Origin of the sequence: Streptomyces sp. NPDC017991, assembly GCF_044328075.1 — a bacterium.
GTDB lineage: Bacteria > Actinomycetota > Actinomycetes > Streptomycetales > Streptomycetaceae > Streptomyces.
In genome coordinates, this window is the sequence record NZ_JBIRGP010000015.1 from 57672 (window position 1) to 112659 (window position 54988).

52 protein-coding genes, 1 tRNA gene, 2 pseudogenes and 1 riboswitch (2 of these 56 only partly in view) are annotated in these 54988 nt (G+C 71.0%); of the genes and pseudogenes, 14 read left to right on the plus strand and 41 right to left on the minus strand.

Annotated elements, in window-relative coordinates; all coding sequences use genetic code 11:
• Together ACH4DZ_RS35680 and ACH4DZ_RS35685 are read left to right on the plus strand one after the other, a co-directional pair.
• Nucleotides 1-606, plus strand: partial view of an iron-siderophore ABC transporter substrate-binding protein gene (locus ACH4DZ_RS35680; protein ID WP_398292356.1) — the 3' portion only. 495 nt of this gene lie to the left of the window's left edge; 606 of the gene's 1101 nt are visible here — the last part of the coding sequence; its start codon lies off the left edge, out of view; the stop codon is at nucleotides 604-606.
• A 137-nt stretch (nucleotides 607-743) separates the two neighbouring features.
• Nucleotides 744-1271 (plus strand): NUDIX hydrolase family protein, encoded by a 528-nt coding sequence (locus ACH4DZ_RS35685; RefSeq protein ID WP_398292780.1) that lies wholly within the window; start codon nucleotides 744-746, stop codon nucleotides 1269-1271.
• A 40-nt stretch (nucleotides 1272-1311) separates the two neighbouring features.
• Here ACH4DZ_RS35685 and ACH4DZ_RS35690 read toward each other — a convergent pair whose 3' ends face one another.
• The 5 genes from ACH4DZ_RS35690 to ACH4DZ_RS35710 form a co-directional block, all read right to left on the minus strand.
• Nucleotides 1312-2442, minus strand: coding sequence for an Ldh family oxidoreductase (locus tag ACH4DZ_RS35690; RefSeq protein ID WP_398292358.1), 1131 nt, complete (start codon nucleotides 2440-2442; stop codon nucleotides 1312-1314).
• 13 nt (nucleotides 2443-2455) lie between these two features.
• Nucleotides 2456-4210 (minus strand): thiamine pyrophosphate-dependent enzyme, encoded by a 1755-nt coding sequence (locus ACH4DZ_RS35695; RefSeq protein ID WP_398292360.1) that lies wholly within the window; start codon nucleotides 4208-4210, stop codon nucleotides 2456-2458.
• 49 nt (nucleotides 4211-4259) lie between these two features.
• Entirely contained in the window at nucleotides 4260-5120 is an 861-nt protein-coding gene (locus tag ACH4DZ_RS35700; protein ID WP_398292362.1) for an amidohydrolase family protein, read from the minus strand.
• Nucleotides 5121-5263: 143 nt separating this feature from the next.
• Nucleotides 5264-6469: an L-2-hydroxyglutarate oxidase gene (lhgO, locus tag ACH4DZ_RS35705; RefSeq protein ID WP_398292782.1), complete on the minus strand. Its 1206-nt coding sequence runs from the start codon at nucleotides 6467-6469 to the stop codon at nucleotides 5264-5266.
• On the minus strand, nucleotides 6462-7946 hold the full coding sequence (locus ACH4DZ_RS35710) for an aldehyde dehydrogenase family protein (RefSeq protein ID WP_398292364.1): 1485 nt from the start codon (nucleotides 7944-7946) through the stop codon (nucleotides 6462-6464). Before ACH4DZ_RS35710 ends, lhgO begins: the two co-directional genes overlap by 8 nt.
• A 213-nt stretch (nucleotides 7947-8159) precedes the next feature.
• Here ACH4DZ_RS35710 and ACH4DZ_RS35715 point away from each other — a divergent pair, with 213 nt between their 5' ends.
• Nucleotides 8160-8447, plus strand: coding sequence for a putative quinol monooxygenase (locus tag ACH4DZ_RS35715; protein ID WP_398292366.1), 288 nt, complete (start codon nucleotides 8160-8162; stop codon nucleotides 8445-8447).
• Between the two features lie 111 nt (nucleotides 8448-8558).
• On the opposite strand, the gene ACH4DZ_RS35720 is transcribed toward ACH4DZ_RS35715, so the two are convergent.
• From ACH4DZ_RS35720 to ACH4DZ_RS35775, 12 genes are all read right to left on the minus strand, one after another.
• Complete coding sequence (locus ACH4DZ_RS35720) at nucleotides 8559-9554, minus strand: methionine synthase II (cobalamin-independent)-like protein (RefSeq protein ID WP_398292368.1); 996 nt, start codon at nucleotides 9552-9554, stop codon at nucleotides 8559-8561.
• A 3-nt stretch (nucleotides 9555-9557) separates the two neighbouring features.
• Nucleotides 9558-10034, minus strand: a complete 477-nt coding sequence (locus ACH4DZ_RS35725; RefSeq protein ID WP_398292370.1) for a heme-binding protein — start codon at nucleotides 10032-10034, stop codon at nucleotides 9558-9560.
• Nucleotides 10031-10867 carry an alpha/beta fold hydrolase gene (locus ACH4DZ_RS35730; RefSeq protein ID WP_398292372.1) on the minus strand — a complete coding sequence of 279 codons (837 nt, stop codon included), beginning with the start codon at nucleotides 10865-10867 and terminating at the stop codon, nucleotides 10031-10033. Before ACH4DZ_RS35730 ends, ACH4DZ_RS35725 begins: the two co-directional genes overlap by 4 nt.
• Nucleotides 10868-10893: 26 nt before the next feature.
• On the minus strand, nucleotides 10894-11265 hold the full coding sequence (locus ACH4DZ_RS35735) for a VOC family protein (protein ID WP_398292374.1): 372 nt from the start codon (nucleotides 11263-11265) through the stop codon (nucleotides 10894-10896).
• A 19-nt stretch (nucleotides 11266-11284) separates the two neighbouring features.
• Complete coding sequence (locus tag ACH4DZ_RS35740) at nucleotides 11285-12076, minus strand: fumarylacetoacetate hydrolase family protein (RefSeq protein ID WP_398292375.1); 792 nt, start codon at nucleotides 12074-12076, stop codon at nucleotides 11285-11287.
• Entirely contained in the window at nucleotides 12073-13521 is a 1449-nt protein-coding gene (locus ACH4DZ_RS35745; protein ID WP_398292376.1) for an NAD-dependent succinate-semialdehyde dehydrogenase, read from the minus strand. The genes ACH4DZ_RS35740 and ACH4DZ_RS35745 overlap by 4 nt, the downstream gene beginning before the upstream one ends.
• 81 nt (nucleotides 13522-13602) lie before the next feature.
• Nucleotides 13603-14520, minus strand: a complete 918-nt coding sequence (locus tag ACH4DZ_RS35750) for a VOC family protein (RefSeq protein ID WP_398292377.1) — start codon at nucleotides 14518-14520, stop codon at nucleotides 13603-13605.
• A 109-nt stretch (nucleotides 14521-14629) separates the two neighbouring features.
• On the minus strand, nucleotides 14630-15541 hold the full coding sequence (locus ACH4DZ_RS35755; protein WP_398292378.1) for a LysR family transcriptional regulator: 912 nt from the start codon (nucleotides 15539-15541) through the stop codon (nucleotides 14630-14632).
• Between the two features lie 29 nt (nucleotides 15542-15570).
• Nucleotides 15571-16524 carry a sugar ABC transporter substrate-binding protein gene (locus tag ACH4DZ_RS35760; protein WP_398292784.1) on the minus strand — a complete coding sequence of 318 codons (954 nt, stop codon included), beginning with the start codon at nucleotides 16522-16524 and terminating at the stop codon, nucleotides 15571-15573.
• An 86-nt stretch (nucleotides 16525-16610) separates the two neighbouring features.
• Nucleotides 16611-17627, minus strand: coding sequence for an ABC transporter permease (locus ACH4DZ_RS35765; RefSeq protein WP_398292379.1), 1017 nt, complete (start codon nucleotides 17625-17627; stop codon nucleotides 16611-16613).
• Nucleotides 17624-19111: a sugar ABC transporter ATP-binding protein gene (locus ACH4DZ_RS35770; protein WP_398292380.1), complete on the minus strand. Its 1488-nt coding sequence runs from the start codon at nucleotides 19109-19111 to the stop codon at nucleotides 17624-17626. Before ACH4DZ_RS35770 ends, ACH4DZ_RS35765 begins: the two co-directional genes overlap by 4 nt.
• Entirely contained in the window at nucleotides 19108-19698 is a 591-nt protein-coding gene (locus tag ACH4DZ_RS35775; RefSeq protein WP_398292381.1) for a carboxymuconolactone decarboxylase family protein, read from the minus strand. The genes ACH4DZ_RS35770 and ACH4DZ_RS35775 overlap by 4 nt, the downstream gene beginning before the upstream one ends.
• Nucleotides 19699-19944: 246 nt before the next feature.
• On the opposite strand from ACH4DZ_RS35775, the gene ACH4DZ_RS35780 reads away from it, so the two are divergent.
• Nucleotides 19945-20397, plus strand: a complete 453-nt coding sequence (locus tag ACH4DZ_RS35780) for a cupin domain-containing protein (RefSeq protein WP_398292382.1) — start codon at nucleotides 19945-19947, stop codon at nucleotides 20395-20397.
• Here the strand turns inward: ACH4DZ_RS35780 and ACH4DZ_RS35785 are convergent.
• The gene (locus ACH4DZ_RS35785) at nucleotides 20294-20842 is read right to left on the minus strand and encodes a GbsR/MarR family transcriptional regulator (RefSeq protein ID WP_398292383.1); all 549 of its coding nucleotides are present in this window, start codon (nucleotides 20840-20842) and stop codon (nucleotides 20294-20296) included. The genes ACH4DZ_RS35780 and ACH4DZ_RS35785 overlap by 104 nt on opposite strands.
• A 121-nt stretch (nucleotides 20843-20963) precedes the next feature.
• Here ACH4DZ_RS35785 and ACH4DZ_RS35790 point away from each other — a divergent pair, with 121 nt between their 5' ends.
• From ACH4DZ_RS35790 to ACH4DZ_RS35800, 3 genes are read left to right on the plus strand one after another with little or no spacing between them, the layout of a single operon-like run.
• On the plus strand, nucleotides 20964-22529 hold the full coding sequence (locus ACH4DZ_RS35790) for a GMC family oxidoreductase (protein WP_398292384.1): 1566 nt from the start codon (nucleotides 20964-20966) through the stop codon (nucleotides 22527-22529).
• Between the two features lie 58 nt (nucleotides 22530-22587).
• Nucleotides 22588-24093, plus strand: coding sequence for an aldehyde dehydrogenase family protein (locus ACH4DZ_RS35795; protein ID WP_398292385.1), 1506 nt, complete (start codon nucleotides 22588-22590; stop codon nucleotides 24091-24093).
• The gene (locus tag ACH4DZ_RS35800) at nucleotides 24090-25223 is read left to right on the plus strand and encodes a M20 family metallopeptidase (protein ID WP_398292386.1); all 1134 of its coding nucleotides are present in this window, start codon (nucleotides 24090-24092) and stop codon (nucleotides 25221-25223) included. Before ACH4DZ_RS35795 ends, ACH4DZ_RS35800 begins: the two co-directional genes overlap by 4 nt.
• 71 nt (nucleotides 25224-25294) lie before the next feature.
• On the opposite strand, the gene ACH4DZ_RS35805 is transcribed toward ACH4DZ_RS35800, so the two are convergent.
• A tRNA-Pro gene (locus ACH4DZ_RS35805) sits at nucleotides 25295-25368 on the minus strand.
• Nucleotides 25369-25519: 151 nt separating this feature from the next.
• On the opposite strand from ACH4DZ_RS35805, the gene ACH4DZ_RS35810 reads away from it, so the two are divergent.
• Both ACH4DZ_RS35810 and ACH4DZ_RS35815 read left to right on the plus strand, forming a co-directional pair.
• Entirely contained in the window at nucleotides 25520-26218 is a 699-nt protein-coding gene (locus ACH4DZ_RS35810; protein ID WP_398292388.1) for a transketolase, read from the plus strand.
• Nucleotides 26219-26337: 119 nt separating this feature from the next.
• Nucleotides 26338-27249: a transketolase family protein gene (locus tag ACH4DZ_RS35815; RefSeq protein ID WP_398292390.1), complete on the plus strand. Its 912-nt coding sequence runs from the start codon at nucleotides 26338-26340 to the stop codon at nucleotides 27247-27249.
• A 42-nt stretch (nucleotides 27250-27291) separates the two neighbouring features.
• Here ACH4DZ_RS35815 and ACH4DZ_RS35820 read toward each other — a convergent pair whose 3' ends face one another.
• Nucleotides 27292-27651 (minus strand): MmcQ/YjbR family DNA-binding protein, encoded by a 360-nt coding sequence (locus ACH4DZ_RS35820; protein ID WP_398292392.1) that lies wholly within the window; start codon nucleotides 27649-27651, stop codon nucleotides 27292-27294.
• A gap of 228 nt (nucleotides 27652-27879) precedes the next feature.
• Here ACH4DZ_RS35820 and ACH4DZ_RS35825 point away from each other — a divergent pair, with 228 nt between their 5' ends.
• On the plus strand, nucleotides 27880-29178 hold the full coding sequence (locus ACH4DZ_RS35825; RefSeq protein ID WP_398292394.1) for an RICIN domain-containing protein: 1299 nt from the start codon (nucleotides 27880-27882) through the stop codon (nucleotides 29176-29178).
• A gap of 30 nt (nucleotides 29179-29208) precedes the next feature.
• Here the strand turns inward: ACH4DZ_RS35825 and ACH4DZ_RS35830 are convergent.
• The 10 genes and pseudogenes from ACH4DZ_RS35830 to ACH4DZ_RS35875 form a co-directional block, all read right to left on the minus strand.
• Nucleotides 29209-29509 (minus strand): annotated as a pseudogene (locus tag ACH4DZ_RS35830) (cupin domain-containing protein); the annotation flags it as partial.
• 25 nt (nucleotides 29510-29534) lie between these two features.
• The gene (locus ACH4DZ_RS35835; RefSeq protein WP_398292396.1) at nucleotides 29535-30461 is read right to left on the minus strand and encodes a LysR family transcriptional regulator; all 927 of its coding nucleotides are present in this window, start codon (nucleotides 30459-30461) and stop codon (nucleotides 29535-29537) included.
• Between the two features lie 31 nt (nucleotides 30462-30492).
• Nucleotides 30493-31695, minus strand: coding sequence for a glycine C-acetyltransferase (locus ACH4DZ_RS35840; RefSeq protein WP_398292786.1), 1203 nt, complete (start codon nucleotides 31693-31695; stop codon nucleotides 30493-30495).
• A 9-nt stretch (nucleotides 31696-31704) separates the two neighbouring features.
• Nucleotides 31705-32733 (minus strand): L-threonine 3-dehydrogenase, encoded by a 1029-nt coding sequence (gene tdh, locus ACH4DZ_RS35845; RefSeq protein WP_398292398.1) that lies wholly within the window; start codon nucleotides 32731-32733, stop codon nucleotides 31705-31707.
• 219 nt (nucleotides 32734-32952) lie between these two features.
• Nucleotides 32953-33630, minus strand: a complete 678-nt coding sequence (locus tag ACH4DZ_RS35850) for a GAF domain-containing protein (RefSeq protein ID WP_398292400.1) — start codon at nucleotides 33628-33630, stop codon at nucleotides 32953-32955.
• Nucleotides 33627-34226: a GTP-binding protein gene (locus ACH4DZ_RS35855; protein ID WP_398292402.1), complete on the minus strand. Its 600-nt coding sequence runs from the start codon at nucleotides 34224-34226 to the stop codon at nucleotides 33627-33629. Before ACH4DZ_RS35855 ends, ACH4DZ_RS35850 begins: the two co-directional genes overlap by 4 nt.
• Entirely contained in the window at nucleotides 34204-34575 is a 372-nt protein-coding gene (locus ACH4DZ_RS35860) for a DUF742 domain-containing protein (RefSeq protein ID WP_398292404.1), read from the minus strand. The genes ACH4DZ_RS35855 and ACH4DZ_RS35860 overlap by 23 nt, the downstream gene beginning before the upstream one ends.
• A 2-nt stretch (nucleotides 34576-34577) precedes the next feature.
• On the minus strand, nucleotides 34578-35012 hold the full coding sequence (locus ACH4DZ_RS35865) for a roadblock/LC7 domain-containing protein (protein WP_055509592.1): 435 nt from the start codon (nucleotides 35010-35012) through the stop codon (nucleotides 34578-34580).
• 71 nt (nucleotides 35013-35083) lie between these two features.
• The gene (locus ACH4DZ_RS35870) at nucleotides 35084-37165 is read right to left on the minus strand and encodes an ATP-binding protein (protein WP_398292406.1); all 2082 of its coding nucleotides are present in this window, start codon (nucleotides 37163-37165) and stop codon (nucleotides 35084-35086) included.
• Between the two features lie 319 nt (nucleotides 37166-37484).
• Complete coding sequence (locus tag ACH4DZ_RS35875) at nucleotides 37485-38840, minus strand: MBL fold metallo-hydrolase (RefSeq protein ID WP_398292408.1); 1356 nt, start codon at nucleotides 38838-38840, stop codon at nucleotides 37485-37487.
• Between the two features lie 327 nt (nucleotides 38841-39167).
• Here ACH4DZ_RS35875 and ACH4DZ_RS35880 point away from each other — a divergent pair, with 327 nt between their 5' ends.
• Together ACH4DZ_RS35880 and ACH4DZ_RS35885 are read left to right on the plus strand one after the other, a co-directional pair.
• Nucleotides 39168-40331 carry a Glu/Leu/Phe/Val dehydrogenase dimerization domain-containing protein gene (locus ACH4DZ_RS35880; protein WP_398292788.1) on the plus strand — a complete coding sequence of 388 codons (1164 nt, stop codon included), beginning with the start codon at nucleotides 39168-39170 and terminating at the stop codon, nucleotides 40329-40331.
• A 116-nt stretch (nucleotides 40332-40447) separates the two neighbouring features.
• Nucleotides 40448-41113 carry a TetR/AcrR family transcriptional regulator gene (locus tag ACH4DZ_RS35885; protein WP_398292410.1) on the plus strand — a complete coding sequence of 222 codons (666 nt, stop codon included), beginning with the start codon at nucleotides 40448-40450 and terminating at the stop codon, nucleotides 41111-41113.
• A 78-nt stretch (nucleotides 41114-41191) separates the two neighbouring features.
• On the opposite strand, the gene ACH4DZ_RS35890 is transcribed toward ACH4DZ_RS35885, so the two are convergent.
• The 5 genes from ACH4DZ_RS35890 to ACH4DZ_RS35910 form a co-directional block, all read right to left on the minus strand.
• Nucleotides 41192-41977 carry an SGNH/GDSL hydrolase family protein gene (locus tag ACH4DZ_RS35890; RefSeq protein WP_384804111.1) on the minus strand — a complete coding sequence of 262 codons (786 nt, stop codon included), beginning with the start codon at nucleotides 41975-41977 and terminating at the stop codon, nucleotides 41192-41194.
• A gap of 146 nt (nucleotides 41978-42123) precedes the next feature.
• Nucleotides 42124-42843 carry a DUF6250 domain-containing protein gene (locus ACH4DZ_RS35895; RefSeq protein WP_398292412.1) on the minus strand — a complete coding sequence of 240 codons (720 nt, stop codon included), beginning with the start codon at nucleotides 42841-42843 and terminating at the stop codon, nucleotides 42124-42126.
• A gap of 197 nt (nucleotides 42844-43040) precedes the next feature.
• Nucleotides 43041-43706, minus strand: coding sequence for an O-methyltransferase (locus ACH4DZ_RS35900; protein WP_398292415.1), 666 nt, complete (start codon nucleotides 43704-43706; stop codon nucleotides 43041-43043).
• Nucleotides 43707-43851: 145 nt separating this feature from the next.
• Nucleotides 43852-44745, minus strand: coding sequence for an SDR family oxidoreductase (locus ACH4DZ_RS35905; protein ID WP_398292417.1), 894 nt, complete (start codon nucleotides 44743-44745; stop codon nucleotides 43852-43854).
• Nucleotides 44746-44906: 161 nt separating this feature from the next.
• Nucleotides 44907-45197, minus strand: a complete 291-nt coding sequence (locus ACH4DZ_RS35910; protein WP_398292419.1) for a hypothetical protein — start codon at nucleotides 45195-45197, stop codon at nucleotides 44907-44909.
• Nucleotides 45198-45362: 165 nt separating this feature from the next.
• Between ACH4DZ_RS35910 and ACH4DZ_RS35915 the strand changes: the two genes are divergently transcribed.
• On the plus strand, nucleotides 45363-45941 hold the full coding sequence (locus tag ACH4DZ_RS35915) for a TetR/AcrR family transcriptional regulator (protein WP_398292421.1): 579 nt from the start codon (nucleotides 45363-45365) through the stop codon (nucleotides 45939-45941).
• A gap of 186 nt (nucleotides 45942-46127) precedes the next feature.
• Here ACH4DZ_RS35915 and ACH4DZ_RS35920 read toward each other — a convergent pair whose 3' ends face one another.
• Together ACH4DZ_RS35920 and ACH4DZ_RS35925 are read right to left on the minus strand one after the other, a co-directional pair.
• Nucleotides 46128-47078 carry a peptidoglycan DD-metalloendopeptidase family protein gene (locus ACH4DZ_RS35920; protein WP_398292423.1) on the minus strand — a complete coding sequence of 317 codons (951 nt, stop codon included), beginning with the start codon at nucleotides 47076-47078 and terminating at the stop codon, nucleotides 46128-46130.
• Nucleotides 47079-47082: 4 nt separating this feature from the next.
• A riboswitch (cyclic di-AMP (ydaO/yuaA leader) is annotated at nucleotides 47083-47258 on the minus strand.
• A gap of 284 nt (nucleotides 47259-47542) precedes the next feature.
• On the minus strand, nucleotides 47543-49660 hold the full coding sequence (locus tag ACH4DZ_RS35925; RefSeq protein ID WP_398292790.1) for an alpha-galactosidase: 2118 nt from the start codon (nucleotides 49658-49660) through the stop codon (nucleotides 47543-47545).
• Between the two features lie 168 nt (nucleotides 49661-49828).
• On the opposite strand from ACH4DZ_RS35925, the gene ACH4DZ_RS35930 reads away from it, so the two are divergent.
• Nucleotides 49829-50626: a tyrosine-protein phosphatase gene (locus tag ACH4DZ_RS35930; RefSeq protein WP_398292425.1), complete on the plus strand. Its 798-nt coding sequence runs from the start codon at nucleotides 49829-49831 to the stop codon at nucleotides 50624-50626.
• A gap of 17 nt (nucleotides 50627-50643) precedes the next feature.
• Here ACH4DZ_RS35930 and ACH4DZ_RS35935 read toward each other — a convergent pair whose 3' ends face one another.
• The 4 genes and pseudogenes from ACH4DZ_RS35935 to dxs all read right to left on the minus strand — a co-directional run.
• Entirely contained in the window at nucleotides 50644-50769 is a 126-nt protein-coding gene (locus ACH4DZ_RS35935) for a DUF6126 family protein (RefSeq protein ID WP_149511185.1), read from the minus strand.
• The gene (locus tag ACH4DZ_RS35940) at nucleotides 50766-51446 is read right to left on the minus strand and encodes a helix-turn-helix domain-containing protein (protein WP_398292427.1); all 681 of its coding nucleotides are present in this window, start codon (nucleotides 51444-51446) and stop codon (nucleotides 50766-50768) included. The genes ACH4DZ_RS35935 and ACH4DZ_RS35940 overlap by 4 nt, the downstream gene beginning before the upstream one ends.
• Before the next feature lie 231 nt (nucleotides 51447-51677).
• Entirely contained in the window at nucleotides 51678-53075 is a 1398-nt protein-coding gene (locus ACH4DZ_RS35945; protein WP_398292429.1) for an aspartate aminotransferase family protein, read from the minus strand.
• A 521-nt stretch (nucleotides 53076-53596) separates the two neighbouring features.
• Nucleotides 53597-54988 (minus strand): annotated as a pseudogene (gene dxs / locus ACH4DZ_RS35950) (1-deoxy-D-xylulose-5-phosphate synthase); its annotated part runs 495 nt beyond the window's last position; the annotation flags it as partial.

Here is a 54988-nt window from a genome sequence, read left to right on the forward strand (position 1 = left end):
TCGAAGTTCGCCCCGGTCGTGGCCCAGCCCAAGCAGTACAACGACTTCGGTGTGCCGTGGCAGCGGCAGACCGAGATCATCGGCAAGGCGCTCGGCCAGGAGTCCGAGGCGAAGGATCTCGTGAAGGGCGTCGAGTCCGACTTCGCGACCGCCGCCAAGGACAATCCCGAGTTCGCCGAGTCGACCGGCGTGATGGCGACCCCGTACGAGGGCATCTTCGTCTTCGGCAGCCAGGACTCGCGCTCACGGGTCCTGACCGACCTCGGTTTCACACTGCCGACCGACCTCGACAAGGTCATCGGTGACAAGTTCGGTGCCGACATCAGCAAGGAACGCACCGACCTGCTGAACACCGACACCGCCGTCTGGATCGTCGGGGACAAGGCGAAGGACGCGGCCGAGCTCCACAAGAACGCGCTCTACGGCGACCTGGACGTGGTGAAGCAGGGCCGCGAGGTCTTCGTCGAGGAGACCAGCGACTACGGCAACTCCGTCTCCTTCGTGTCGGTGCTCAGCCTGCCCTACATGCTGGAGCGCCTGGTGCCGCAGCTGGCCGCGGCCGTCGACGGCGACACCGCCACGAAGGTGACCGAACCGACCTCATGAGAGTGACCTCGCGATTGCCGCGGGGCACAGCGGACAGAAGGTCCGGGGCACGGACGATCCGTGGCCCCGGACCACGCTGTGTCGGGCGACACGCTCGCGACACCAGAGGCTGAAAGTATGATCAACCAATGTCTGACATGACCGAAACCACGCCCGGCTGGCTGCCCCACGACGAGCTGGAGCAGGCGCGCGCCCGTATGCCGATCCTGTACGTCGAGGCCGTGCCGGTCCGCGTCGACGACAGCGGCGAAGTGACCAGCATCGGACTGCTGCTCCGCATGGGATCGGGCGGAGCGGTCAGCCGCGCGCTCGTCTCCGGCCGGGTGCTGCACCACGAACGGGTCAGGGACGCCCTGCTGCGCCATCTGGAGAAGGACCTCGGGCCGGTCGCGCTGCCCCGGATCCCGGCCTCGCTGCAGCCGTTCACCGTCGCCGAGTACTTCCCGACGCTGGGGGACACGCCGTTCCACGACCCCCGCCAGCACGCGGTGTCGCTCGCGTACATCGTGCCGGTGACCGGCGACTGCCGTCCCCGCCAGGACGCGCTCGACCTGGTCTGGTTCAGCCCTCAGGAGGCTTCGTCCCCCATGGTCCTGAACGAGATGTCGGGCGGCCACGGGGCCCTGCTCAAGCAGGCCCTCGCACATGTGGGCGGCCTGTCCTGAGAAAGGTGCGGGGATCACTGTCCGGCAGCCCGGCGTCCACTCAGACCGTGCGAGTGGACGCCGGTGTGGAAGGGGACGGCGGTGTGGAAGTGGACGGCGGCATGGCAGGGGACGGCACGGGCGTCGGCGGCGTGATCCCGAACCTCTCGGCGTTCTCCGTCAGCTCGCGCCACACCTTGGGCGCCACGGGAATTCCCCGTACGCCCCGCTCGGCGGCCACACCGGCGCTGCGCTCGCCCGGATAGAAGACGCCCTCCGCACCGTCCGCCGCCGGCAGCCCCTTGAGGGTGCCGAGTGTGGCGTCGACGGCCGCGGTGAATCCCTCCGCGCCTCCGAACGCGGCCGGGTCCAACGCGATGAGCAGCGCGTTCTGGCGGTGCCTGCGGCCCTGCGGGTCGTCCGAGTGGAACGCGGCGAGGATCGGCGCGCCGACGAGCACACTGGTGAGCAGTTCGAACGCGAGTGACATGCCCGACCCCTTGGCGCCGCCCAGCGGCAGCGGCATGACCGCCTTCTCCGGGTCCGTGGTGGGGGTGCCGTCCTCGGTGGCCGCCGCTCCCTCCGGCAGCGGGGTCCCGCTCGCCCTGGCCTGGCGGATCTTCCCGAGGGCGATGGTGGCGGTGGCCATGTCGAGGAGCAGCGGGGCCTGCTCGGCGGCCGGTACGGCGACGGCGAGCGGGCTGGTCGCGACGGCGGCGCCCCTGACACCGGTGTAGCCCATGTTGGGCATGCCGGCGACGAAGCCGAGTCCGACCATCCCCTGTGCGGCGATCTTCGAGACGTAGTAGCCGATGGCGCCGGTGTGGACGGTGCCGCGCACCCCGACGGAGGCGATACCGGTGGTCCTCGCCCGTGTCACGGCCTCGTCGGCGGCGGCGCTCAGCGCCACCGGGCCGGGGGCCCGGTCGGCGTCCAGGACGGCGGCGGCCGCAGTGCTGGACTCGAACCGCAGCTGCGCACGCGCGTTGGCCACGCCCTTGGCGAGCAGTTCCAGATAGGCGGGGACGCGGGCGATGCCGTGGGAGTCGACGCCGCGCAGCGCGGCCCAGACGAACACGTCCGCGGTGGTGGCGGCGTGCTCCGGACTGAGACCGCCCTTCTCCAGGAGGGCGGCGGAGAAGGCGCGCAGGTCGTCTGCGGGCACCAGGACCTTGGTGGGTGCGTGGGACATGGGGTCTCCTGGGTCAGCGGGTGACGAGGACGTCGACCACCGCGGTGGTGCCCTCGGACACGGCCTTGAGGGCACGCTCCAGCGCGGGCGTGAGCGCGTCCGAAGTGTCGACGGTCTCGGTGTGCATGCCGAACGGTTCGGCGAACCGGGCCAGTCGGGGCAGCCCGCTCAGATCGGTGCCGAGCCACTCCCCGGTCCCGGCAGCCGCGCCCCCGGGATAGAACCTGCGGTGGTTGAGGTTCATCGATGTGTAGGCACGGTTGTTGAACACCACGATCAGCAGCGGCAGTTCGTACGCCTTGGAGGCGTCGTACGACGGCACGACCGGGTTGTACGCGAAGGCGCCGTCGCCGATCGTGAGGACCACCGGGCGCTCCCGGGCGGCGAGTTTGACCCCGAGCGCGACCGCGATGCCCTGGCCGAGCCCGCCCTGCACGTAGAAGTACGAGTCGGGCGCGTCGGTCCGGACATGCCTCCTGACGACCCGGCTGTGGGTGATGGTCTCGTCGACGACGATGCCCTCCCGGCCTTCGAGCAGCTTGCGCAGGGTGGCGGCGACGAGCACGGGGTCGACACCCTCGGCCTCTCCCCGGCCCGTTTCCCGGCCTCCTCCCCCGGCGGCGGCCCGCACCTCGGCGGCAGCGATCGCGTCCCGTTCGGAGCGGTGCCGTGCCTCCTGTGCCGTACGACGGACGGCCGCGGCGGTTTCGTCCAGGCCCTTCGCCCGCTTGGCGAGCTGGCGCAGGGTGTTGGTGGTGTTGCCCTCCAGGTACCTGTCGGCGAACAGGACTTGGTAGACGACGTGCGGGCGCTGCGGCACCTCGTCGATGACGACGACCCTGGCCCGGGAGGGGCGGCGGGACGGCGGGTAGAAGGGGGCGCGGCAGTTGACGAGGAGGATGAGGTCCGCCTCGTCCATCCACGGCCCGATGTCGCTGCCGGCATGCAGCGGATGGCTGCGCGGGAAGTTGCCGCAGACCGCCGAGTCGGGCTCGACGACCGGGAGGTTCCATGCCTCGGCGAAGGCGACCAGGGCTTCGAAGCCGCCCTCCTCACGGCCCGCCGTCTCGGTCACGATCACCGGATCGCGGGCCTCCCGGATCAGTTGCGCGACCGTGTCGACCTGCTCGGGCGAGCTGTGGGTGGAGCCCGGCGGCACGACCGGACGGGCCTCCCGGCCGTCCCACTCCTCCAGCAGGATCTCCAGCGGGATGTTGAGGTACGCCGGTCCGCCCGGGGCCCGCCAGGCCAGTTCCGCGGCCCGCGTGATCATGGTGGGCAGGGTGTGGACGCTCGCCGCCTCGGTGGCCCACTTGGTGAAGGGCCGGGCGACGCCGTGCGGGCCGCCCACGACGGAGAGGTTGCGGTACCACTGGCCGCCCGGGTCCTGACCGGGTCCGTCGCCGTACGTGGTCGACTCCGAGGAGGCCACCACCATGGGGACGCCGGCGAGCAGCGCCCCGTGCACGGCCATGGAACCCTGCAGCAGCCCGGGAGTGGCGTGCAGCAGCACGCCCTGGGGGCGCCGGCTCACCAGGCCGTAGCCGGTGGCCATCCCGACGGCGACGGTCTCGTGCGTCAGGTCGAGGTACGCGGGACAGGGCAACCCGTCCCGGTGGCGCCGGGCGAGGGACTCCCACACCGGGGCCCACTCGGAACCCGACGAGCAGAAAAGGTAGTCGGCGCCGACGGCGCCGAAGGCGGTGACGAGGGCGTCTCCGCCGTCGGCACCCGGGGAACCGGCCGTGTCGGTCACCTGCGATGACATCTCTGTCGGCATCTCTGTTGGCACCTCCGGTGGCATCTCTGGTGGTCCCTCAGCCCTCGATCGGCCAGTTCAGGACCTCGGAGATACCGCGGCCCATGATCCATTCGAGCTCCTCGGGCGTGAAGTCCCAGTGCTTGGTGAACTGCTCGACGGTGTCGGTGTACGTGATGCCGTGGCCGAGCAGCCGTGTGATGTCGGTGCCGTAGAAGCAGCGCCGCGGGCCCATCCTGTCGACCATCTCGCGCACGTACTTCTGGATGTTGTTGTTCGGGAAGGGCTGCGTGGAGTAGCCCGGCAGCGCCGAGACCTTCACGTAGATGTTCGGGTGGGCGGCGAGGTCGGCGGTCTCCTGGACCCAGTAACCGATCGCGTCGTCGACACAGCGGGCCATGATGCCCATGTGATCGATGATGATCTTCAACTCGGGGTGCCTGGCGGCGATCTCCCCGAGTTCCCGCTTCCAGATCGGGGCGTGGACCATCGTCGGGATACGCAGTTCCTCGGCGAGGGGCCAGTACCAGTCGTTGGTGCCGTCGATCATCCAGTTGCGGTCGATCGGCCGGTGGAACGTGAGCCGGGTGCCCTTCACATGCGGGTTCTGCGCGAAGTCCGCCAGCAGCGCCTTGCCCTCTTCCGGCTTGTTCTGCGGAATGCGGGCCATGATGCCGAAGCGGTCCGGGTGCGCCTCGCACGCCTCCAGGGCGTAGTCGATGCGGTCGCCCTCCCAGGACGGCGGAAGGATCAGCGCCCGGTTGACGCCGGCCTCGTCCATCAGCTCCAGGGCTTCCTCGTACGAGAAGGGCTCCTCGCGGTGGCCGTTGAGGCGGATGCGCTCACGGGCGCCCGGGACCCAGGGCCGGTCCGGGGTCTCTTCCTTCCAGATGTGGATCTGTGTGTCGACGACGAACATGGCTTCAACTCCTGCTGGTGCGCGGGGCGGTGGGGTGGTGGTGCGGGAGGAACGCTAGGCGGGACGGCGGGCCTTGCGCAGACCTGGGAGCGCAAGCTGTTGTTGCGCGCGGAGCCGCGGTACGCAGGGCGTTCGCGGATGCTTCACGCGTCGGCGAGGACCGCGTCGGCGATGTGCGCCGCGATCGCCATGGAGGCCGTCGCGGCCGGCGAGGGGGCGTTGCGGACGGCGGTGATCCGGCCCGCCCGGTGGATGCGGAAGTCGTCCACGAGCGTGCCGTCCCGGTCCAGTGCCTGGGCGCGGACACCGGCGCCGCCGCGCACGACGTCACGGACGCCGACGCCCGGGACGTACGCCCGCGCGTCCTTCATGAAGGCAGCCGTGGACAGGGAGCCGCGGTACTCCTTGACGCCTGTCCGCCAGTGCCGGGCGGCCATCCGCCAGGAGCCGGGGTAGGCGGCGAGTCCCGCGAGGTCGCGCGCCGAGATCCTGCCCCGCGTGTATCCCTCCCTGGCCAGGGCCAGGACGGCGTTCGGACCGACCTCGACCGAGCCGTCGACGCGCGGTGTGAAGTGCACACCGAGGAAGGGGTAGCGCGGATCCGGCACCGGGTAGATCAACCCGCGTACCAGGTCGGCCCGTTCCGGTCTCAGGAGCATGTACTCGCCGCGGAACGGGACGATCCGCGGTTCCCTCGCGCCCCGCGCGAGTCTCGCGACGGCGTCCGCGTGGAGGCCCGCGCACAGGACCAGCCGGTCGACGCGGAGGCGGTCCCCGTCCTGGTCGGAGGCGACCTCGATGCCGCCCGGGACGCCGGTGACCGCCGCGACGGGGAAACCCAGCCGTACCTCGCCGCCGGCGGACTCGATGTCCGCGGCGAACTCCCGGGCGATGGCCCGGTAGTCGGTGACGGCGGTGCGCGGGGAGTACAGGGCCGCGATACCGCCGGCGTGCGGCTCGATCTCCCTGATCTCCTCCTTGGCGACCCTGCGCAGCTCAGGGACGTGGTTGTTCCGGGCCCGCTCGTAGAGGTTCGCCATCCGGCCCAACTCGTCGTCGCGCACGGCCAGGACCAGCTTTCCGGTCTCCTCGTAGGGGAGCTTCCGCTCCTGGCAGTACTCGCGCAGCAGGGACACTCCGCGTACGCACAGGTCGGCCTTGAGGCTGCCCGGTGCGTAGTAGATCCCGGCGTGGACGACGCCCGAGTTGTGCCCGGTCTGGTGGGCGGCGACCTCTCGCTCCTTCTCCAGGACGACGACCCGGGTGCCGGGGCGGCGCAGGGCGATCTCGCGGCCCGTGGCCAGGCCCACGATCCCGGCCCCGACGACGCCGACCGTCTCGTCAGCCACGGGGGCCACGGGTCCGCTCCGCGGCGTCCGGTGCGCCGATGTGGACGGCGACCGTCTTCACCCGCGTCGAGAAGCGCAGGACCTCCTCGCCCTGCTCCTTGTAGGCCGTACCGGAGTCGCGGAACCCGCCGAAGGGCAGATGGACGTCCCAGCCGGTGGTCGTGGTGTTGACCGCGACCTGCCCGCACTCGACCTCGTCCGCGAAGCGGTACGCGCGGGCGAGATCACGGGTGAAGACGGCCGCGGCGAGGCCGTAGTCGGAGTCGTTGACCGCGTCGACGGCCTCGGTGAAGCCGTCGACCGCGAGAACCGCGAGGACGGGTCCGAAGACCTCCTCGCGCCAGATCTCCGACTCGGGGGCGATGTCGGCGAGCACGGTCGGCCGTACGTAGCAGCCGTGCGCCCGCTCCCCCTCGGTGTCCGCCCCGCCGCCGACGAGGACCACGGCACCCTGTTCGACGGCCCTGTCCAGGTCGGCGAGGACGCTGTCGCGCTGCTTGGGGCCGGAGAGGGGGCACAGGGTCGTGGCGGGGTCACTGCCCGGCCCCGTCCGCAGTCTCCCCACCTCGTCGACCAGCAGCCGGGTGAACTCCTCGTACACGGGGCGCTCGACGACGACCCGGCTGGTCGCGGTGCACCGCTGCCCGGCCTGTCCGAAGGAGGCGGCGACGACCGCCTTCGCGGCGGCCGGCAGGTCGGCGTCCCTGAGGACCACGGAGGCGTTCTTGCCACCCAGTTCGCCCTGGAAGCGGACGTTGCGGTCGGCGAGCCTGCGGCGGATACGCCCCCCGACGGCATTGGAGCCGGTGAAGGTGATCCCGGCGATCCGCGGGTCGTCGAGGAGCGCCTCCTCGATCTCGGCCGTACGGCCCGTGACCACGTTCAGCACTCCGGCGGGCAGACCCGCGTCGTGCAGGGCGCGGGCGAAGTGCAGTCCCGCCAGCGGGGTCTCGGTGGCCGGCTTGAACACGGCCGCGTTGCCGGCCGCGAGCAGCGGGGCGAGTTTGCGGGCCGGGGTGATCAGCGGGTCGTTCCAGGGGCTGATCACGAGGATCACGCCGATGGGTTCGCGCTGGGTGTGGGTGCGGTGGTGGGGCCGTGCGTCGTGCAGGAGGGTGCCGTACCCCTGGCGGGCTAGCCCGGCGTAGTACTCCAGGAAGTCGGCGGCCTTGAGGGTCTCGCCGGTCGCCTCGGCCCGGGTCTTGCCGTTCTCGGCGGTCACGTCGGCGGCGATCCGGTCGACCCGTTCGCGGATCAGCCGGGCCGCGTCGGTGAGGACGCGGGACCGGTCGAAGGGGCTGACGCGCTTCCAGGTGGCGAAGGCCCGTTCGGCGTGGTCGTAGGCCCGGGTGACGTCCTTGGCGGTGAGGGCGGGTACCCGGGCGATCGGCGCCCGGACGTCGGCCGGATCGTGGACGTCGATCCACTCACCGGTGGCCACCCACTCCCCGCCGGACAGGGTTTCCACAGTACGCATGAGGTTCACTTCCTTGGTCGCGGGCCGGATGCGGCCGGATGCGACAACACACCATGTCGCCGGGGGCCACCAGCCCCGTGTCGGCAGTCATTGCTTGCGCCTCGCGCCGGTCGGCGGGCGGGTGATCCATGCTGGAATCGGCGGGCCGGAGGGCGGTACGTATGCCCTCCGGCTGCCGGGACCTTGCCAGGACAGTGCTGAGGAGAGATCGACATGGCCTATGCAGTCGTCGCCCGCTACCGGTGCGAGCCCGCCGACGAGGCGGCCGTGCGGGCCGCCTTGTTGCAGGTGCGCGAGCACACGCGTGCGGAGCCCGCCAACGAGGCGTACGAGGTGCACTCCGTGGTGGACGAGCCGGGTTCTTTTCTGCTGTACGAGCGGTATGCCGACCGGGGCGGGTTCGAGGCGCATCGGGCGGCCGGGCACTTCGAGGAGTTGATCGTCCGGACGGTTTGGCCGCTGCTGACCGACCGGGCGGTCACCTTTGCGGAGGTGCTGTAGCGACTTGGGGGTGTGGGGTGTCTGTGGGCTCTCGGGTGGGGGTCGTGTGTGGCTGGTCGCGCCGTTCCCCGCGCCCCTTGGGGGACAGGGGGCGGCCGGTGCCTGGGGGTGTCAGAACTCGTTGCCCCAGCAGTAGCGGGCCAGGGTTTCGACCAGGACCAGTTTTCGGCGCTGTTCCTCGGCGCTGAGCAGCGGCCTGCTCGCCACGTCGGCGAACCCGCGCGACGGTGAGACGGCCGCGTCCTCCAGGTCCTTCACCTCGCCGGCCGCGTCGATCCTGGCCAGCAGTGTGTCGAGGTCCTCCAGCTCGGGCACGGTCGCGTCCACCACGCCCAGACAGACGTCCCGGTCCTCCGGGAGCGCCCTGAGCAGGTCGAGTTCGGCCGCCGTCCCCTGGTCGAAGGGCAGGATCCAGCGGTCGGCCGCGATCCCGCCGTACAGTTTCTCGGCGCGGGCCCGGTCCACCGCCGCCGGTGCGGCCCAGCCGGGCGCCACCGCGATGCGTACGCCCTCGGGGCGCTCGTCCAGCCGTACCGCCAGCGCCTCCACGGCGAGGGCGTCCTCGAAGGAGAGGGCGCCGGGAGCGGCGGGGTCCGGGGCCAACTGGTCGAGCAACAAGGGGTTGTTGAGCTGGATCAGGCGTACGCCCTTGGAGACCAGCAGCTCGATCTCCGTCCGGATGATCTCCGCGAGGGCCTCGCCCAGCTCGCGGGCGGAGGAGGGGCCGAGACCGGGCCGGTACGTGGTGGCCGCGAGGTACGCCGGAGAGGGCAGCGACGCCTTCGGCGCGATCACCGTCAGCTCGACGAGCCGCTCGGCCCAGTCCGCGAGCAGCGGACCGTTCGGCTTGGGCAGGGATTCCGCGACCCAGCGGACCAGACCGCCGGGGCCGGTCCCGTCCGTACGCCGGAATCCCGGGACGGCGTCGAGAACGGCGCTGCGGAAGTCCTCCCGCGGGTGATCGCCGTCGGTGACGACCGTCGAGCGCAGCCTGCGCTGCAGGGCCACCGCGCCCTCGACCGCCCGCTGTACACCGATCGTGGTGAGGTCGGCCGGCCGGACCAGACTGCCGTGGTGGTCGATCCGGTAGTTGTACGTGTCCGCCATGGTTCACGCCTCCTTTCCGGACGGCGCGGGCGTGCCCGGGACGCCCCAGGCGGCGAACTCCAGCTCGTACCCGAGGGACGCGAGGACCTCTTCGGCGATCCGCTGGTCCTCGTCCGCCGTGCCGCCCGCGATGCCGAGTCCGCCGATGATCTCGCCGTCCTTCTTGATGGTGAGGCTGCCCTCGGTGGCCATGATCGGCATCGCGGCGCCCGGGAGTTGGGAGAGCTGGGCGAAGAAGACCGGCTGGCTCTCCTGCCACTTCCTCAGCATCGTGCCGGGACGCTGCATGATCGCCGCGGTGTAGGCCTTGGCGCGGGCGATGTCCGGGGTGAGCGGGCGGGCGCCGTCCGGGCGGCGGATGGCGATCGGGAATCCGCCCGCGTCCACCACGGCGGCACTCACCGCCTTCCCCATCGCCCGGGCGCGCTGATGGACGGCGTCGATGATCTCCTCGGCGGCGTCCAGGGTCAGACTGCTCATACGGATTCCTCTGTTGCGGTGGCAGGCTGTGCGGTGAGGGTGCGGCGCAGACGGGCGACGGCCGCGTTGTACCGCTGGGGTGTCTCCCAGTACATGGAGTGCGGGGCGCCCTCGACGATCTCCAGGTGGGAGCCGGGCAGCAGCTCATGGGCGCGGGTCACGGTCTTCACGCTGAGCACCGCGTCCTTCTCGCCGGCCAGGAACGCGACCTTGACCCCCGAGGTCCGGATGTCCTCCAGTGACGGGCCGTCGGTGTCGAGGTTGCGCAGATCCTGCATCCTGGCGAGGTTGAACGTGCCCATCTGCTGGAACAGGAAGGTCAGATCGGCGCGCTCCCGCTGGAAGCGGCGGGTGAGCAGGCGGTCGACGACCGGCAGCTTCACGGCCTCCGCGCGGTCGGCCGCGGCCAGCTCCTTCAGCTCGGGATGGCCGATGCCGCCGAGGGAGTGGCCGAGGACGACCGAGCCGACCCGCTCGGGGCGCAGCAGCCCTGCCCGCAGCGCGGCGACGGAGCCGATGGACTGGCCCACGAGCATGACGTCGGTGAGGTCCTCCTGGTCGAGGACCGCGACGATGTCGCCGGGGAAGTCCTGGCCGTCGAACTCGGGCCGCGCGGAGTCGGAGTCCGGACGGACACGGGGGCGGGTGCGGGGGTCGGACGAGCCGAAGCCCCGCAGGTCCACCGTGACGACCGTGAACTCGTCGCGCAGTGCGGCGACCTGCTGCCACCAGGCGGCGTGGTGTCCGCCGCTGCCGTGCACGAACAGGATCGCCGGGCCGCTGCCGTGGCGCTCGTAGAAGATGGAGGTGCCGTCGGAGTCGGCGAAGGGCATGAGACAGAACTCCCGTGTAAGTACGGCTAGTTGGGGCGTTTTCCGTGCCAGACCAGCTCGATCATCGTGTGGTCGGGGTCGTGGATGTAGCAGAACTTCGACTGGTTCTCGGGGCGCTGGATCGGGCGGGTGTGGCGGATGCCCAGCTCCTCCAGGTGTTCCAGGAACTCGTCCCAGTCGTCGACCTCGACGGCGAAGTGATAGGGCGCCATGCGTTCCATCTCCTCGACCGGTGTGAAGTGCAGGTCGAAGTTGCCGCGGGTCATCAGCACCACGCGGGTGTTGGACCTGGGCATGATCCGCTTCATGCCGAAGACCTTGGTGTACCAGTCGGCGGTCCGGTCGGGATCCGTGGTCGGGAAGTTGACGTGGTGGATGTACCGGGGTTCCTTGCTCATGCTCGATTCCCTTCGACGCTCATGCTCGATTCCCTTCGAGGACTACGGAGTTGGACAGCACGCCGATGCCGCTGATCTCGATGTCGACGAGGTCGCCCGGCTCGATCCGGCAGGCCGACTCGGCGCCCATCCAGAGCACGTCCCCGGGGTGCAGGGTGAGGTGTCTGCTGATCTCGACGATGTGGTCGAAGGGATCGAAGACCATGTCGCCGGTGGCGAACTCCGCGCGGACCTCGCCGTTCACGCGCAGGGCGGTGGTCTGGGCGAGCGCGTCGACGTCCGTCTCGATCCAGGGGCCCATCGGCTTGAACGTGTCGCTGTTCTTGCTGCGCCAGAACGTGCGGTCCTGGTGCTGCCAGGTACGGGCGCTGACGTCGTTGCCGATGGTCCAGCCGAAGACGGACTTGTGCGCCTCCTCCTGGGTGGCGTACCGGACCGTACGGCCGATGACGGCGACGAGTTCGGGTTCCGCCTCGAAGCGGCCCTCGACCTCGACAGGCTTGACGATGGCCGAACCATGCCCAATCAGCGCGTTGTTGGCGCGGTAGCCGACTTCGGGGCGGTCCGGGGTGGCGGCTCCGGCGTGCGCGATGTGCCGTGCGTAGTTCATGCCGACGGCGTAGAAGACGGGCGGGACGACCGGCGGCAGCCACACGGCTGTCGCACGCGGCAGGGTGGCGATGACGTCGGGGCCCCTCTCGCCCCTCTCACCGGCGGTATCGATCGGCGAGTCCGACAGCAGCTCGATGTCCCGCACCCCCACCCGGCCCCACACCGCCCGGCCGCCGACCGACACCCGTGCGTACCTCATGGCACCAGCAGGTGGGAGACGCGCTTGGTGATCAGGTAGGCGTCGAGGGCCTCGGGGCCGCCCTCCCTGCCGTACCCGCTGTCCTTGACCCCGCCGGACGGGGCTTCGGGGACCGAGCCGCCGCAGTGGTTGACCGACAGGATCCCGGCCTCCAGCTCGTCACAGAGCCGTTCGGCGGTGGCGGCGGAGCGTGTGAAGCCGTAGGCGGCGAGGCCGTACGGAAGGGCGTTCGCGGTGGCGAGCGCCTCGTCGAGTCCGGCGAAGGCGGTGACGGGGGCGAGCGGTCCGAAGGGTTCCTCGTGCAGCAGGTCCGCGTCCGGCGGTACGTCGACGAGGACGGTCGGCGCGAAGAAGTACCCGGCGCGGTCGAGCCGTTCGCCGCCGGTGAGCGCCTTGGCGCCGCGGGCGACGGCGTCCGCGGTGAGGCGTTCCATGGCCGCGAGCCGCCGTTCGTTGGCGAGTGGGCCCATGGTGGTGCCCTCACTCAGCCCGTCCCCGACGACGACCGCCTCGACGGCCTGCACGAACTCGGCGGTGAAGTCCTCGACCAGACTCTCGTGGACCAGGAAGCGGCTCGGCGAGGTGCAGACCTGGCCGGCGTTGGCGAACTTGGCCTGGGCTGCCTTGCGGGCGGCCTGCACGGGGTCGGCGTCGGCGCAGACGATCACCGGGGCGTGGCCGCCCAGTTCCATCAGGGACGGCTTCATGACCTGGCCGGCCTCGGCGGCGAGCAGTTTGCCCACCGGGACCGAGCCGGTGAAGGCGATCAGGCGGATGACGGGCGAGGCGATGAGGTGCGCGGAGACCTCGGCGGGTTCACCGAAGACGAGGTTGAGGACACCGGCCGGCAGGCCCGCGTCCAGGTAGCACCGGACCAGCGCGGCGGCCGTGGCGGGAGTCTCCTCCGAGCCCTTGATGACGAGGGAGCAGCCGGCCGAGAGCGCCGAGGAGATCTTCCGGTTGGGGCCGCCCACCGGGAAGTTCCACGGGACGAAGGCGGCGACCGGGCCGATGGGCTCGCGCCGTACGGTCAGCACGGTGCCGGGCGCCGAGGGGATGATGCGGCCGTACGCGCGGCGGGCGTCGTCGGCGTGCCAGCGCAGGGTGTCGGCGGTGCGGTGGGCCTCGCCGGTGGACTCCGTGAGCGGCTTGCCCTGCTCCTGGGTCATGACGCGGCCGATCTCGGCGGCCCGCTCGTCGATCAGGCCGGCGGCGGCGTGCAGGATCGCGGTGCGCCTGGCGACGGGTGTGCCGCGCCAGACGCGGAAGCCCTCCTGTGCGGCGGCGAGGGCACGGTCGAGGTCGGCGGGGGTGGCCAGCGGTACCTCTCCGATCACCTCCTCGGTGGCCGGGTTCACGATCGGGGCGGTACGTCCGGTGCCGCCCTGGCACCACTCGCCCGCGATGTGCATACGGACGGCGGGGTGGCCGTGGTCGGTGGTCATGGTGGGTTGCCTCTCGGGCAGGCGCTGGGGAGGACGTTCGGGGCGGGGGCCGGGCGGGGCCGGGCGGGGCCGGGCGGCGGTTCAGGAGGCGGGGGCGTCCTGGTCGCGGTTGGTGCGCAGGGCCCAGATGTGGTGGGGCGGGGTGGTCTCGTGGACGCGGGTCTCGTAGGAGTCGTCGACCCGGTCCATGTCGGCGGCGTACTCGACGCGACCGCCGCACGGGGCGTGCACGAAGCGGAAGACGTTGGAGCCGACGGTGTGCCGGCCGAGCCTGCGGGCCTCCCGCCAGCCGTGCTCGATCATGTGGTTGCCGCCCTGGATCACATCGTCGAAGCCCGGCACCTCGTATGCCATGTGGTTGATCCCGGCCTTGTCCGGGCGGTGGCACAGGAGCATGGTGTGCTGGTCGTCGTCGCCCGGGGCCCGCATGAACACCCCCATGGGCTCGACCACGTCGGTGGGCCGGAAGCCGAGGCGCCGCGTGTAGAACGCGATGGCCTCCTCCTTTCCCGGCTTGGGGATGTTGAGGGCCACGTGGCACATGCGCAGGGGGCGGACCCGCGGGATCGGTTCCAGAGGGGTGTTCCAACGGCTCACCGCGCCCGGTGCGTTGGCGTGTCGCGGGGTGGCGGCCACGGGCTTGGGCCTCGCCACGGTCAGCCCCACTCCGAATCCGGTCTCGTCCACGGTGTGGTGGACGCCGTCGGCGCCCGCGCGGACCACCCGGTCCTTGCCCGCCTCGGCCACCAGCCGCTCCAACTCCTCGTGGGTGTCGACGCCCCACACCACCTCGCGCAGGGTGGGGCCCTCCTCCACGGGTGCCGGCAGCCGAGAGCCGGGCGCGGTGTCCAGGAGCAGGGTCTGCCCGGTGAGCGTCTCGAACACCGCGTGCTCGTCGGACTTCTCCACCAGGAACAGACCGAAGTCGTCGAAGAACCGGACGCATTCGCCGAGGTCGTCAATGCTGTAGGTGACGGATTCGATTCTCTGGATTCCCATGGATTCCTCGCTTCCGGGTCGCCAGGCGAGCCTAGGTTCGGAGCCGTGGAACTCTCAACGCCCTGACCCGCGCGACATGCGCAATCGTTTCTTGCGGTACGTGCGCGGCTTACGGCCGGATCCCGAGAATGGGGTTCTGTGAGAACCACTGGGCGAGGAAGTCCAGGAACACGCTGACCTTGCGCGGGGTGTCGTGGCCGGGGCCGTAGATCGCGTACAGGGGGCGGTCCGGTACCGCCAGTTCGGGCAGCAGGACCTGGAGGGCTCCGGAGAGGAGGTCGTCGTACGCCGGACGCTGTGGGAGCAGGGCGATGCCCCTGCCGTGGAGGGCCGCCTTCTGCAGGGCGATGTAGGAGTTGGACGAGAAGGCGATGTTGCGGATCTTGTGCAGGGTGCTCGCGTGTCCGTGGCCGATGCGCCAGACGGGGTCGTTCGTGTGCACCAGGCAGTCGTGGGCCGCCAGGTCGTTCGGGTGCGCGAGGGTGCCGTGCCGGTCGATGTACGCCTTGGAGGCGCACAGGACGAACGGCAGCGACGATATCTTCTTGAGCCGCACGCTGGAGTCGCGCAGATCCCGGGTGTGGAAGGCGATGTCGAATCCGCTGTCGAGAAAGTCGTAGGTACGGTCGGACATTCCGCCGAGTTCGAAGCGGATGTGTATTTTCGGATGGGCGGCGGAGAACGCGGCGATGGCGTCGCCGAGGTCCAGGCTGCCTATCCACTTGGGGCAGATGATGCTGAGCGCGCCTTCGGCTCGGTCGTGGAGCTGGGCTATGCCGGCGTCCTCGGCCTCGATCTCCTCCAGAATGCGCGCGGCGAATTCGGCGTACCGCTGCCCCGGTTCGGTGAGGCTGACGGAACGGGCCGTGCGGTTGACCAGGCGGACACCCACCTGCCGTTCCAGTTCGGCGACGTGCCGTGACACCAGCGAGCCCGAGGAGCCCAGCTTCTTGGCGGCTCCGCTGAAGCTGCCGACCTGTGCCACGGTGACGAAGCTGTGCATGAGGAGCAAGCGATCCATGGTTCCCTCCGGGGGCTCCCGCCCGCTCGCTACTCGGGGCAGTACTGGGGTGCTTCGCTCACGTTGTCCTTGGTGACCAAGACAAGAGGGATGTTGGCAATTTTGTCAACGCTTTTGTCCTTGTCCAGCAGGCCGATCGTGTTCTTCACCGCGGTCCGCCCGATCGTCATGGCCGAGTTCGCGACGGTGGCGGACAGCCGCCCGCTCCTGACCGCCGCCACCCCGTCCTCGGTGCCGTTCACCGAGACGATCTTCACGTCCTCGGCGCCTGCCGCGTCGAAGGCCTTGCGCACGGCGAAGGCCATCTCCTCGTTGGCGACGAAGGCGTAGTCCAGGTCCGGGTGGGCCTGGATCATGTTCTCGGCGACTTCCTGCGCCTTGGCGGGGTTGAACATGCCGGGCTGGTTAGCCACCACCTTCGCGGTCGCCGGAAGGCCGCTCCTGAAGCCGCCGACCAGCAGATCGGAGGCCGCGCCCGGGGCGCCGGCGACGATGCCGACCTGCACGTTCCTGCCGTCGGCGTCCTGCGCGATCCAGTCGGCGTCCAGGCCGCCGACCTTCTTCAGGTCGACCTTGGCGACTCCCAGGACGTCGGACATGTCCGAGGTGGCGACGGAGGTCAGATAGATCGGGATGCCCGCGCGCTTGGCCTTGGCTATGTCGCCCTCCAGGGCGTCGACGTTCACGGTCTGGACGATCAGCGCGTCCACATCGCGGGAGATCATGTCCTCGATGTTGGAGAGCTCGGTCCCGGCGTCCTGCTTGGAGTTGGCCGAGTAGACCTCGGCGCCCTCGGCCTCGGCGGTCTGCTCGACGGCCTTGAGAAGACAGGAGTGGAAGTGCGTGTTGGATCCGTTCACGAACCCGAGACTGGTGGAGCCGGAACTCCCCGAGTCCTCCTCGCCCCCGCACCCGGCCAGTACGAGGACTCCGACACCGAAGAACGAAACGGCTGCGACTCTGCGACGACTACTGATGAGCATCACGATGCGACCTTTCCTGCACATTGGGCGCCCTGGAGGGGCGCGGAAACTGCGCGGCCGGCCCCCACCGGCCGGCGTCGAACGAACTACACCCCCGCGGAGCGACTCCGCTGGACCTCGTTCACCACGGCGGCCACCAGCAACACACCCCCGGTCACCACGAACTGGTAATTGCTGTTGACCTGCAACAAGTTGAGCGCGTTGGCCACCACACCCAGCAGCACGGCCCCCAGCACGGTGCCCACCACACTCCCGTGCCCCCCGGCCAGCAAGGTCCCGCCGATGACCACGGCGGCCACAGCGGTCAACTGGGTCAGCAGACCGGCGGTGTTGGGCGCGGCGGCCCCGACCCGCGACAGCAGCATCAACCCGGCCAGTCCGGCGAGCGCCCCCGCCAGCGCGTACAACGCCAGCTTGCGCCCGGCCACATTGATGCCGCTGAGCCGGGCGACCTGCTCGTTGCCGCCCATCGCGAAGGCGTCCCGGCCGAAGGTCGTGAACCGCATGGTCAGGCCGATCGCCACGAGCACCAGCACGGCGACGACGGTCAGATACGGGATGCCGAGGAGGTCGGAGTTGCCGAGCGCGGACATCCTGTCGCCGATGCTGACGCTCATGCCGTCGATGACGAGCAGGGCGACACCGTCCAGCAGCATCGCCGTGGCCAGGGTGGCGACGAACGGCGCGACCCTGGTGAAGGTCACCACCACCCCGTTCACCAGCCCGATCACGGTGGCGAGGAACAGTGCCACGACCACGACGGCCGGGGTGGGCCAGCCGTCGTGCAGCAACTGCGCGGCCACCGACAGGGTGACGGCCGCGTTGCTGCCCATCGAGAAGTCCATGCCGCCGGAGGTCATCAGCAGGGTCAGCCCGGCCGCGAGGACGGCGTTCACGCTGATCTGCCGCAGCACGTTGAGCAGGTTCTGCGAGGTGGTGAACGAGTCGGCCTGGACGGCGGTGAACACCGCCACCAGCACGAGGACCAGGATCAGTCCGCCGTGCGGGATCCGTACCAGGGATCGGGGCGAGAGGCGGGAGGGGGCGCGCGCGGGCCGGTCGGCCTCGACGTCCGGGGAGGCGGAGGGGGTCTTGAGGCTCACTGCGGCTGACCTCCGATTGCCGTGGCGACGAGCTCGTCGCGGGTGATGCCGGTGATGTCGTGGTGGGCGACCGCACGGCCCGCGCTGACGACGACGACCCGGTCGGCCAGGCGCATGACCTCCTCGGCGGAGGAGGAGGCGAGCAGCACGGCCACACCGTTCGAGGCGAGGCCGTCGACCAAGGTGTGGATGTCGGCCATCGCCGCGACGTCCACGCCGTTGGTGGGGTCTTCGAGGAAGCAGGCGACCGGCTCGGTCTCCAGCCACTTGCCCAGCAGGACCTTCTGCTGGTTGCCGCCGGACAGCGTGCCCACGGGCGGGTTGCCGCTCAGGGCGACCACGCCGTAACCGCTGCGCAACGGGGCGGCGCGGCGGGCCAGTTCGCCCCGCCGGTGCAGCCGGCGCCGGGCGAACCGGTCGCCTGCCAGCATCAGGTTCTCGTCCAGGGTCATGCCCTGGACCAGTCCGAGGGTCCGGCGGTCGCCCGTGACACAGCGCAGACCGCTGGCGAGAGAGGCGGAGATCCGGCCGAAGGGCACGGCCCGGCCGTCGACGAGCAGTTCTCCGGCGTCGGGGCGCCGCCGCCCGGACAGCAGGTCGAACAGTTTCGACTGGGCGTCGCCCGCGGGTCCGAGCACGGCGACGATCTCGCCCTTGCGCACCTCGACGGTGAAGTCCTGGACGGCCCGGCCGTGACACAGACCGCGTACGGCGAGGCCGCTCTCGTGCCGGGGCGCGGGGCGTTCGGGCCGCCGCGAGACCACGTCCCGGCCGACCATGCCGCGTACCAGCGAGGCCGGATCCAGCTCCGCCGCCGGGGCGCTGGTCACCACGGACCCGTCACGCAGGACGGTGAGGCGGTCGGCGACGGCCATGACCTCGTCGATGTAGTGCGAGATGTAGACGACCGCCACGCCGTCGTCCCGCAGGGTGCGCACCAACTCCCGTATCCGGTGGGCGTCCTTGGCGCTCAGGCACGCGGTGGGTTCGTCGAGGATCAGGATCCGGCCGCCCCGGCGGACCTCCCGGGCCACCTCGACCATGGTCTGTTCGGCGACGGTGAGCGTACCGGCGACGCGTTCCACGTCGATGTCGATCCCGAGCCCGTACAGCGCCTCGCGCGCCTGCTCCCGTACCGTCGCCCAGTGGACTGCGGGGCCGCGGGTGGGCAGGTCGCCGAGCAGCACGTTCTCGGCGACGGTCAGCCCCGGCGCCAGCTCGCGCCGCTGCGGCACGCAGGCGATCCCGAGCCGGCGGGCTTTGCGCACGGTCAGTCCGGAGTACGTCCGCCCGCCCACCTCGATGGTGCCGCTGTCGGCCTGATGGACCCCGGACAGGATCTGCACGAGTGTCGACTTGCCGGCTCCGTTCATGCCCATCAGCGCGTGGATCTCGCCGGGGTACAGGTCGAGATTCACACCTTTGAGCGCGGCGGCCCCGCCGAAACTCTTGCCGACACCTCGTACCCGGAGCACGGGTGTCACGGCCGCGGCCCGTCGCCGTCGCGGCCCGCGCTCCCAGGGACTTCGTCGACGTGTACGTGTCCGTAGCCGCGGATGTCCGGGAACGGGGGTGCCTTGTCGGCCTGCAGATCCACCTGGAAGGTGTTGAGGCACATCCCGAGCATGGTGAAGTTGCCGAGTGCTCCGACGGTGTCGACCAGGCCCTTGGAGCCGAAGTGCGCGAGGGCGCGGGCGAAGGTCTCGTCGCTGACGAAGTGCTCGTCGAGGATCTCGCGGCAGAACTGGTAGAAGGCCTGGTCCGCCTCCTCGTCGAAGTGGGCTTCCCGCTTCTCGGCGACGGCCTTGACCGCGGCCTCCGGGATGCCGGCCTCGATCGCCTGGTGCACATGGGCGTTCCAGGAGTACTGGGCGTCCCAGTTGCGGGCGGCCAGCAGCAGCGCGAGTTCGCGCAGATGCCTGGGCAGACCGCACTCGAAGCGTGCGAACGCGCCCAGGGATTCGGCCCGTTCGCACATCTCCGGACTGTGCAGCCAGACGCGGAACGGTCCACGGACGGCACCACGGCGACCGGCGATACGGGCGGCCAGTTCCTGCTGCCGCGGATTCATTTCCTCATCGCTGAGAACGGGGAGCCTCATCTGGCCGATACCTGCCTTTTCTTTCCGGCGCGTCTCGTACACGGATCGAGAAGCCGTGCGATGGCAGCCGACGGTACAGCCGGGTCCGAGAAGCTCACCCCTCCTGGAACGCAAGGTAAAACTGCGCGCCGGAGGGCATCCATTCGCGGTCGCGCGACCTAACGTCGGTCGACGCAGCATCGGAAGAAGCGAGAGAACGGCGAGGTGGAATCCCGGATGACCACGATCATCAAGGTCGCATCGGTGCCCCTGCTCGACCGTGGCGGCGCCGTGGTGACGACACCGCTGATCACGACGCCGTCGGCGGGCGGGGAGAACCTGATCACCAGCGGGATGAGCGTGTATCCGGTCGGCTCCGGTGCGCCGCTGCACTCACACAACTGCGACGAGCACGTGACCGTCCTCGAAGGCGAGGCGGAGGTGTGGGTCGACGGCGAGGTGACCAGGCTGGAGCGCTACGACACGACCTATGTGCCGTCCCCCGTCCCCCACCTGTTCCGCAACATCGGGAACACCCCGCTGCGCATCCTGTGGGTCTACTCCTCGGGCCACGTCACCCGGACGTTCACCGAGACGGGCCGGACGGTGGAACATCTGTCGGCCGAGGACCAGATGGGGCCCGCAGCCCCTGGTACTCGGCGAGCAGGCGGCGCAACTCCCGCACCATGAAGTCGTAGTAGGTGTGCATGTCACGCAGCCGCGCCCGCTGAACCTCCGACAGGTCCGCTCCCCGCTCCCGCGCGACCTGCGCGAGTTCGAACAGCTGCTGGGTCTGGTCGAGTTGATGCTGGAGGCAGCCGCTCCACGCGTCGTCGCGCCATACGTAACCGGCCTGGCGCACGCCGGGCACCTTGACCCGTTCGACCGTGCCGTTCGTGATGAGCAGGCGGGTCATCTCCGACACCGAGCCCTTGCTGGCCCCCAGGGCCTCCTGCAGTTCCGACAGCGTCATGGGATCCGGGCTGAGCATCAACACGCCCCCCAGCCGTCCGGCCATCGGCGGCCATCCCATCGCACGCCCGATCCGCTGCCCGAAGTCCTCGACCAGCAGCTCGTCATCCATGGCCGGACTCCCCGCGCCCATGGCCGAGCCGTCGTCGGCGGCTGGCGACACCGATCCTCCCGTACGGAAAAAAATGAAAATTCATTCTTGACTGAACTTTCTTGATACGTCAGATTACCAGCATCCACGCAGGAGTCACCGGCGCGGGACGCTCCCGTATCAAGGAGTCCAGATGGCACTACATGATCGCGATCTGATCGTCGTCGGCGCGGGTTCCGCCGGTGCGGTGATCGCCGCCCGCGCCGCGGCCCGCGGCCGGCGGGTCCTCCTGCTGGAGGCGGGCCCCGACCACCGCTCGGCGCAGCTGCCGGAGCCGTGGCGCTCGCCCAATCCCGTGGTGGCCCTGATGGACCCGGCGGCCTCGGAACATCTCGTGTGGACCGGCCTGAACTCCTCGCGCACCGAGAAGCAGCAGCAGGCCCCGTACTGGCGCGGCCGTGGGGTGGGCGGCAGTTCGTCCGTGAACGGCCAGATCGCGATCCGGCCGCCGATGGAGGACTTCGAGGAGTGGGCCCGGCTCGGCTGTACCGGCTGGGCGCCCGAGGACGTGCTGCCGTACTTCTCCCGGCTGGAGGACGACGAGGAGTTCGGCGACCTGCCCTATCACGGCCGCGGCGGACCGACCCCGATCCACCGGACCCCCAAGAGCGCCTGGGGAGGCGTCGACCGGGCCCTCGCCGGCTCGGCCCTGGCGGCGGGCTTCGGCTGGGCGCCCGACGTCAACGCCCCCGGCGCCACCGGCGTCTCGCCCTACCCGATCAACTCCCGTGACGCCCGCCGCGTCACCGTCAACGACGGCTACCTCGAACCCGCGCGTGAACTGGCCGGCCTCACCGTCCGCGGCGACGCGCTGGTCGACTCCGTCGTCTTCGAGAACGACCGCGCGATCGGCGTCCGTGTGGTGATCGACGGATCCGTCGTCACCGAGTACGCGGACGAGGTGATCCTCAGCGCGGGAGTGATCCACTCTCCGGCGATCCTGCTGCGCTCGGGCATCGGCCCCGCCGCGCGGCTGCGGGAGCTGGGCATCGAGGTCCGCCAGGACCTGCCGGTCGGTCTCGGTATGCAGGACCACGCGATGACGGTGCTCTCCCTGCCGTTGCGGGCCGAAGCCGCCATCACGTCACCGCACGACCGGCACACCAACGTCTGCGTGCGCTGGTCCAGCACGTCGGGTACGCACTCCGACGACCTCATGTTCGTCTCGCTCAACCAGAACGTGCTGGCCATGGCCACGGCGAACGCCGACTCGCACGCCGGTGGTTTCGGTGTCTGGCTGAACCGCACCCATTCGCGCGGTGAGCTGACCCTGGTCTCCACCGACCCTTCGGCGCACCCGTACGTGGCCCAGCGGATGCTCTCCGACGAGCGTGACCTCGCCCCGATGCGGGAGGGCGTGCGTGCCCTCGTCGAGTTGACCACCCGTGCCGAGACGGCCGCCGTTCTCGGCGGTTCGGTCGAAGAGGCCAACCCACCGCTGTTCGCCGCCCTGGCGCACGACGGCGACCTCGACGACCACCTGCTGTCCACGGTCATCGACGCCCAGCACGGCACGAGCACCTGCCGGATGGGCGCTCCCGGGGCCGCAGGGACGGTCGTCGACCCGGCGTGCCGGGTGCAGGGGGTCCGGGGTCTGCGGGTCGTGGACGCCTCGGTCTTCCCTGCCGTGCCCCGGGCCAACACCAATCTCGCCGCCATCATGACCGGCGAACTCATGGCCGACCGGCTCGACGCCTGATTCGGACCCGTACCGAAGAGGGCCCGTACCGACGAGAGCCCGTACCGAAGAGAGCCCGTTGTACCGAAGAGAGACGGCCACCATCATGGAAACCCTCCAGAACCTCATCGGCGGCCGGTGGGAGGAGCCGGCCGGTGACGACGTCGTCACCGTGGTCAACCCCGCCACCGAGGAGCCCTTCGCGCGGTTCCGCCCGGGCAGCGCCGAGGACGTCGACCGCGCCGTGGCCGGGGCGGGCGCGGCACAACCCGAGTGGGCCGCGCTCACCGTGGCCCGGCGGGTGGAACACCTCCACGCCTGGGCCGACACGATCGCCGCACACGCCGCGGAACTGGCCGAACTGGAATGCCGGGAGATGGGCAAACCGGTCGGCGTCGGGCAGTCCTTCATAGCGGGAGCGGTGGCCGGGCTGAAAGCCGCCGCGGACCAGGCGCTCACCTACCCGTTCACCGAAACGGTGACCGGTCCGGGTGCGGCCCCGGACACGAGCACAGGTGCGGGTCCGGCGGGCGAGCGGACCGACATCGTCCGCCACCCGCTCGGCGTCACCGCCGTGATCACCCCGTGGAACTTTCCCGTCGTCATGGTCCTCGGCGCACTCGGCCCGCTGCTCGCCGCCGGGAACACCGTCGTGGTCAAGCCCTCCGAGCGGTCCCCGGTCTCCACGGTGCGGCTGTTCGAGCTGGCCGCCGCCACCGGGCTGCCGCCGGGCGTACTGAACCTGGTCCTCGGCGACGCCCGCACCGGCGCGGCGCTGACGGAACACGAGGAGGTGCGGCTCGTCCACTTCACCGGGTCGGTCGGGGCGGGCCGCGCCGTGGGAACGGCGACCGGACGGCGTCTGAGCCGCAGTGTGCTCGAACTCGGCGGCAAGGACCCCGTAGTGATCGACGCCGGAGTCGATCCGGTGGCCACCGCGCAGGCCGTGGCGTTCGGCGCGTTCATCAACACCGGCCAGATCTGCACCTCCATGGAACGGATCTACGTCCATGAGCGGATCGCGGACGAGTTCGTCGAGGCACTCGTCGCCGCCGCGGGAACGTTCGCCGTCGGCGACGGTCTCGACCCCGCCACGGTGCTCGGTCCACTCGTGGACGCGCGGCAACGCGACACCGTACGCCGCCATGTCGAGGACGCCGTCCACAAGGGCGCCACCGTGCGCGCGGGCGGAGCCGTACCGGAACGTCCCGGCTACTTCTACCCGGCGACCGTGCTCACCGGGGTCGACGACACCATGCTCGTGATGACCGAGGAGACGTTCGGCCCGGTCGCGCCCGTCGCCGTAGTGTCGAGCTTCGAGGAGGGCCTGGCCCGCGCGGCCACCTCCCGCTACGGTCTCGCCGCCACCGTCTACACCGACGACCCCGGCCACATCGCGGCAGCCGCACGACTGCCCGTGGGTGTCGTCTGGGTCAACCAGTGGCAGAGCGGCGGCCCCGAGCGGCTGTACGAACCCGCCCGTGACAGCGGTATGGGGGCCACCGGGGCCCGTGCCGCGTACGACGCGGCCACCCGGCCCGCCGCCGTGCACATCGCCGCCGCCGCTCCGGTGGCCGGCCGGTGACCACCGCCAAGGAGGCCGCGGCACGACGTATCCGGGCCGCGGCGGACGACCTGATCGCCCTGTCCCACCGGATCCACTCCCACCCCGAGTTGGCCTTCGAGGAGCATCGCGCCAGCCGATGGGTCGCCGACGCCCTCGGCGACGCGGGCTTCGAGGTCGAGCACGGATACTGCGGGCTGCCGACCGCCGTGGAAGCGACGGTCGGCACCGGGCCGACCCACATCGCGATCTGCGCGGAGTACGACGCCCTGCCCGACATCGGACACGCCTGCGGCCACAACGTCATCGCCGCCGCGGCGGTCGGCGCCGGCCTCGGACTCGCCCCATTGGCGGACGAACTCGGCCTGACCGTACGGATCCTCGGCACCCCCGCCGAGGAAGGCGGCGGCGGCAAGGTGCTGATGCTGGAACAGGGCGCCTTCGACGGCGTCCACGCGGCCATGATGGTCCATCCGGCCGCGGTCGAGATGGCGGCGATGCCCGGCCTGGCCGTCACCCAGTTCGATGTGGCCTACCAGGGCAGAGCGGCACACGCCGGCGCCTATCCCGAGCTGGGTCTCAACGCGGCGGACGCCATGACCGTCGCCCAGGTGGCCGTCGGGCTGCTGCGCCAGCAGACCACCGCCTCCGACCGCATCCACGGCATCACCACCCGGGCCGGTTCCGCCGCCAACGTCATCCCCGACGCCAGCCGGGGCCGCTGGATCGTGCGCAGCGACAGCCTGGACGCCCTGCGGCCGTTGTCCGAGCGGGTGCGCCGCTGCTTCGAGGCGGGCGCGCTGGCCACCGGCTGCGAGCTGTCCACCACGCCGGTCGGGCCCGACTACGCCGACCTGCGGCCGGACCGGGACCTGCTGAACCTGTGGGTCGCCAACGCGACGGCACTGGGCCGCCGCTTCCCCGAACTGCCGGCCAGTGTCACCGGCGCCGCCACCGACATGGGGAACGTCTCCCATGTCGTGCCCACCATCCACCCCATGCTCGGCCTCGACTGCGGGCCCGCGGTCAACCACCAACCGGAGTTCACCGCCGCGTGCCGCACCCCGGCAGCGGACCGGGCCGTGCTCGACGGCGCGACCGGCATGGCCTGGACAGCCATCGACGTAGCTGCCGCAGCCCTACGGCCCTGAAAGCAGCCCCCACGACCCTGAAACACGAAGTAGGGGCCATCCGAAGATGGCCCCTACCTGCGACGTTCCCGTCGGGACGACAGGATTTGAACCTGCGACCCCTTGACCCCCAGTCAAGTGCGCTACCAAGCTGCGCCACGTCCCGTTGCCCGTCGTGACCTGGGGTTTCCCCTGGCTGAACGGACATCGAAACAATACCGCACTCAGGTCGGTGGTCGCGCACTCCTTTTGTCCCGCCGCGGCTCTCACGGCCACCGCTTGACCTCAACCTTGCTTGAGGTCGCACGATCGTCCGTATGACGACGCCAACGGCTGAACACCGGTTCGAAGCACTGCCCGGCCTGATGGAGCTGATGAGCGGGGACGAGAAGCACGGCCCGGCGGCGACCTCCACGCTCGACGCGCTCTGGGTCCTCTACGACCGGGTGCTGCGGGTCGGGCCCGATCGGACGGACGACCCCGGGCGGGACAGGTTCCTGCTGTCGAAGGGGCACGGACCGATGGCGTACTACGCGGTGCTCGCCGCCAAGGGGTTCGTCCCGCTCGACTGGCTACCGGGCTTCGGCTCGTACGACTCGCCGCTCGGCCACCATCCGGACCGCGTACTGGTGCCCGGCGCCGAGATCGGCAGTGGTTCGCTCGGGCACGGGCTGCCGATCGCGGTCGGCACGGCACTGGGACTGCGGGCCCAGGGACTCCACGAGCCGCACGTGTGGGTGCTCGTCGGGGACGCCGAGCTGGACGAGGGCAGCAACCACGAGGCCATCGCCTACGCGGGCCCCGCCGGGCTCGACCGCCTGCACACCGTCGTGATCGACAACTCCTCCGCGAGCTACGCCAGGCCCGGCGGGATCGCGGCGCGGTTCGAGGCCGCGGGCTGGTCCGCCGCGACCGTCGACGGACGGGACCACGAGGCGCTGTACGCCGCGTTCACGGCACCTCACCCGGGGCGCCCACGCGTGGTCGTCGCCCAGGTCGAGCCGAAGGACAGCTGAGACCGGCCACCGACCGCCACCCCACCCTCCCCAGCGCCCTTCCCTGCTTCTGCCCTTCCCTGCTTCTGGCCTTCTGGCCCTCTGGCCCTCTGGCCCTCTGGCCCTCTGAGAGGTTTTCCATGGACACCATGCGTGATCGGTTCGCCCCTGTCATGGCACGGCTGCTCGACGAGGATCCGCGCGTCGCCGTCGTCCTCGCCGAGATCGGCCTGGCCGATTTCGAGGAGGCCCGGCGCCGGCATCCGGACCGGGTGATCAACGTCGGCATCCGTGAGCAGCTGCTGGTCGGGGCGGGCGCGGGTCTCGCGCTGACCGGCCTGCGGCCCGTGGTGCACACCTTCGCCAGCTTCCTCGTGGAGCGGCCCTTCGAGCAGATCAAGCTGGACCTCGGCCACCAGGACGTGGGCGCGGTACTGGTCAGCGCGGCGGCGTCGTTCGACTGGCCGGCGGGCGGCTACACCCACATGTCCCCCGGCGACGTCGCCCTCCTCGACACCCTGGACGGCTGGACCGTACATGTGCCGGGACATCCGGACGAGGCCGAGACGCTGCTGCGGCACGCCGTCGCGGCGGGCGACGACAAGGTGTACGTACGCCTGTCCGCGCAGTCGAACGACCGGGCCCTCCCCGTCGACGGCGCCCGTTTCCGCACCGTCCGCGAGGGACGGGCCGGTGTGGTCGTCGCGGTCGGTCCGCTGCTCGACCCGGTACTCGAAGCGACCGAAGGACTCGACGTCACCGTGCTGTACGCGACGACCGTGCGGCCCTTCGACGCGGTCACGCTGCGCCACGCCACGGAAACCGCCGGCACCGACGTGATCGTGGTCGAGCCGTATCTGGCCGGTACGTCGGTCTCCGCCGCGAACGACTCCCTCGTGGACCTCCCGCACCGCGTGCTCGGCCTCGGCGTCGGCCGCAGGGAGCTGCGCCGCTACGGCCTCGTCGAGGAGCATGTGGCCGCGCACGGGCTGGACGCGACGTCCCTGCGGGAGCGGATCGACGGGTTCCTGGGCGTACGGACGCGGGTCTGACCCGAGCCGGCCGGTCCCGCCGGCCTGCGCGGCGTCCTCTCCTCAGCGGTCCGCCACGACCCCCAACTCCGGGTAGGACTCCAGCAACCGGGGCGGTGCCGCCTGCCGCCAGGAGTCCGAGAGGATGTCACGCAACTCGTCCGTGTCCTCGACGGCCGCCAGCCGCACACGCACCCACGCGGACCCGGCCTCGTGATCGGCGACCCAGAACTTCTCGGGCTCGGCGAGGACCAGTTCGTCGCGCTCCGGCTTCGGACAGCGCACGGCCATGGAGGTCTCCTCCTCGGGCAGGGTGACGAACATCTTCCCCGCCACCCTGAAGGTGGGCATGCTCCAGGCGATCTTCTCCACCGTGTCCGGCAGAGAGAGACAGATTCGGCGTACGTCATCGGCATCCTGCATGGAACGCACCGTAACCAATGGCACTGACAAGACCGTCGGCCCGGGCCCGAAGGCGGCACAACGCGGGCCTGAACTCCGGTAATTCACCGCCTGGGCGACAGCTCCCGACACCACACCAACTACTCTGGCCCCAGCCGTACGACCCGCGCCCCCGCATCCCGGGTCGTACCCCGCCCCACAACAGTTTCCTCTCTTCCCCGTTGGCCCAGAGGAAAGGTATGGAAGTACATGTCCGACCAGCAGCAGGCACCGGGAGAGTCCTCCGCCCGCGCAGCGGCATCCAGCACTCCCGACGCCGAGGCCGTCGCGGCCCAGCTCACCGGTGCCGGCGCCGGGAAGCCCCAGACCGCCTCCACGTCTGAGGGCACCGGCGCGGGAAGGGCCGCCGCGAGCGAACCGGAGGCCGGTGCCGACACCGGCACGGACGCCGACGCCGACGCCGACGCCGAGAAGGCCGCGAGTGGACCTGCGGAGGCCGGCAAGCCCGAAGCCGAAGCCGAAGCCGAAGCCGGAGCCGGAGCCGGAGCCGGAGCCGACGGGAACGCGCCAGGCTCCACCGGAAGTTCCGAGGGCGAGGGCGAGGCAGCGAGCGGGAACAGCGCGCAGGCGCTCTCCGCCGCAGCGACCAGGGAGCAGCACGAGGCCGTCGCGACCGCCGCCACCGGCAAGAACACGGCCGTCTCCACCCGGAGCGCGGTCGGCAGGCCCCGTAAGCCGGTGCTCGCCGGTGCCGCGCTGGCCGGCGCCATCCTGATCGCCGTACCGCTGCTGATCACGGTGACGGACAAGGACGAGGAGAAGAAGTCGGTCGACAACACGGCCGCCGACACCGTCCTGAACGAGGCCGGCGGCCCGGCCGGTGTCTTCGCGACCCAGACTCCCTCCCCCTCGAAGACGGGTCCGGAGAAGAAGAAGGCCGCCACGAAGAAGGAGAAGGCCGTGGCCGCGCCGCCGGTCGCGGAGGAGGCCGCAGCGCCCGCTCCGAAGCCCAGCCCCTCGCCGAGCGAAAAGAAGAAGAAGGCCGCCACGAAGAAGGCGCCGAGCACGCTGCCGGCCGTCATGACCAGGGTGCTCATCAAGAACAACACCAACGGCACCTGCGTGGACGTCCCCGGCTTCAGCAGTGGCAAGGCGGACGGGCCGGTGACCCACGCGACGTGCAACAGCAACACCGACGACAACCAGCTGTGGAATGTCGAGAAGCGGTACGACAAGGCCGGGCCCGGCGGGGCACCGCTCTTCCAGATCCGCAACGTCATGGACAGCATGTGCCTGGACCTGCCCGGCTACCAGGGCGTCGGGGGTGCCACCAAGGTCACGGAGTTCCCGTGCAACGGCACCACGAACGACAACCAGTTGTGGTGGCTGGACAAGCAGTCCGACGGCCGGTTCTGGATACGCAACGCCGCCAGCAACAACCAGTGCCTGGACTCCTACGCCAACAACGACTCCACGCGCAGCCTGATCGTCTGGCCCTGCGCTCCGGAGGGCCAGAACAACCACGAGTGGATCTTCACCCGTTCATGAACGGGCCGAGGGCCGCGGCGGCCATGGCGGTCACGGCAGGACCACCGCCGGCGGGTAGCGCGCGTCCCCGCGGACCGGGACACCGGGATCGCGTGGGCCCCCACACCCGCAACCGCAGGCAGTCGCCGGTGTCGAGCCGGTGCGCGGTGTCCTGGACCGTGACCTCAAGCCACCCGTCGAGAACCCAGCTGTGCTGTTCGGGTACGGGCGGCCGGTCGTAGGCGAGGTCGGCGCCGGCGGTGAGTCGCCCCTCGACTGGTTCGCCGCGCAGCCCCGCGTGCCGCGGGGACACCGAGCGCCGTACGAAACCGGCGGCGCTGTCTTCCCGGACGGCGTGGTCGGACACATCCGGGATTTCATTCCAGATGCGGGACGCGGGGTGCCTCTTCCGCCACCTCCGCCAGCGCCTCCAGTACCGGCAGGATCAGCGGGTGGGTCTCGGCTCCCCGGCGTACCGCGGCGAAGACCCGGCGGGTGGGGGCGACGCCGTCGACGGGGCGTACGACCACTCCGGTGAGGTCCATGCCCTGCAGGGCCGAGCGCGGTACGAGGGCGACCCCCGCGTCTGCCGACGCCAGCGCGACCACCGCACGGAAGTCGTCCGAGGAGTGTTCGAGCCGGGGCTGGAAACCGGCGTGCTCGCAGGCCAGGACCACCACGTCGTGGCAGGGGTTGCCCGGGTACGGTCCGATCCAGGGATCCTTGGCCAGCTCGGCGAGCGGCACCTCCGTACGGTCGGCGAGGCGGTGGGTCCGGGGCACGACGGCGTCGAACGGTTCGGCGTACAGCGGGAGGTGCGCGAGGCGCGGGTCGTCGGCGTCCGGGGCGCCCCGGTACTCGACCGCGACCGCGACGTCGACGTGGCGGTCCAGCACCATCGGCAGGCTGGCGTCGCCCTCGGCGTCCTGTACGCGGAGGAGGATGCCGGGTGCGGTGCGCGCGAGCCGGGCCAGGGCGGGCGCGACGACGAGGCCGATGCCGGTCGCGAAGGAGGCGACGCTGACCGTGCCGGCCGAACCCGAGCTGTACGCGGCGAGCTCCGCCTCGGCCCGCTCCAGTTGCGCGAGGACGGCATTGGTGTGGCCGAGCAGGATCTCGCCGGCGGGAGTCAGCCGTACGCCCCGGGCGCCGCGCTCGACCAGCCGGTGTCCCGTCTCCTGTTCCAGGGCGGTCAGCTGCTGCGAGACCGCGGAGGGCGTGAGGTAGAGCGCGGCGGCAGCGGCCGTCACCGTCCGGTGGTCCGCCACCGCCCGGAGGATGTGCAGCCGCCGCGCTTCGATCATGCAGCCGATTCTCTCAGGACTTCGGGGAGATTCAGGCGGCGTCGTCCGCCAGTTCCGCGCGGGCCGCCACGAAGGCGTCCACGGCGCGGTTCACGTCCTCGGTGGAGTGCGCGGCGGACAGCTGGACGCGGATGCGTGCCTTGTCCTGCGGGACCACGGGGTACGAGAAGCCGATCACGTACACACCGCGTTCCAGCAGCAGCTCCGCCATCCGGCCGGCGGCGGTCGCGTCCCCGATCATCACCGGGGCGATGGCGTGGTCGCCGGGGAGGATGCCGAAGCCCTCCTCGGTCATCCGGGAGCGGAACAGCGCGGTGTTCGCGGCGAGCCGCTCGCGCAGGTCGTCGGCCGCCTCCAGCAGGTCGAGGACCTTGAGCGAGGCGGCGGCGATCACCGGGGCCAGGGTGTTCGAGAAGAGGTACGGGCGTGACCGCTGGCGCAGCAGCGCGACGATCTCGGCGCGGGCGGCGACGTAACCGCCGGACGCGCCGCCGAGGGCCTTGCCGAGGGTGCCCGTGATGATGTCGACGCGGTCCATGACGCCGTGCAGTTCGGGGGTGCCCCGGCCGCCGGGGCCGACGAAGCCGACGGCGTGCGAGTCGTCAACCATGACCATCGCGTCGTAGCGGTCGGCGAGGTCGCAGATCTCGCGCAGCGGGGCCACGTACCCGTCCATGGAGAAGACGCCGTCGGTGACGATCAGCCTGCGGCGGGCGCCCGCGGCCTCCTTCAGCTGCTGTTCCAGGTCGGCGAGGTCACGGTTCGCGTAACGGAACCGGCGGGCCTTGGACAGCCGGATGCCGTCAATGATCGACGCGTGGTTGAGGGCGTCGGAGATCACCGCGTCCTCCGCGCCGAGCAGGGTCTCGAACACACCGCCGTTGGCGTCGAAGCACGACGAGTAGAGGATCGTGTCCTCCTGGCCGAGGAACGCGGACAGCCGCCCCTCCAGCTCCTTGTGCACCTCCTGCGTACCGCAGATGAAGCGCACGGACGCCATGCCGTAGCCCCAGCGGTCGAGCGCCTCGTGTGCGGCGGCGACGACCTCCGGGTGGTCGGCGAGGCCGAGGTAGTTGTTGGCGCAGAAGTTGAGGACCTCACCCGGACGGCCGCCCGCGGTGACGGTCACGGTCGCGGACTGCGGGGTGCCGATGACGCGCTCGGGCTTGTGCAGGCCCGCGGCGCGGATCTCGTCGAGGGTGGTGCGGAGGTCGTCGCGTACGGAGTCGAACATCATCAGTCCTTACAGGGTCCAGTCGAGGATGACCTTGCCGCCGCGGCCGCTCGCCGCGTCCGCGAAGGCCGCCTCGAAGTCGCGGTGGCCGTAGCGGCCGGTGATGACCGGAGCGAGGTCGAGGCCGCCTTCTAGGAGGACCGACATCGCGTACCAGGTCTCGTACATCTCGCGGCCGTAGATGCCCTTGATCGTGATCATGGAGGTGACGATCCGGGACCAGTCGACGGCGAACTCCTCGGACGGCAGTCCGAGCATGGCGATCTTCCCGCCGTGCGTCATGTTGGCGAGCATGTCCCGCATCGCGACCGGGTTGCCGGACATCTCCAGGCCCACGTCGAAGCCCTCGCGCAGGCCGAGGGAGCGCTGGCCGTCGGCGATGCTCGACTCGGCGACGTTCAGCGCGAGGGTGACACCGATCTTGCGGGCCAGCTCCAAGCGGTCCTCGCTCACGTCGGTGACGACGACGTGCCGGGCGCCCGCGTGCTTGGCGACGGCGGCTGCCATCAGGCCGATGGGGCCCGCTCCGGTGATCAGTACGTCCTCTCCGACCAGCGGGAACGACAGCGCGGTGTGCACGGCGTTGCCGAACGGGTCGAAGATCGCGGCGATGTCGAGGTCGACGGGGACGCGGTGCACCCAGACGTTGGACGCGGGCAGTGCCACGTACTCGGCGAACGCGCCGTCGCGGCCGACCCCGAGGCCCACCGTCGCCCGGCACAGATGGCGCCGGCCGGCCTGGCAGTTGCGGCACTTCCCGCAGACCAGGTGGCCCTCGCCGCTGACCCGGTCGCCCACCGCGATCTCGCCGGCGTCACGGCCCGTCTCCACGACCTCGCCGACGAACTCGTGGCCCAGCACGAGGGGCGCCCTGATGGTCTGCTGGGCCCAGCCGTCCCAGTTGCGGATGTGCAGGTCGGTGCCGCAGATCCCGGTCCGCAGGACCTTGATCAGCACATCGCCGGGGCCGACGACCGGCTCCGGTACGTCCATGAGCCGCAGCCCGGGCTCCGCCTTCTCCTTGACCAGCGCCTTCAACGGGGCTCCCGTGCGTGAGGTCCCGGATCCAGGCATACCGAAGGACGCCCGCACCGGGGAGAGGAGTGGATGCGAACAGCAATCTGCCGTACATCGGCACCCGGGTCCATCGAGGTTTTCTTAACCTCTGCCGCAGCTTTCCTTCACACCACCGATCTTCGTCGTGCGCGTGACCAACCACGGCGGCGACGGCACGTGGGGGAACGGGCCGGCGACGGGTCAGAAGCCGCCCTCCCTCAACTCGATCTGCTCGACCAGCTCAGCCGCCATCGCCTTGATGGTGTCCAGGCCGGACCTCCCCCACGGTCTGGGCTCGACATCGGTGACGCACACCGTGCCGAGCGCGATGCCCGTACGGTCGAGGAGGGGGGCGCCGAGGTAGGAGCGGATGCCGTACTCGTCGACGACCGGATTGCCCGCGAAGCGCGGGTAGTCGCGGACGTCCTCCAGGACCAGCGCCTTGTGTCGGACCACCACATGGGGGCAGAACCCATAGTCGCGGGCCATATGGCGGCCGGGTCCGATGGAGGGCGGGGCCGAGCGGTTGAGGTCGGTGTCACCGCGGGGCGTGTCACTGCCACGGTCGCTGCCGATGCCGGTGCCAGTGGCGCTGGCGCTGGCGTCGTGCAGGGTGTCCGGGAGCCGGACATGCGCGGGCCGGGCATGCGGGGGCCGGGCATGCAGGCCCGCGAAGAACTGCCGTTCCTCGCCGACGAAGTTGACCATCGCGTACGGCGCCCCGGCCAGCTCGGCGAGCCGCCGCGCGAACGCGTCGAAGGCCGGTTCCGCGCGCTCCCCCAGGCCCAGCACCCGCAGTCGGCACGTTCGGGCGGGTGCCTCCTTGTCCTCGGGCGTGAGCAGCAGCCGACCGGCCGGGCGCGGCGGGTCGTAACTCATGTGTGTGCTCCGTGGCTCGGGGCGCGCGTCGGTGCGTGGGCGAGCAGGTGGCGTACGAGCGTGAGCAGGGTCTGCACTCCTGAACTGGAGATCCGCGCGTCGCAGCTGACGACCGGCACACCCGGGTCGAGGTCGATGGCCGCGCGCACCTCCTCCGGGTCGTAACGGAAGCCGCCGTCGAACTCGTTGACGGCGACGATGAAGCCGAGGCCGCGCTGTTCGAAGAAGTCGACGGCGGCGAAGCAGTCCTCCAGGCGGCGGGTGTCCGCGAGGACGACCGCGCCGAGCGCGCCTTCGGAGAGCTCGTCCCACATGAACCAGAACCGTTCCTGTCCGGGCGTGCCGAACAGGTACAGCACATGTTCCGCGTCGAGGGTGATGCGCCCGAAGTCCATCGCGACGGTCGTCTCGACCTTGTTCTCGATGCCGTCGAGATTGTCGGTCGCGGCGCTGACCGTGGTCAGCAGTTCCTCCGTACTGAGCGGCGCGATCTCGCTCACCGCGCCGACGAAGGTGGTCTTGCCCACCCCGAAGCCTCCCGCCACCAGGATCTTCAACGCGGTGGGGAACGGGTCAGAGCTGTCGTCGTAGTCCATCGAGCACTGCCTCCAGAAGAGACCGGTCAGTGGGGTTGTGTGTGAACGTCGGGGGCTTCATGGACAGCGCCCCGCAGTCGACGAGGTCGGACAGCAGCACCTTGGTCACTGCCACCGGCAGCTTCAGATGCGCGGCGACCTCGGCCACCGAGACGGGGTCGCGGCACAGTTCGAGCGCCTGGGCGTGTTCGGGGCCGAGGTAACCGAGGGGGGTGACGCCGGTGGCCATCACCTGGGACAGGAGGTCGAGCGCGGTGCTCGGCCGGGTCCTGCCGTTGCTCACCTGGTAGGGCCGCACCAGGCGGCCGGCCGCGCCGTCGAGCCAGGGCCCGTCGCCGGCGGCGGCCACGTTCAAGGCCTCATCGCCGACGGTTCGACGCTGTGCTGCCTCGGCGCGGTCATCAGGTACGGGCGCACGCTCTTGACCAGCATGGCCATCTCGTAGCCGAGTACGGCCGCGTCCGCGTCGCGCCCTGCCAGCACGGCCAGACAGGTGCCGGAACCCGCGGTGGACACGAACAGGAGCGTGGAGTCCAGTTCGACGACGACCTGGCGCACGTCGCCGCCGTCGCCGAAGCGGACACCCGCGCTGCGCCCGAGCGAGTAGAGCCCGGAGGCCAGGGCGGCCATGTGGTCGGCGCTGTCGGGATCGAGTCCGTGCACCGACTTCACGAGGCCGTCGCAGGAGAGCAGCACCGCGCTTCTGGTGTGCGGTACACGCTGTACGAGGCCGCTCATCAGCCAGTCGAGATCGGATGCATGGCCGGTCGGCACATCGCTCGCCATGGGGGATCGACTCCTTGTAATACGAAGGTCTTCGGAAGCGGAGGTGGGTGTGGGGGTGGGGGCGGCGTGGTTCATCCGGCGGGTGTGCTCCCGTCGTGCCGGGCGGGCTCCACAGGGGCAGGCTCCATGGGCGTCGGCTCCATGTGGGCCGGATCCATGTGGGCCGAACCCATGGGATCCATCTCGCTGCACCGGGCCTCGGCGAGTCCGATGCCGCGTTGGAACGCCGCCATCAGACCGGGATCGTGTCCCACCAGGAACTCGGACTCCTGCCGGGGCGCGGGCCCGCCGCGCAGTTCGGGCACGATGTGCTCCTGGGCCCGCCGCCTGGGCAGTTGGGGCCTGCTCATACTGCCGCGCACCACACCGTTGCGCGGGGTGGGCGGCGCGACCGTGTTCTCGGCGACGGCCTGCCTGTCGTCGGGCCGGATCCCGGGAACGGCCTCCGCGGGGTTGGCCCTGGCCTCGGCCCCCCGCACGGGAAGGGGGGCGGGACCACTACCGCCGCCGCCGTTCACGACGGTCAGCCCGCCCGACGTACCGTCCGGATGCGGCTGCGGCTGCGGCTGCGGCTGCGTGGGCACGGCGGTCCAGGCCTCGTGCGTCGGGGTCCCGTGGGCCGGAGTCCCATGTATTGGCACGCCATGTACTGGCATCCCATGGGTCGGGGGCGCATGGGCCGGAGTCGCATGTGTCGGGGCCCCATGTGGAGACATCCCATGTGCAGTTGGCCCCTGAGGAGGCGCCCCATGTGGCGGGGTCCCGTGTACGGGGGCCCCATGTGTCGGAGCCCGATGGACAGGGGACCCATGCGCAGGCGTGCCCTGGGCCGGACCCCCCGCGACAGCGGGAGCACCATGCGCCACCGACGCCACCGCGCCCCGTGCCGGAGAGGGCCCGTTCAGCCCGGCCGGCGTCACCGTCCGCGCCCCGGTCTGCGATCCCTCCTCGTCCCCGAGCAACGCCTGCGGCACCACCAGTACGGCCTGTACGCCGCCGTAGATGTTGGTCTGCAGCCGGACGGCGATCCCGTGCCGGCGGGCGAGCTGGGAGACCACGAACAGCCCGATCCGGCCGTCCTGGAGCAGACTCGCCACGTTCACCTGGTCCGGGTCGGCGAGCAGCGCGTTCATCTTGTGCTGCTCGGCCAGCGGCATGCCGAGCCCGCGGTCCTCGACCTCGACGGCGAGCCCCGACGTGACCACGTTGGCCCGCAGCAGCACCTGGGTGTGCGGCGCCGAGAACACCGTGGCGTTCTCGACGAGTTCGGCCAGCAGATGGATCACGTCGGCCACGGCATGCCCGCGCACGGTCCCGTCGATGGGCGGTACGAGCTTGACCCGTGAGTACTGCTCGACCTCCGCGGTCGCCGAACGCAGCACCTCGGTCATGGAGACCGGATTGCTCCACTGCCGGCGCGAGACGGCCCCGCCGAGCACCGCGAGGTTCTCGGCGTGGCGGCGAATGCGGGTGGCGAGGTGATCGACGTGGAAGAGGCCCTTGAGCAGGTCAGGGTCCTCGATCTCGTTCTCCAGCTCGTCGAGGATCGAGATCTCGCGGTGTACGAGGGACTGGAGCCGCCGGGCCAGATTGACGAAGACCTCGACCTTCTGCTCGCTGCCCGCGTGGCTGGACAGCTGGGATGCCTGGACGACCGCGCCGATCGCCCCGTCGTGCGCGGACGCCAGGTCCTCGGCGAGCAGATCGAAGTCGTCGGCGTCCGCGGCGGGCCGACCGCGCGGCCGGCGGACGGGCGGCCCGTCACCGCGGCGCAGTGCCTCGACGAGGCTGAGCAGATCGGCCTGCCCCCGGGCGCTGACGCGGCGCAGCGTTCCGATGCGGTCGTGCACGGACCGGGCGGCCCGGTCGGCGGCCACGGTGGCGATCACGATGCCCGCGACAGCGACCGCCAGGGCTCCCGAGAGCACGATCCACAGGGTGGGGCCGGGGCGTGCGCCGGTCGTGCGGACGGTGAAGAGCACTGCGGCGCTCGCGCTGAGAGCCACCGCGAGGGGCGGCAGGATCGCGAGGCGGAGCAGCTGGGGCCGTATGTGGGTCTCGGGCAGCGTGGGGGTGGTGCGGGCGACCGGTCGCCCGTGCCGCCCGCCCTCGCGGCGGTCTGCGCGTGCGGCCGGTGCGCGGAGGTGAGACATCGACGTCCTCGTACTGGTGTGTCGGGGCTGTGGGGATCCCCCGGTCGAGAGTGCCGAAGAAATCGGCACTCTGTCGCTCAGCGGCCACTCACAGTAGTCGCCACCGCATCATGTGCGGTGGGCAGTTGACAAAGTCCGACGACTGACGTCCCGCTCTGGTATGAGCGCTCGTACGACAGACCGATAAACCCCTCGAACACGCGCCTCCATCTCTCGCTGAACTGATCAGACCTGGTCAGAAGCGGTCAACGAAAAACGGCGAGGGCCGAGGAGCAGTTCGCTCCTCGGCCCTCGCCGGCCGCCTCCGGGCAGCCTCAGGTCATCCGGTCGGCACCGATTCCGGGTCCCCGGTGTCCGTCGCCTTGTCACGCGGAGTGTCACGGACCGCCTTCTCGACGACGGCCTTCCCGGCGACGATCTCGTCCGCGGACGTCCCCTCCACGGCCGCCGTCCCCTCCACGGCCGTTTCCTCCAGGAGCGTCTCCCCGGCAACCGTTTCCCCGGTGACCGTCCTGTCAGCGTTCGTCTTCTCGGTGAGCGTCTTCTCGACGGCGGGCCAGCCGCCCTTCGGCACCAGGGCCACGCCCCGCCACCAGGGCTCGGACGGAACGGACTCCGCCGTGGGCTCGAAGGGCTCCCCCGGGCGGGGCAGCGCGACCCGGGCGCCGACCGCGTGGGCGGCGGTGACGGTGCCCTCGCCCGGCTCGGCCCACGGGTGCCCCGCGAGGTTGAACGTGGCCCAGTGGATCGGCATCATCACGCCGGTGGGCCGGTCACCCTGGAGGTCGAGGTGGGCGCGCATGCCCTCCTCGGGCGTCATGTGGATGTCGGGCCAGAAGTCGCTGTAGGCGCCGATCTGGATCATCGTGGCGTCGAAGGGGCCGTATTCGGTGCCGATGTCCTTGAAGCCGGTGAAGTAACCGGTGTCGCCGCTGTGGTAGATCCGGTGCTCGTCGCCCGCCACCACCCAGGAGGCCCAGAGGGTGTGCTGCGTGTTGCGCAGTCCGCGGCCGCAGAAGTGCCGGGCGGGTGTGGCGGTGAGGGAGATCCCGCCGACCTTCGTCGTCTCGTGCCAGTCCAGCTCGCGCAGCCGGTCCGCCGGGACGCCCCAGTGCTCCAGATGGGCGCCGACGCCGAGGGGCACCGCGAACAGCGTGTCCGTGTCCGCCAGCGCCTTGATCGTGGGCAGGTCGAGGTGGTCGTAGTGGTCGTGGGAGATGACGACCACGTCGACCGGGCCGAGCGCCGCCAGCGGAACGGGCACCGGATGCAGCCGCTTGGGCCCGGCGAAGGCGAACGGGGAGCACCTCTCGCCCCAGACGGGGTCGAAGAGCACCCGGTGTCCGTCGATCTCCGCGAGCACGCTGGAGTGGCCCATCCACGTCAGCCGCAGCCCCGAGGCCGGAGGGGCCGCAAGATCGGCGAGGGTCGTGGCATGCACCGGCACGACGCCCGCCGGAGCCCGCAGGACGCGCTCCTCCTTACGGAAGTAGGACTTCGCGAACTCGCGCATGGCGCCGTCCGGGCGAGGGGCACCCTCGGGATTGCGGAACACGCCGTCCGCGTAGTTCGGAGATCTGCGGATGCGCTCCATGCGCTCACCACTCGGATCCACGCCGAACGCGGCGGGGCGCAGAGCACGGAGCCCGGAACTCAGGGAACGGGAGCCGGTCACGGCACCTCCAGTGGGTCGGTCTGAATATCCATTATGGTCGCCGCCTCCGACAGCGCCGGTCGGGCGCCTGACAGGGCGGTGTCCGTGCGGGGCACGGTCAGGACCACCCCGTACCCCATCACTCACACCGAAGATCCGTTCAGCACGTCGACAGACACGATTGACAGATGTGCCCGGCACTTTCGATACTGACCGATCGTTCAGTAGCGAGGGTGCAGGACCGGCACCGGGACGCTGTGTGCGCCCGGCTTCCAGCCGGTCAAACGTTCCGAAGCCGATCCCTGTTCCCGAGGAGACCCTGTGAACGACCCGGACAGCACCCCCTTGATGTCGCTCACCTGGACCGACCACGTCACGGGCCGTCAGGGGCACCTGGTCGTGGACCGCCTGGTACGCGGTGTCTCCAGCGGCGGGCTGCGGATGCGGGCGGGGTGCACGCTGGCCGAGGTCGCGGGCCTGGCCCGGGGAATGACCATGAAGGAGGCGCTGCACTACAACCCGGAGGGCCGCTACATCCCGCTGGGCGGCGCCAAGGGAGGCATCGACTGCGATCCCCAGGACCCGGAGGCGTACGGCCTGCTCGTGCGTTATCTGCGTGCCATGCGCCCGTACATCGAGAACCACTGGACCACCGGTGAGGACCTCGGCCTCACCCAGGATCTCGTCGACCGCGCCGCGAAGGAGGCGGGTCTCGTGTCGTCGATCCAGGCGGTGTACCCACTGCTCGACGACGAGGAGGCCGCACGCCGGCGGCTGGCGGACGCGTTCGCGGTCGAGGTGGACGGCATCGGCCTGGACGAGCTGGTCGGCGGCTGCGGGGTGGCCGAGTCGGTGCTGGCGGCGCTGGACCGGGCCGGGGTGGCGTACGCGGGTACACGGGTCGCCGTACAGGGCCTGGGCACCATGGGCGGGGCCACGGCCCGGTTCCTCACGCGCGCGGGGCTGCGTGTCGTGGCGGTCGCCGACGTGAAGGGCACGATCGCCAACGCCGAGGGGCTGGACATCGAGGCACTGCTCGCCGCGCGGGACACGTACGGCACGGTCGACCGCTCGGCCCTGCGCCCCGCCGACCGTGAACTGCCCGGTGACGCCTGGCTGTCCGCGGGGGCCGAGGTACTGGTGCCGGCCGCGGTCTCGTACGCCGTCGACACCGTCAACCAGGAGCGCATCACGGCCCGTTGGATCGTCGAGGCGGCCAACATGCCCGTCCTGCCGGAGGCGGAGGAACTGCTCGCCGCGCGCGGGGTCACCGTCCTGCCGGACGTCGTGGTCAACTCCGGTACCAACGCCTGGTGGTGGTGGACGCTGTTCGGTGACATCGGAGCCGACGCGGAGGAGGCGTTCGCGTACACGCGCCGCTCGATGCGCGCCCTGATCGACCGGACGCTCGCGCGCGCGGAGGCCGACGGCTCGACACCGCGGGCGGCGGCGCACGCCATCGTCGCGGAACGCCTGCCGGAGATCGCGAACCGGTTCGGCTGGTACCGCTGAGGCCCCCACCGCGCCGGGACCCGCCCCCCCACACGCCCGGACCGGCCCAGGTCCGCGCGCGGCCGGTAACCGCCCTTCCGGCCGCGTCGTCCCCGGCCACGCAATAGGGTTGCCCGGTGGCGAGAGTGCGGTTGGGTGTGGCGGAGCGGCGGCAGGAGTTGCTTCGGGCCGCCATCGGGCAGATCGAGGAGCGCGGTGTGTCCGCGGTGCGGATCGCCGATGTGGCGAACGCGCTCGGGGTCAGCAACGCCCTCGTGCTCTACCACTTCTCCACGAAGGAGAAACTGGTCGCCGCCGCGTTCACGTACGCCGCCGGGGACGACCTCGCCCATCTGCGCAAGCTGCTCGGCCGCCGGACGACGGCCCTGCGGCGGCTGCGGGCCGCCGTGCGCTGGTACGCGCCCACCGGGCAGGCCAAGGGCTGGCGCCTGTGGATCGAGGGCTGGGCGGTGGCGCTGCGCGAGCCCGCGCTGCGGGACGTCACGCGGGACCTGGACCGGCAGTGGAAGGCCGCGCTCATCGAGGTCATCGCCGAGGGCGTGGCCGCGGGCGAGTTCCGGTGCCCGGACCCGACGGCCACGGCGCTGCGCCTGACCGCCCTGCTGGACGGGCTGGCCGTGCAGATGACGGCGTATCCCGGCGCGGTCTCACGCGCCCGCACCCAGCAGTGGGTGGACGAGGCCCTGGCCCGGGAACTGGGGCTCGACCACGTCGAGCCCCGGACCGTCGAACCCCGGACCGTCGGACCTCAGACCGTCGAGCCCCGAACTCCGGATGCCTAAGGCAACCATCCCCTAGGTATGCAGACGTTCAGACATTCAGGCACCCAATACACTCAGCCGTTCAGAACACTCAGCCGTTCAGGCCACGGCTTCGATCCACGACTTGATGTCGTGGGGAGACAGACTCCCCTTCGCCTCCACGCGGTCGCCCGAGGACTCCCCGCGCAGCCGCCGGCCGATCCACGGCACCAGGTACTCGCGCGCCCAGTGGATGTTGTCCCGGCGCATCTCCAGCGTGCCGCGCGGCGGCAGTACGGGCCAGGGCTGGTCCGGGTCCGCGGGCACCTCAAGGCCGAGGACCTGGCCGGCACGCAGGGCCACCCGGGTGTGCCCCTCGGCCGACAGATGGAGCCGGTCGCCGTCCCAGGCCCGCCGGTCCTGGATGGTCTTGAGGGACCACAGGTCGAGCACCGGACAGTTGTACCGGTCGGCGATGGCCCGCAGATGCAGGTTGTACGTGGCGATCTTGCCCCGCATGTGCCGGAGCACGGGTACGCCACGGGTGTCGAAGCCGGTGGTCACGAGGACCGTGCCGACGGCCGACGTCAGGTCGGCGACGGCACGCTCGTAGCGCTCCGCGACCTCGTCGGGATCGGTGCCCGGCCGGATGATGTCGTTGCCGCCCGCGCAGAAGGAGACCAGGTCCGGCGCGAGTTCCCTGGCCCGCCGCAACTGGTGCTCGACGATCTGGTCGAGCAGCTTCCCGCGCACCGCGAGGTTGGTGTAATCGAAGTCGCCCTCGGGCCGCCGGTCCGCGAGCAGTACCGCGAAGCGGTCGGCCCAGCCGACGAACGCCCCGTCCGGGCCAGGGTCGCCGACGCCCTCGGTGAAGCTGTCCCCCACCGCCACGTACGACCCGATCACTGATCTGTTGTCGTCTTTCGAATCGTCTGCCACGTCGGCCCATAATTCACCTTGAGGTGTGACCTACGCGACCGTAGGAATGGGTTGACGCCCGGTGAGATAAGCCACTCGTCAAGTGTTGGTCAATCCCGGAATAAGGGGCGCGTTCAGTGGCGTTGGCGCAGCTCCCGGACCTGGAAGTCCCGAATCGCGAAGTGGCTCCAGGTGGTCCGGAAGGCGAAGTGCCCACGCGTGTACGGCTCCGGGTCGACGTAGTCGAAGACGAGCCGTCCGTTGTTCCACCACCGGACCGTGGACCCGTCCGAGACGATCCGGACCTTGTGGGGGCGGTTGGCCGTGAGCAGGGGTTCGGTGTAGTCGAAGATGAGCGGCCGTACGCCCGCCTCACCGACGTAGCGGCGCAGCCTGGTCGTGGTGTTGGAGTTGGCCCCGTAACCGACGTAGTACGTCCTGAGGTGGTCGTACTCGGCGAGCGCGCCGCCGCGGGGCGTGGCGAAGAGGTCGTCCGGTGAACGTGCGTCGGTGGCGTTCCAGAAGTTGTTGAGGTCGGAGACGCGGTCGTTGGCGCCGCCCGCGGAGACCGGTGTGGCGGTGTACTCGATGACGTACGGCCCCCGGAGCGCACGCCGGAACCAGACCGTCGCGCCGCTGGGCACGTCGATGTCCAGGACGCCCCGGGAGGCGGTGACGCTGCCGCCGTCCTGCAGCTCGGTGACCCACTGGCCGAGCCCGTGGCGGAAGTCGTCGCGGGCGATGACCCGGCCCCGGCGGTGGCGGTCCGCGGCGCTCGCCCGCTGTCCGGGCACGAGCGCGGCGAGACCGGCACCCGCGGCCAGCGCGCCGAACGCTCTGCGTGTGGTCGTCATGCGGGGTTCCTCCGGGGTTCGGGGATGTCGGGGACGGCTTGATCCGCCAGCAGAAAGCGCTTGTGGAGATCACTGATCACTGTGCCGTCCCCGACGCCCCCTGTCGATGCTCCGGATGTTGCAACCCCGTGTCGTACGTACCCGGCGGCAACCGGAGCCGTCCGGGGAGAGCCCGGTCGGAACGGCGGCCGATCCGGTCAGAGGCGGCAGCTGATTTCGAGACCGTCCCCGACGGGGAAGGTGACGCTGTGGTAGCCGTTCACGGTGTCGCGGACATGGTCGAGGTAGGGGCCGAGGTCGGGAAGGTCCACGTCGTCGGCGACGACGAGCGTGCCGGGGGCGATGTGTGGCTCAAGGAGCCGCAGGACGGGCAGGCAGAGGTCCTTCCAGCCGTCCAGGAACAGGAAGTCGACCGGCTGGCGCAGCGCGGCGAGCGTCCGCAGGGCGTCCCCCTCCAGCACGGTGATCACGTCGTCGAGGCCGGTGGCGGCGAAGGTGCCGCGGGCTGATGCCGCCTTGGTCCGACTCATCTCGGTGGTGACGACCCGGCCTGCGCCGTTGTCGCGAACGGCGGCGGCCAGGTGCAGGGTGGAAATGCCGTACGAGGTACCGAACTCGACGACGGTGGTCGGCTTCGTGGCACGGACGAGGCTGTAGAGGAGCCCGCCGCCGTCGACGGAGACCGGCATGTAGATCTCCTGCGCCGCGTCGGCGAGTTCCTGCGCTGTCCGCGACCCCTGGTCGTAAGGCCGATCGCTCGTCGGACGTGACGCGGTCTCGTCGTCACGTGCGGCGGCTTCGAACATGCGGGTCAGGGCGGCGGAGACACGTGGTTCCGCGAGGGTGTACGGAGGTGTGGGCATGGCGTCGGCTCCTTCGGGCGGTGCTGGTTCAACAGGTCGGGTGGGGTGGGTGCGGGGCGGGGCGGGTGAGGGAAGCGTGGGAGGGCGGACCGTCCTCCCACGCTGCACCGGGTCCGCTCCTCGGGCCGTGCGGACGCCCGCGCCGTCAGGCCGTGTACGCGCCCGCGTCGATGTCCGCGAGCAGGGACGGCCCCGTGGGCTCCCAGGACAGAAGCCGCCTGCTCGCGGCGCTGGACGCGGTCATGGTGGAGGCGAAGAAGCTGCCGACGAACCCGAAATGGGCTCCGGAGTCCCGCGGGGCGACGGAGCCGACCGGCAGGCCGAGGCTGCCGCCGATCGCCTCGGCGATCGCCTTGGTGGTGACGGCCTCCTCGGCGACGGCGTGCAGCCGCGTCCCCGCGGGCGCCCGCTCCATGCCCAGGCGGATGAGGCGGGCGGCGTCGTCGCGGTGCACGGCCGACCAGGCGGCGGAGCCGTCACCGACGTAACCGGAGACTCCCTTCTCGCGGGCGGCCGCGGTGAGGAAGTTGACGAACCCCCAGTCGCCGTGGCCGTGGACGCTCGGCGCGAACCGCGTGATCACGGTCCGCACGCCCTGGGCCACGTAGTCCAGGGCGAGGTTCTCGCTGCCGCCCCGGTTGGAGTCCGGGCCGATGGCCGGAGAGACGTCGTCCTCGGTGGCGGGCCGCCCTTCGACGAGGCCGGAGAGAGGCGCGGCGACCACGAACGCGCGGTCGGTCCCGGCGAGGGCGTCACCGAGGGCCCGGACCGCGGCGCGCTCGGAGCGGTCCGACTCGGCGGGGTTGGCCCAGTCGTGCTTGTTGGCCATGTGGATGACCGCGTCCGCCCGGGCGGCCCCTCGCCGCAGCGAGCCGAGATCGTCCAGGTCGCCGCGGACGACGCCGACGCCCCTGGCCGCGAGGGCCTGCTCGGCCCGGTCGGAGCGGGCCAGGCCGATGACCTGGTGGCCCGCGGAGATGAGTTCGTCGACCACGGCGGAGCCGATCCAGCCGGTCGCTCCAGTGACAAACGCACGCATGAACGTGACCTCCTTCGCCCTGAAAAGGGCAGGTGGAAAGAACAGGTGAAGGGTGGAGACGGGTGTGGGGTGGGTGGGACCGGCCCGAGCACGGCGTCGACGCCGCGTCAGGTGGCCTGTGGTGCACCGCGCCGCGTCAGGTGGCCTGTACTGCCCCGCTGTTACCGCGGGACGGGTGGCACGGTGGTGGCGGCCCGGTGGGTGCGGCGGCTGCCGGCCACGACGAGGGCGCCGGCCAGGAGCACGACGAGAGCCACGACGCGCAGGGGCGCCGCTCGGGGGCGGTGGCGTGCAGGAGGATGCCAGCGCTGGGCAGGACGCGGGTGGCGCCGAGGCCCGCAACGGCGCGCCGGCATGACCGGCACGTTCGGGGCCGTGGCCGTCGCGACGGTGCCGAACCCGAATACGCCGAGCCCGGCCATGAGGACGCTCCCTTCCAGTGTGGAGGTCACCGCTCTCGATCCCTTCCGTGATTGCGGTACACGAAGCACGGCCGGACACCGCCCGGGAGCCCCCTACCAGGACAGGACGAGGGAAGGCCGACCACCCATTTCCGAGTCACCGTGCACCGTAAAGGTAACACATCCGAGACACGGTGCCTCGTATAAAGTGGCGGCATGGTGGATGGAAGCGGCCGGGGACGGCCCCGCAGTGAAAGCGCACGGGCCGCCGTGCTGCACGCCGTCGACGACCTTCTGATGGAAGTGGGGTACGCGGCCCTCACCATGAAGGGCATCGCCGAGCGGGCGGGTGTGGGCCGGCAGACCGTGTACCGCTGGTGGTCGAACAAGGCGGAGGTCCTCTACGAGGCCAGCGCCATCGACGCCCGGCAGGAACTCTCCGTGTCCCGCAGCGGCGATCCCCGCAAGGACCTCAAGGCGTATCTCGACGCCCTCGTGGCCTTCTTGGCCCACTCCCACGCGGGCGCGGCCTACCGCGCCCTCATGGGGGAGGCCCAGCACGACGCGGAGGTCGCCGCGCTGCTCACCTCCCGCGACATCCTCGGGGAGAGCGCCGCGCAGGTCGTGGAGGCGGTGCGGAAGCCGAGCGACACCACCCTCTCGCTCGAACAGGCGACCGCGCTCCTGATCGGCCCGCCCTTCTTCCACATCCTGACCGGGCGCAGCGCGGACGACCTCGACACCGAACAGCTCACGGAGCAGTTCGTGCGTGCCCTGAACCATCCGGGGGCCTGAGACGCCCCCGCCTCGCACCCGCCCGACCCGGCACCGCGCTCAGAATCTGTCCGGCCCGGGACATGCCGAAGGCCGGACCCCGGGGATCACAGGGTCCGGCCTTCGGAGACGAGCCGGGCGGTACTGCCCGCCGCCGCGGGCACCGCGCCGGCGTCGGCCGAGCGCGTCGATCAGCGTCGTTCAGCGTCAGACGGAGACGCCCTTGGCGCGCAGGTAGGCCAGCGGGTCCACGTCCGAGCCGTAGTCCGGGGTGGTGCGGATCTCGAAGTGCAGGTGCGGGCCGGTGACGTTGCCCGTGGCACCCGAGAGGCCGACCTGCTGTCCGCCGGTCACGGTCTGACCGGCCGAGACGGAGAGGGAGGACAGGTGGGCGTACTGGGCGTAGTGGCCGTCGGCGAGCTGGATGACGACCTGGTTGCCGTACGCGCCGCCCCATCCGGCGGAGACGACCGTGCCCGCGCCGACGGACTTGAGCGCGGTACCGGTGGGAACCACGAAGTCGACACCGGTGTGGTACCCGCTGGACCACATGCTGCCGGACATCTTGTACGAGGTGCCGATGGACGCCCCCGAGACCGGCAGCGTGAAGCCTGTGGCCGTCGAGGTGTCCGCGGCCTTGGACGCCGTGGTCGTCTTCTTGGCCGCGGACTTGTCGGCGGACTTGCCGGACGACTTGGAGGCGGTGGAGTCGGAGCCGGAAACTGCCGCCTTGCCGCCGATGGCGAGCTTCAGGCCCGGGTGGATGAGGGACGGGTCGCCGCCGATGGACGTGCGGTTGTCCGAGTACAGCTTCTTCCAGCCGCCGCTGACGTCCTGCGTGTCAGCGATCTTCGACAGGGAGTCGCCCGAACGCACGGCGTACGTCCTGGTCGCGGTCTTCTTCGCTTCGGTCTTCGCCTCGGCCTTCGCGCTGGCCTGCTTCTCGGCGGTCGGAGCGGCAGCGGCGGACTCGCTCGCGACGTTCGCGGCACTCGCGGCGCTCGCCACGGAGTCGGCGGCGGTCTGCGGAGTCGCGGCGTGCGCTCCGGTGGCGCCGAGCAGCGGGAGGGCGAGAGCCGCTCCCCCGGTTCCGGCCACGGCTATGGAACGGGAGAAACGCTGGGTCTTGGGACGGCGGTGCTTACCCTTCGCGGGCATGACGAATTCCTCTCCGGCGCCTGCGAGGTGAGCTGTCGGGTGCGAGCTGGAGATGCCCGGCCGTGCTTTCGCGCGACTTAACCCCAAGCCGTTCCGGAGACCGGAACAGGCGTACTACCTGTGGGTCCCCCGCTCCTGCCACATACGGGTGAGTGTGCGGATTCCGGGCGGCGGCAGGATTGGGCGTCCGTCCGGATTGGAGGTGAACGTAAGCGACATGAAGAGGCGGGAACAAGCTTGAGGGTTTCCTGTGTGCCCCGTTTTCTTGATCCTCGACCGACATACCGGTCACCCTGTGTGAACCCGGCCCGTCCCCCGATCCTTAAAGCCCTGCAAACAAAGCGGACTTACGTGATCATGGCGACAGCGGAACGTCACGGATATGACGCTGCTCACCCCGGACCGCCCCAGGAGCCTTCACTTCGACGCGAGTTGGAAGGAAGGCTCCATTACGGACACATCCGTCACATGCGACGCAGCCGGATAACTGCCGCATCGAAGTCCCCGCGCAACCCCGTCCGCAGTCCGTGGTGCAACAGCACCGCACCCCGGTGGACTTCGCCCGTTTCGAGGCATTCGTACGATGCCGACGGGTCGAGGCCCCGCAGCCTCACCGGCGCGGCCGGTTCTCCGTAATGCTGGGCCTGGAGCCAGGCGAGGACGACGACCTCGCCGTCACGGACGTACTGGACGGCGCTCAGTCCGCCCTCCGGCGCCCGCAGCCGATGAAGTTCGCCGCCCTGCACGACGGGCCTGATCTCCTTGTAGAGTTCCACCCAGGTCCGCGCCTCGGCCAGCTCCTCCTCGGTCCAGCGGGTGAGGTCGCCGCCGACGCCGAGCACCCCGGCCATCGCGCTCACGAACCGGAAGCGCAGCGAGCTGAAACGTCCGTTGAGCTGCGCGTTCGGGCTGTCGGTGACCCAGGCGGCCATGGCCCGCGCGGGGTGCACCTGGCTGAAGCCGTGCTGGATGGCGAGCCGGTCCAGCGGGTCCGTGTTGTCCGAGGTCCACACCTGGTCCGTACGCGCCATGATCCCGAGGTCGATCCGGCCGCCGCCGCCCGAGCAGGACTCGAAGGCGACCCCCGGGTGGGCCGCCCGCAGCCGGTCCAACAGCGCGTACAGGGCGTGCACATGGTCCACCCACAGCCGCTGCGGATACGCCTCGCCGGGCCACCCCGCATCCGTGAAGCAGCGGTTGAAGTCCCACTTCACGTAGTCGATCGGCGCACTGGAGAGGAGCGCGTCGAGCTGTTCCCACAGGTATTCCTGGACGTCCTCGCGGGCGAGGTTCAGCACGAGCTGATTGCGTAGTTCCGTCCGCTTTCGTCCCGGCTGGAACTGCACCCAGTCCGGGTGCGCGCGGTACAACTCGCTGTCCGGGTTGACCATCTCGGGCTCGACCCAGATGCCGAACTGCATCCCGAGCCCGTGCACGTAGTCGCTCAGTGGCTTCAGTCCGCCGGGGAAGCGGTCCCGGTTGACCGTCCAGTCGCCGAGACCGGCCCGGTCGCTGGTGCGTGCCCCGAACCAGCCGTCGTCGACCACGAACAGCTCGACACCGGCATCGGCGGCCCTGCGGGCGAGGGCCCGCTGCTGCTCCTCGGAGATGTCGAACTCCGTGGCCTCCCAGGAGTTGTAGAGCACGGGCCGGTCCTGATCCGCGTCCGGAATCACGTACGCGCGCTGGTACGCGTGCCAGGCGCGGCTCGCCCCGCCGAAGCCGCCGTCGCTCCACAGCCCCGCGAAGACGGGAGTGACAAAGGTCTCCCCCGGCTCCAGCCGCAGCAGGCCCGAGTCGTCGTATCCGGCCCCGCCGGTGATTTGCACGCGCGCGTCGGGCAGTTGGGCCACCGCGATCCGCCAGGTCCCCGACCAGGCGAGGGCGCAGCCGTAGACCTCGCCCAGCTCCTCGGTGGCCGTGCCGTCCGCGTCCAGGGCGACCCACGGCAGGTGCTGGTGCCCGGTGTGTCCGCGCCGGCTGCCGATGATCTTCTCGCCGTAGGTGAGCTCGGAGCGTACGAGCCGGGACTCGGCCGCCCAGCGTCCGTGCAGCTGGGACAGCCGCCAGCCGTCTCGCCGCGGCAGCGTCCAGGTCGCGGAGTCGGCGCGCAGCACCTCCAGGGCGGGCCCTTCGTTGGTGAGGGTCACCCATCGCTCGACGACGTCGGTGCCCGCCCGCATCCGGTAGTGCAGGGTGATGCCGAGCCCGGAGTCGGAGAACCGCAGCCGCAGCTCGCCACCGGCGGCCCCCTCAGCCACCTCGGCCGCCTCCCCGCCGACGGTCTCGTACCCCTCGAAGCGCCATTCGGTGCCGCGCCGGTCCGGTGTGCGCACGGACAGCGCGGGCCGTACGAAGCGGGGGCCGCCCTCGACCGGGTACTCCTCATGGCCGTCGAGGGTGGCCTCGAACGCCCAGTACTCGGGGCCCGGGCCCGCGGCGAGCGCCTCGGCGTCGGCGAGCGCGATCCTGGGGCCCCAGTGCAGATGAAGCAGCTCGTCCTCGTCACCGAGCCGCAGGCCGTAGCTGCTCGTGGGCCCCGAAAGAAGCCACGTACGGCCGTCTGCGCCGATCTCTACCATCAAGCCCTCACATATTCGAACAGGCACGCTCAAGCACCAACATCATCAGGTCCGACCTGCCCTTCGGGCAACGCCTGTGGACAACTCATTGGCCCACGAACCGATGTCGTATCGTCGGATACGCACCTCGCCGACGAGCCGCGTCGGTGGCCGAGGGGAGGAGCCCCCGTGCAGCAGCAGGTCCCGTCGACCGAGCCCGAGCTGACCGGCGTACGCAACTTCCGTGATGTGGGCGGCCTGCCGACGGTGGACGGCCGGCGGGTGGCGTACGGACGGCTGTTCCGCAGCGGCCACCTCGCGCACGCGACGCCCTCGGACGCCGCGTTCCTCGCCTCGCTGGGCCTGCACACGATCTTCGACTTCCGCAATGCGGCCGACCAGCGGCTGGAGGGCGCCGACGTCGAGCTGCCCGGGGTGCGCAATGTGAACCTGCCGCTGACGGACCCCGCCGACGGCGCCGAGTTCTGGAAGATGGTCCGCGACGGGAACCTGGACGAGCTGCGGGAGCTGCTCTCGGACGGCCGGGCGGCGAACCGCATGATCGCGTCCTACCGCACGATCATCAAGGAGCGCACGGCCGAGCACCGCCAGGTGCTGCACGCGCTGGCCGAGGACAGTGTCCCGGCCCTGATGCACTGCGCGGCCGGCAAGGACCGGGCGGGTCTCTCCGTCGCCGTGACGCTGCTCGCCGTGGGCGTCGAGCGCGAGGCCATCGTGGCGGACTACCTGGAGTCGAACGCGGCGCACCGCCGCTACAAGGTGCACCGCAGCAGCTCCGCCTCCTCGGCGTACACCCCCGAGGTGATGGAGCTGCTCAGCCCGCTCTTCGACGCACGCGCCGAGTACCTGGCGGCGGCGTTCGACACGATCGAGGAGACCTGGGGCGGGGTCGACGCGTACCTGGAGCAGGCACTCGGCGTGACTCCCGCGATACGGGAGCGGCTGCGGCAGCGGTTCCTCGACTGACCCGGCCGCCCGGGCCCCTACTGGTTCTGGGCTCCCAGTGTGAACAGCAGGTAGATGAAGGCGGCGAAGACGTGCCCGACCGCCACATAGATGATGAGCCGAACCCACAGCGCGCGCGGGAACTTCTCCTCCAAGTCCTTCATGAGTCTTCTCCTGGAATCGTCGTCGGGGCCGTGGGAGTGGAAGGGTTCGTGACGGTCGCCGCCGGCCCGAGGCACAGCGCGGCCGTCGGACTCTGCAGCAGGGTGTGTACGAAGAGGAGTTCGGCCCCGTCCCGGTCGGCGGCGGCGATCCGGTGCGGGGTCAGCGAGTCGAAGTGGGCGCTGTCACCGGGTTCGAGGACGTGTGCGGTGTCCCCGAGCCGCAGCCGCAGCCGCCCCTGGAGGACGTACAGCCACTCCTCGCCGGGGTGGACCCGCACGATGTCGCCCTGCGCCCCGTAGGGGACGTGCACGCGCAGGGACTGCATACCGCGTCCGGCGGCGCCGGCCTGCCAGTACGTCCAGCCGCCTGCCCGGGTCGGCTCCATGTCGGCGGAGCGCACGACGGCTTCCCGCTCGGTGGCCGTCTCACCTAGCAGGTCGGAGACGGTGGTGCCGTAGATACGGGCCAGGGCCAGCAGCATCGGCAGCGAGGGCTGGCGCCGGCCGGTCTCCAGCCGGGAGAGATGGGCGGGCGAGAGTCCGGCGGCGCCGGCCGCGGACTCCAGGGTGAGGGCTGCGCGGTGGCGCAGGGCGCGTAGCTGGGGGGCGACGGCGGGCAGCCGTTCCTCTGCCGTGGGGTGCGGCTCGGAGGGGTGCGTACCCTTGTCAGGGCTCATGTGTCCATTGAGCCGCACGCTTGCCTCGGAGGCAAATAACTTACCCCAGAGGCAAAAGGCGCGGGCCCCCGGTGGCTGGCCGCGCAGTTCCCCGCGCCCCCTCGTAGGGGCGCGGGGAACGGCGCAATCTTTTAGGGGCGCGGGGAACTGCGCAGTCTTTTGTCTGTGAGGGGCGCGGGGAACTGCGCGAACGACCCCCACCGGCCCGCAGGACCCGACCACCGGCACGGCCTACCGGTTGGCAACCGCCTGTTTGACCAGTGTCTTTCCGAAGTCCCACATCAGCCCACCCCCACTGTGCGCGTCATCCATCACGGCAGTGAACGCGTCCACGAACCGGTCCACATCCCGCTCCCCGATCACCAGCGGCGGAATCAGCTTGATCACCTCCAGGTGGTCGCCGGAGACCTGGGTGAGGATCCGGTGCCGCTGCAGCAGCGGTACGACGACCATCTGCGCGAACAACCCCTTGCGCGCGGCCTGCAGCATCGCCCAGCGGCTGCGCAGTTTCAGCGAGGTGGGCCGGCCGAACTCGATGCCGATCATCAGCCCGCGCCCGCGTACGTCGCTCAGCAGCTCGTACCGGTCGACGAGCGCCGTGAGCCGGGACTTCAACCGCTCCCCCGTGGCGCGGGCGTTCGCCACGATCTGCTCGTTCTCCATGACCGACAGCACGGCGAGGCCGGCCGCCATGGCCTGTGCGTTGGATCCGAAGCTCGCGGAGTGCACGAGGACCCGGTCCATGGACGAGTAGACCTTCTTGAAGATCCAGTCCTTGCCGAGGGTGGCGCTCACTGGCACGTAACCGCCCGACAGCGCCTTCGCCACACAGACCAGGTCCGGTTCGACCCCGTCCTCGTGCTGGTAGGCGTAGAAGTCCCCGGTGCGGCCGAGCCCGGTCTGCACCTCGTCCGCGATGAGCAGCGCCCTGTGCTTGTGCAGCAGCTCCTGGGCGTCGCGCAGATAGCCCGGCGGCGACTCGTGCACGCCCTTGCCCTGGATCGGTTCGACGATCAGCGCGGCGACGTCGCCCTTCTTCAGCTCCGCCGCCAGGGCGTCGAGGTCGCCGAGCGGGACGGCCGTGTCGGGCAGCAGCGGGGCGAAGCCGTCCCGGAAGCCGTCCTCGCCGTTGACGGACAGGGACCCGGTGGTCAGACCGTGGAAGGCGTGCGCGCAGTACAGGACGCGCGGTTTGCCGGTGGCGTACCGGGCGAACTTCAGCGCGGTCTCGACGGCCTCCGTTCCGCTGTTGCCGAAGAACACCCGGTCCAGGTGCGGGCTGTGCGCCAGCAGCTTCTCCGCCAGCAGTCCGGGCAGGGGCTGGCAGTCGAAGCGGGTGAGGTCGGCGAGCTGGGCGTCGAGGACGTCGTGCAGCGCCTTGCGGACGACGGGGTGATGGCGGCCGAGGCCCATCACCCCGAACCCGGCGAGCATGTCGAGGTAGTCGTTGTCGTCCGCGTCCCAGAAGTGGGCACCCTCGGCCCGTTCGTAGACCTTGTCGAAGCCGATGGTGCGCAGCATGCGCGGCAGCTGGTGGTTCAGATACTTGGCGTGCAGTTCGTAGCGCTCGGCTCCGCGCCCGGCGAGGAGACTGCCGAGATCGAACTCCTGGGACTTGCTGGTGGTCATTCCGGCTTCTCCTTGGACACGCGCGTCTTTGCGGCCGGCTTGCCGGCGGCACCCTGTTTCCCGGTCCCCCGCTTCCCCTCGGCCTCGCCCTCCCCGACGGCCTCGCCCTTCCCGTCGGCCCGCCGCCCGGCAGCGCCCCGCTTGCCGTCCGGCGCCTTCCGGGCACGTGCCGCGGGCCCCCGCCGCTCGGGAGCCTTCGCCGTGCCCGCGGGTCCGGCCTCCGCGACGGTCCGGGGGGCGTCCCCGCCGAGGTCGGCCTCCCGCGCTCCGACGGCGCGCCGACCGTCGCTCGGTGCCTTCCGCGCCTTCCGCGCGCGTTTCGCCGCGGCCGGCCCGTCGGAGGTCTGCGCCACGTCCGTGCCGGCGGCGCGCCGACCGGACCGGCCGACAGCGGGACCGGTACCCGCAGAGGCGTCCCCGTGGACGTCCGGAACGGCCGCCTCGCGCCCGGCCTGCCCGACGGCGTCCCGATCGTCGACCTTCGGGTCATCGGCCTCCCGATCGTCGGCCTCCCGATCGTCGGCCTCCCGGCCGACAGCGTCCCGCACCGCCAGGCTCGCGCTGATCCGGCCCGCGATCTCCACGGGGGTCAGCCCGATGTCGGCCAGTACCTCTCCCCGCTTGGCGTGCGCGAGGAACTGTTCGGGGATGCCGAACCGCCGTACCGGCACGTCGACTTCTGCGTCCCCGAGGGCGAGCGCGACCGCCGCGCCCACCCCGGCGGCCCGGCTGTTGTCCTCGACGACCGCGACCAGCCGGTGCTCGGCGGCGAGGCCGGGCAGCGCGGGATCGACGGGCTTGACCCAGCGCGGGTCCACCACGGTGCAGCCGATGCCCCGGGCCTCCAGAAGCTCGGCCGCGTGGAGGCACACCGGTGCCATCACGCCGACGGCGACGAGCAGCACGTCGGTCCGCTCCCCGCGGTGCAGCACGTCCACCCCGCCCACCCGGTCGACCGCCGGGATCTCGGGTCCCACCGACTCCTTCGGGAAGCGGATCAGCGTGGGGGCGTCGTCGACGGCGACGGCCTCGCGCAGTTGGGCCCGCAGCTGGTCGGCGTCGCGCGGCGCGGCGATCCTGAGTCCGGGCACGACCTGGAGGATGGACATGTCCCACATGCCGTTGTGGGAGGCGCCGTCAACGCCGGTGATCCCGGCGCGGTCCAGCACGAAGGTCACTCCGCAGCGGTGCAGCGCGACATCCATGAGGAGCTGGTCGAAGGCCCGGTTGAGGAAGGTCGCGTACACGGCGACGACCGGGTGCAGCCCGCCGGTCGCGAGGCCGGCCGCGGACACCGTGGCGTGCTGCTCGGCGATGCCGACGTCCCACACCCGGTCGGGGAACCTCTCGGCGAACTTCGCGAGGCCCACCGGGTGCAGCATGGCCGCCGTGATCGCCACGACGTCCTCGCGCTCCTCGCCGACGCGCACGATCTCGTCGCCGAACACCGACGTCCAGGAGGGGCCGTTGGAGGGGGCCAGCGGCTCGCAGGTGAGCGGGTCCATCACACCGACCGTGTGGAAACGGTCCTCCTCGTGCGCGAGCGCGGGCTCGTATCCGCGTCCCTTCTCCGTCAGACAGTGGATGAGTACGGGCCCGTGGAAGCGTTTCGCGCGCCGCAGTGCCGACTCGACCGCGCCCGTGTCGTGCCCGTCGATCGGCCCGACGTACTTCAGCCCCAGGTCCTCGAACATGCCCTGCGGGGCGAACGCGTCCTTGAAGCCCTTCTTCGCGCCGTGCAGCGACTCGTAGAGCGTGCCGCCGACGAGCGGGGTGCGCAGCAGGACGTCCTTGCCCCAGGCCAGTACCTTCTCGTAGCTGTCGGTGGTGCGCAGGGTCGCCAGGTGGTTGGCGAGTCCGCCGATGGTCGGCGCGTACGAGCGTTCGTTGTCGTTGACGACGATGATCAGCGG

What these genes read in the sequence shown, in the direction of transcription:
- ACH4DZ_RS35865 (WP_055509592.1), bottom strand. Translation starts at nt 35,012, where the DNA reads ATGGCGAGCGATGTGCCGACCGGCCATGCATCCGATCTCGACTGGCTG.
- ACH4DZ_RS35735 (WP_398292374.1), bottom strand. Translation starts at nt 11,265, where the DNA reads ATGAGCAAGGAACCCCGGTACATCCACCACGTCAACTTCCCGACCACG.
- ACH4DZ_RS35780 (WP_398292382.1), top strand. Translation starts at nt 19,945, where the DNA reads ATGACCACGATCATCAAGGTCGCATCGGTGCCCCTGCTCGACCGTGGC.
- ACH4DZ_RS35685 (WP_398292780.1), top strand. Translation starts at nt 744, where the DNA reads ATGACCGAAACCACGCCCGGCTGGCTGCCCCACGACGAGCTGGAGCAG.
- ACH4DZ_RS35870 (WP_398292406.1), bottom strand. Translation starts at nt 37,165, where the DNA reads ATGTCTCACCTCCGCGCACCGGCCGCACGCGCAGACCGCCGCGAGGGC.
- ACH4DZ_RS35745 (WP_398292376.1), bottom strand. Translation starts at nt 13,521, where the DNA reads ATGACCACCGACCACGGCCACCCCGCCGTCCGTATGCACATCGCGGGC.
- ACH4DZ_RS35730 (WP_398292372.1), bottom strand. Translation starts at nt 10,867, where the DNA reads ATGCCCTTCGCCGACTCCGACGGCACCTCCATCTTCTACGAGCGCCAC.
- ACH4DZ_RS35855 (WP_398292402.1), bottom strand. Translation starts at nt 34,226, where the DNA reads ATGGACTACGACGACAGCTCTGACCCGTTCCCCACCGCGTTGAAGATC.
- ACH4DZ_RS35695 (WP_398292360.1), bottom strand. Translation starts at nt 4,210, where the DNA reads ATGTCATCGCAGGTGACCGACACGGCCGGTTCCCCGGGTGCCGACGGC.
- ACH4DZ_RS35850 (WP_398292400.1), bottom strand. Translation starts at nt 33,630, where the DNA reads ATGAGTTACGACCCGCCGCGCCCGGCCGGTCGGCTGCTGCTCACGCCC.
- ACH4DZ_RS35815 (WP_398292390.1), top strand. Translation starts at nt 26,338, where the DNA reads ATGGACACCATGCGTGATCGGTTCGCCCCTGTCATGGCACGGCTGCTC.
- ACH4DZ_RS35945 (WP_398292429.1), bottom strand. Translation starts at nt 53,075, where the DNA reads ATGACCACCAGCAAGTCCCAGGAGTTCGATCTCGGCAGTCTCCTCGCC.
- ACH4DZ_RS35760 (WP_398292784.1), bottom strand. Translation starts at nt 16,524, where the DNA reads ATGCTCATCAGTAGTCGTCGCAGAGTCGCAGCCGTTTCGTTCTTCGGT.
- ACH4DZ_RS35940 (WP_398292427.1), bottom strand. Translation starts at nt 51,446, where the DNA reads ATGAGCCCTGACAAGGGTACGCACCCCTCCGAGCCGCACCCCACGGCA.
- ACH4DZ_RS35720 (WP_398292368.1), bottom strand. Translation starts at nt 9,554, where the DNA reads ATGGCGGACACGTACAACTACCGGATCGACCACCACGGCAGTCTGGTC.
- ACH4DZ_RS35900 (WP_398292415.1), bottom strand. Translation starts at nt 43,706, where the DNA reads ATGCCCACACCTCCGTACACCCTCGCGGAACCACGTGTCTCCGCCGCC.
- ACH4DZ_RS35880 (WP_398292788.1), top strand. Translation starts at nt 39,168, where the DNA reads ATGTCGCTCACCTGGACCGACCACGTCACGGGCCGTCAGGGGCACCTG.
- ACH4DZ_RS35690 (WP_398292358.1), bottom strand. Translation starts at nt 2,442, where the DNA reads ATGTCCCACGCACCCACCAAGGTCCTGGTGCCCGCAGACGACCTGCGC.
- ACH4DZ_RS35835 (WP_398292396.1), bottom strand. Translation starts at nt 30,461, where the DNA reads ATGATCGAAGCGCGGCGGCTGCACATCCTCCGGGCGGTGGCGGACCAC.
- ACH4DZ_RS35775 (WP_398292381.1), bottom strand. Translation starts at nt 19,698, where the DNA reads ATGAATCCGCGGCAGCAGGAACTGGCCGCCCGTATCGCCGGTCGCCGT.
- ACH4DZ_RS35825 (WP_398292394.1), top strand. Translation starts at nt 27,880, where the DNA reads ATGTCCGACCAGCAGCAGGCACCGGGAGAGTCCTCCGCCCGCGCAGCG.
- ACH4DZ_RS35710 (WP_398292364.1), bottom strand. Translation starts at nt 7,946, where the DNA reads ATGCGTACTGTGGAAACCCTGTCCGGCGGGGAGTGGGTGGCCACCGGT.
- ACH4DZ_RS35700 (WP_398292362.1), bottom strand. Translation starts at nt 5,120, where the DNA reads ATGTTCGTCGTCGACACACAGATCCACATCTGGAAGGAAGAGACCCCG.
- ACH4DZ_RS35935 (WP_149511185.1), bottom strand. Translation starts at nt 50,769, where the DNA reads ATGAAGGACTTGGAGGAGAAGTTCCCGCGCGCGCTGTGGGTTCGGCTC.
- ACH4DZ_RS35920 (WP_398292423.1), bottom strand. Translation starts at nt 47,078, where the DNA reads ATGCCCGCGAAGGGTAAGCACCGCCGTCCCAAGACCCAGCGTTTCTCC.
- ACH4DZ_RS35740 (WP_398292375.1), bottom strand. Translation starts at nt 12,076, where the DNA reads ATGAGGTACGCACGGGTGTCGGTCGGCGGCCGGGCGGTGTGGGGCCGG.
- ACH4DZ_RS35840 (WP_398292786.1), bottom strand. Translation starts at nt 31,695, where the DNA reads ATGTTCGACTCCGTACGCGACGACCTCCGCACCACCCTCGACGAGATC.
- ACH4DZ_RS35725 (WP_398292370.1), bottom strand. Translation starts at nt 10,034, where the DNA reads ATGAGCAGTCTGACCCTGGACGCCGCCGAGGAGATCATCGACGCCGTC.
- ACH4DZ_RS35905 (WP_398292417.1), bottom strand. Translation starts at nt 44,745, where the DNA reads ATGCGTGCGTTTGTCACTGGAGCGACCGGCTGGATCGGCTCCGCCGTG.
- ACH4DZ_RS35715 (WP_398292366.1), top strand. Translation starts at nt 8,160, where the DNA reads ATGGCCTATGCAGTCGTCGCCCGCTACCGGTGCGAGCCCGCCGACGAG.
- ACH4DZ_RS35790 (WP_398292384.1), top strand. Translation starts at nt 20,964, where the DNA reads ATGGCACTACATGATCGCGATCTGATCGTCGTCGGCGCGGGTTCCGCC.
- ACH4DZ_RS35925 (WP_398292790.1), bottom strand. Translation starts at nt 49,660, where the DNA reads ATGGTAGAGATCGGCGCAGACGGCCGTACGTGGCTTCTTTCGGGGCCC.
- ACH4DZ_RS35755 (WP_398292378.1), bottom strand. Translation starts at nt 15,541, where the DNA reads ATGGATCGCTTGCTCCTCATGCACAGCTTCGTCACCGTGGCACAGGTC.
- ACH4DZ_RS35750 (WP_398292377.1), bottom strand. Translation starts at nt 14,520, where the DNA reads ATGGGAATCCAGAGAATCGAATCCGTCACCTACAGCATTGACGACCTC.
- ACH4DZ_RS35915 (WP_398292421.1), top strand. Translation starts at nt 45,363, where the DNA reads ATGGTGGATGGAAGCGGCCGGGGACGGCCCCGCAGTGAAAGCGCACGG.
- ACH4DZ_RS35895 (WP_398292412.1), bottom strand. Translation starts at nt 42,843, where the DNA reads ATGACGACCACACGCAGAGCGTTCGGCGCGCTGGCCGCGGGTGCCGGT.
- ACH4DZ_RS35810 (WP_398292388.1), top strand. Translation starts at nt 25,520, where the DNA reads ATGACGACGCCAACGGCTGAACACCGGTTCGAAGCACTGCCCGGCCTG.
- ACH4DZ_RS35820 (WP_398292392.1), bottom strand. Translation starts at nt 27,651, where the DNA reads ATGCAGGATGCCGATGACGTACGCCGAATCTGTCTCTCTCTGCCGGAC.